The organism is uncultured Winogradskyella sp. (assembly GCF_947501905.1).
Lineage (GTDB): Bacteria > Bacteroidota > Bacteroidia > Flavobacteriales > Flavobacteriaceae > Winogradskyella.
Window position 1 is genome coordinate 1 of record NZ_CANMXL010000001.1, and the last position, 57,671, is coordinate 57,671.

A 57,671-nucleotide genomic window follows, 5' to 3' on the forward strand; every position below is an offset into this window, starting at 1 on the left:
TCCTAATAAATGATGTATATGTGTCATGTTGCGAAAGATTAGAGATAAACAATGGATGTGACATCAAAGATTAATTCCTCTGATGTGTTATTAAGACCTGCAGTAGATATTTGCAGTGATATATTACCGTTACTACCACTTAAGGATAGCGTACTGTTATTACCAGCAACTTCTATGGTGAGGCTGATGTTTCCTGTAGACGTAGCATTATCCCATGTGCCACTAGAGCTAAGGACGTTAAACGTAGTAACTAGGCTATTGTCCTCATGGTTTTGAGTCCATATGAGTGTGTTTCCTGTTTTAGTGATGCTAGAGATAATCTCTGTAGCTTCATCATCGAGGTAAAAATCACTACTCTCAATTGTAAAATCTGAAATGCTGTTGTTTTGAGCGACGCTTAATGTCGTAGCCAGCAGTAAAAAACCAACGGCTAGTGTATATATAATTTTCATAATTAGTGTCTTTTAAGATTATTGATTTTTGTAGTGATAGGTGTTTTCGCCAAGGATGTTGCCCTGGGCATCTTTAACTCGTACAAGACGGTTAAAGGCGTCATACTCATAGGTTGTCGTATAGCCTTTATCGTCAACAGTACTAATCACACCAATAAGTGGGTCGTACCTGTAGAAGGATAGCATGGCATTAGGAAGCGCAGCACGAAGACTGTTCTCTTGAGTAGTAGTGAGATTGCCCGAAAGTGTGGTGTTGCCTCCTAAAGTGCTGGATACAGTGCTGTAATTACCATTGGTAATTTTAGCAACAGGTACCGCCCCATTAAAGCCATAGAGATAGATGATGGATGTGCCATCTGTCTTTTTAACCTCGGTTGGGTTAGCATAGTTATCGTACTTTAAAAACTCAATACGCTTTTCTGGGCTTAGCGTGCCTTTACCTACTTTAACTTCTTTTGGTAACATTAAATCGTTAGAAGACGTGTCATAATCATCGTAGATGTTATGAGTCTCACTAATTTGAACACTGTTTCTAAAGGATTGTGTTTCTAGTACTTCAGTGACTTTATTAGAGGCAATGAGTTTGTTTTTAATCGTACCAGAATTACTACCTAATGTTATCCCAACCGGGTAATAGTATTTTGTCTCTAAATGCTCATCAACGCCTTTAACCTTGTAATAGGTGTTCTGAGTTTTAATTTGGTAGTTGTCATCGTTATAGGTAAATACCTGACGGGTTTCTTTTAAACTTTGAGTACCTATAGCGTCGTAGAAATATTCTTTGGTGGTGGTGCCTTTAAGTTTTGCCCAACCAGAATTAAAGTCTTCAGTTAATGGCAATACACTAAATGGCATAGGAGGATATGACACAGGTGTACAAACTCCTCCAGTTACAGAAGGGGCATGATTTTCAACAGTTCCTGTTAAGTAAAAGTCATATAAAGTGTAAAATTGTTTATAATCAGAATTTACTACTGGAGCATTCATATCCTCAAACAAGAAATCTTCTGAAAACTCATAATTGGGATTATTTGATACATCTTTATAACTCACCTCTTTTAATATATCACCTGATTGATTGAATGTCTTTTCTTCAAGCAATAACCCACGTTTATAGTCTAAATTTTCTTTAGGTAATGGATGAAAATACTCAAAAGAGATAGGGTTAGTTGGGTATTCAAATGGTGATGTGTAAGAATATGTTTTATAGCCATTATTCTCCTCGTGAACTTTTACGTGTCTGTAGCCTACATAAGAACCCTGAGTCAACTCAATATTTTGAGAGAATTCTTCGACTTGATAACCAATTGTCATGGATTGAAATGAACCACAAGCATTATATTCTGACCCAAATAAATAACGTGGTTTATTTGAGAAATAAGAGCGTTTAAGCTTATCTTTTGGAGAGTCCAAAACACCTGATGATAATGGATTAGTATCATCAGCCATATAACTAAATTTTATCTTTTTCTCATTTGTAGATGCTAAGGGGTTATCTTTAAATCGTATTTCTTTGATACGCACACCACCACCAATCATTTCTTGATCAATGCTACCAGCAGCATCGGTATATAAAATGCTATAATCTCCAGTAATAGTATAGCTATCTAACAATAAATTTTCCTTTGGTACTAAAGCCATGGTATAGGTGCCAGCAGGTACATTTGTTAGAGTGGCACAATCTTCATTAAGATTTACTAAATATTGATTTGAGCTATCATAAATTTTAATAATATGCTCATCAATATATTGAGATGGTGAGGCCGTAGCCCATGATGATATATAAATATCCTGAATAAAATCTAAAGTAAATGTTGAAATGGTAAGCTCTAAAGGAGAAGAACCATTTGTATACACTAAATCATCTACGAAAATAGATTCTTGTGTTCTATTTCTTGGATTTTGGATATAATCATTATAAGGGATTACTTGGCTCTGATAATAGGAATAGGTGTTATGTTCAAATTCAAATTCTTTAACGCCGCCAGTAGGATATTCTATAGAAGATAGAAGTCCAGTTTTAATCAAATCATCATCATAAGTTTGGTTAGAACAACTAAACAAGTCAAGATTTATTCCTGAATAATAGCCCCAATCGTCACTATAAATAAAGTCTGTATTAAACCCAGGTAAGTTTTGCTTGTTGGTATAACTTAAGGTATAGTCTTGATTAATACTTCCTGCTGTCTCAGTAACTTTGGTTAGCCACAAACGTTTTACAATGTTAGGTGACTGAGACGTATCCGTAGTTTCTTCGTAAGTGAATGAAAAGGTCTTATTGAGTTGAGTACCATTTTTTATTTCTATAGACTCAAGAGTTTTTCCATTAGTCTCTGGGTGTGTGTAACTCTGGTCTACATTAAAAACCACTTTAGTATTATCCTGAAGAAATGTGATTTCAGAAAGTTTCTTTGTTGCTGAAGATATGTTTTGATAGGATACAGATTCAGCTGGTTCTAAAATGCCTTGGTTGTAAGAATTTGCTAAAATTGCATTTAAACCACCTCCAACTGCTGTTAAGATTCTATTGGTAGATCTACTAACTGAAGCTACATAATTTTCTAATTCTGTTGTATATGTAACACTTAACAAGTCAATTCCTGAACTATTCTCAATTTTAGATAAATGCCAAGCAGTATTAACTGTATGTGCTTGACTCGCTTGGGAGGCAGAAACATTATGTGTATTACCTAAGCCCTGAGATACAGACCCGGTAAATGGTGTTGTTGTAGATGCTTCAATTTCATCAAATGTGTATACATAACCCTTAGGGTCGGTGACTTTAAAGCTAGTGATTTTATAGTCCGTCGTGTGTACAAACTCAATCTTAATATTTGAGTTTTTTGTAATAAATTTTGGAACTAGAGTGCTGCCTTGCTTTAATATTACAAAACGCCCAGAATAGTTCATAAAATTGAATTGGTATAAGTCCGGTTTATTATCAAATTTGTCTGCAGGGCTTCCGATAACATGATAATTAAAATGTGGCTTATCAGTTGATGGGTCGTTATAGTTCCAATAATCATCCAAATGATATATACCCGTCTTATTTGTAGCAGAATTGTTTTTTGTGATTTCATCTGGTTCACCTCTAACAGTTCTAGAAATGACACCACCTGCATTTAATGACCATCCGGTGCCTGTCCAACCCGAGCGGTTATTAACTTTTACACCTTGTGTATTGTAACTCAAGCTTACATTTACTGCCAAGTCTCCACTAATGGCTTTTGAATAAAAAGGGATAGAAATGTTTGGTTGACCCGTATAATAACTGACTGGGATTTCTTCAAACTGCATTAAATTAGCTACAGTTGGTGATGGAGGTATAACCTCGGGAAGTTCTTGAGCATTTAAACTAATAGTAAAAATGCATAAAAGCAATTGCATAAAGCGATTTAATAGTGTCTTCATCTACTTAAAATTTTATAATTATATATCAATAAGGAAGGCTGTTCGACCTCATAAATGATTTGTAAAGCTAGATGAGAATAGCTTAAGCGCATTGTGGATTTACCTTAATATTTCTGTGGTAAATCCATAATTCTATTAATAATTAAATGATTATTTTCTCCATTTTTAAAGAATGGGTATGATTATTAAACATGCAAATAGATAAGATGCCTCTAAAGTAAAATTCTAGCTACAAAACAATTGTTTATTACAATTGGTCTTCTTACTTTAGTTCTATGACAGAGGAAGCTATTGAACAAGAAAATGCTGCAATTGCAAAAGCTTACAAAGAGTTACTTAAAGTAAGCTATCAGACCTTGAGTCGTGAGGATAAAAAATTAATCCGTCACGCTTTTGATGTTGCTGTTGATGCGCATAAAGACCAGAGAAGAAAGTCGGGTGAGGCCTACATCTTCCATCCAATAGCTGTGGCCAAAATCGTAGCTCAAGAAATTGGTCTAGATGCTACTAGCATTGCTGCTGCCCTACTTCACGATGTTGTAGAAGACAATCCAAATTATACCATCGCCGATATGGAACGCCTTTTTGGTGAAACCGTTGCACGTATTGTAGATGGGTTAACTAAAATTTCGTCCTTAAAAAAGGATATGGATGTCTCTTTACAGGCCGAGAATTTTAGAAAAATGTTATTGACATTAAATGAAGATGTTCGAGTTATTATCATAAAAATTGCAGACCGTTTGCACAATATGCAAACCATGGATTCTATGCGAAATGATAAGCAGGTAAAAATTGCATCTGAGACACTATATATTTACGCACCTCTTGCCCATCGTATTGGATTATACAATATAAAAACTGAGCTTGAAGACCTAGGTTTAAAGTATACACAACCAGAAATATACAATGATATATTAAGTAAAATTGAAGACAGTAAAGAAGAACAGTCTACTTATATAAAGGATTTCTCTAAAGTCATCAAAAATTCTTTAGATAAAGAAGGTCTTGAATACGAGATTAAAGGACGTCCTAAATCAATTTTTAGTATTCGTCGTAAAATGGTAAAACAAGGGGTATCCTTTGATGAAGTATACGATAAATTTGCAGTCAGAATTATATACAAATCTGATATTCCAAACGAAAAATTTCTAGCTTGGAAAATCTACTCAATTGTAACCGACCACTTCACACCTAACCCTATCAGATTACGTGATTGGATTTCATCTCCAAAATCAACAGGATACGAAGCGTTGCACATTACTGTTGTTGGTCCTAAAAGTCGCTGGGTAGAAGTACAAATTCGAAGTGAGCGCATGAATGAAATAGCTGAAAAAGGCTACGCTGCGCACTACAAGTACAAAAATGAAAATGAAAAAGAAGATAGTCTTGATCTTTGGATAAACCGTCTTCAAGAAACCTTGCAAAGCAATGAAGCAGACGCTGTAGATTTTGTAGAACAGTTTAAGCTTAATTTATACTCAAAAGAGATATTTGTCTTTTCACCAAAAGGAGACTTAAAATCATTACCTAAAGGTGCTACGCCTTTAGATTTTGCTTTCAGTATACATACTGAAGTTGGTATGAAAACTCGAGGTGCCAAAGTCAACGGAAAGTTAGTACCCTTAAGTTACGAGCTTAAAAGTGGTGATCGTGTAGAAATTCTGACTTCTGAAAATTCAAAACCAAATAGTAACTGGTTAGACTATTCCACTACTGCTAGAGCAAGAAGTAAAATTAAATCTTATCTGAATGCCGATAAAAAAGAAATGGCGGAAGAAGGCAAGGAAATTTTACGTAGAAAGCTAAAACAGTTAAAAATCACGCTTAATGAAAAGTCGGTTAACGAGCTTGTAAACCATTTTAAGCTCAACACCTCTTTGGATTTATTTTACCGTGTTGGTCTCGGAACAATAGATAATACAATGCTTAAAGGCTATGCCGCCTCTCGTAGTAATGCCCTTGTGAGCTATATAAAAAATAGAATACGAAAGCCAGACACTCCAAAAGACATTGATAAAGACGAGATCACTTCTAAGTACGATATGCTTGTCTTTGGCAAAGAAGAAGAAAAGCTTGACTACACATTAGCTCAGTGTTGTGCGCCTATTCCAGGAGATAAAGTTTTTGGTTTTTTAACGATTAATGATGGCATTAAGGTTCATAAAAAGAATTGCCCAAATGCGGTGAGTCTGCAGTCTAATTACGCCTATAGAATTATGCAAGCCAAGTGGATAGACTCTACTCAGCAAGAATACACTTCTCAAATTGTACTTTCTGGTTTAGATGATTTAGGCTTAGTAAATGATATTACAAAAGTAATTTCAGCTAACATGCATGTAAATATGAAAAGCCTAAATTTCTCTAGTGATGACGGTATTTTCTCAGGAAAAATCACAGTTGTTGTAAAAAATAAAACCATGCTTAAAAAGTTAATTGAAAATCTTAAAAAAATCAATGGCATTGACAAAGTAACCAGAGTGTAACTATCAAATTTAAACGACTTTAAGACCCTTGAAAACTTGTTGATTTCTTTTACTTTTTAGTTAAACTTTATCATTCAAATAGTACATTTTTGTTTAAATTTACACCTTATTATGAATGCAAAAAAAGAAGAGACAAATCAGGAAATAGTAAAACGTGTTTTTACTAATTTTCTAGAAGAAAATGGTCATAGAAAAACGCCAGAACGTTATGCCATTCTTCAAGAAATATATGATAGTGAAGAGCATTTTGATATTGAATCCCTTTATATCAAAATGAAAAATAAAAACTATCGTGTAAGTCGTGCTACACTTTACAATACTATTGAGTTGCTATTAGAATGTGCGCTTGTTCGCAAACATCAGTTTGGACAGAATCAAGCACATTACGAAAAATCATACTTTGACAAGCAGCACGATCATGTTATTTTAACAGATACCGGTGAGGTTATAGAATTTTGTGACCCACGCATTCAATCCATAAAAAAAACCATAGAAGAAGTATTTGATATCGAAATCAATAACCACTCGCTTTATTTTTATGGCAACAGAAAAAACAACACTAACTAATTTTTTATAATGGCTGTAGATTTACTACTAGGTTTACAATGGGGTGACGAAGGCAAAGGAAAAATTGTCGATGTATTAACCTCAAAATACGATATTATTGCACGTTTTCAAGGTGGTCCAAATGCGGGTCATACACTTGTCTTTAATGGCAGAAAACATGTGCTACATACGATTCCTTCAGGGATTTTTCACGACGACACAGTGAATTTGGTTGGTAATGGTGTAGTTATTGATCCTGTGATTTTCAAAAAAGAATTAGACAAGTTAGATGAGCAAGATGTAAATTATAAAAAATCTTTACTTATTTCTAGAAAAGCACATATCATCTTACCAACACATCGCTTATTAGATGCCGCTAGTGAAACTGCAAAAGGAAAAGCAAAAATTGGTTCCACTTTAAAAGGAATTGGCCCTACATACATGGATAAAACAGGAAGAAATGGTATTCGTGTTGGAGATATAGAATTAGTAGATTGGAAAAACAAATACAGAACTTTAGCAGATAAGCATCAAGCCATGATTGATTTCTACAATGTAGACATTCAATATGATTTGGACGAGCTTGAAGCAGAGTTTTTTAGTGCTATCGAAACATTAAAATCTTTAAAGTTTATTGACTCTGAAGAATATGTACATCAAGCACAAGCTTCAGAAAAGTCTATTCTAGCTGAAGGTGCTCAAGGCTCTTTATTAGATATTGATTTTGGAACTTACCCTTTTGTTACATCATCTAATACGACAGCTGCAGGTGCATGTACAGGTTTAGGTGTGGCACCAAACCAAATTGGTAAAGTTTATGGTATTTTTAAAGCGTATACAACACGTGTTGGTTCTGGTCCATTTCCAACTGAGTTATTTGACAAAGATGGAGAAACTATGGGACGTGTTGGTCACGAATTTGGAGCTACAACTGGTCGCCCAAGGCGTTGTGGTTGGTTAGATTTAGTAGCCTTACGTTACGCTTGCCAAGTTAATGGCGTGACAGAATTGATTATGATGAAAGGCGATGTGCTTTCTGGTTTTAAAACCTTAAAAGTATGTACAGCATACAAATATAAAGGTGAAGAAATTACACATTTACCTTACAATATTGAAGAACAGAATATAACTCCAATTTATACTGAAATTAAAGGTTGGGATGCTGATTTAACCGGAATGACAGAAGCTTCACAATTACCAGAAGCATTAAACGGATATGTAGAATTTTTAGAAAAAGAATTAAACATTCCGATTACTGTAGTTTCTGTAGGACCAGATAGAAAACAGACCATTCACAGAAAATAAGGCACAAACTTTGCTTTATTGTTGTTAAAAAAACTGTTAACCAATACTATTATAAAAGTATTAGGGTTACTAGTCAATAAATACTAAAGTTTTGAAACTACTTCAATTTACGTTTCTTATTTTTTGTTGTGCTATTACAACTATAGGTTTCTCTCAAAAAAAAGAGAGTATCAAAATTGTATTTGCAGGTAAAGGTTTTACTGAAAAAGGTCGAGAAGAAGGCTCTTTTACATTTTTAAGAGACAATCAACAACAAGTTCATTTTGTACATAATGGCGTAAATGTTTTTTGTGATAAAGCTATACTTTATAAAAAAGACGATTTTATAGAGGCCTTCAGTAATGTACGTATGGTTCAGGGAGATACAATAACCATGACAGCCAAATATATTGAATATAGTGGCAAAACAGAATTGGCTTTTGCGCGTGGTGATGTTATTCTTAAAGACCCAAAATCGACATTAACCACTGAAAAACTTCATTTTGACCGTGCAAAACAGCAAGCATACTATAATGTTTCTGGAAAGGTGGTTAGAGATTCTTCAGGTACAATTACAAGTAAAATTGGACGCTATTACATGCAAAATAAAAAGTATCAGTTTATTGATAGTGTTGTATTAGTTAATCCTGAATATACTTTAAAAACTAAACGTCTCGATTTTTTTAATGATTCTGGTCATGCCTATATTTTTGGACCTTCGACCATAACAGGAGAAGGTAATGACATCTATTGCGAACGTGGTTTTTACGATACACAAGAAAATTTTGGACATTTTCAGCGTAATGCGAAAATAAATTATGACGACAGAGAAGTTATTGGTGACAGTATTTATTTTGACCGAAACCTAAACTTCGCATCAGCTACCAACAATATTAAAGTTACAGACACTTTAAATAATAGTATTATAAAAGGACACTATGCCGAAGTTTGGAAAGCCAAAGATTCTGTTTTTATCACAAAACGTGCGCTTGCCATAACCGTACAAGAAAAAGATTCGATTTATATGCATAGTGATACGTTGATGCTTACTGGTCCAGAAGAACATCGTATTACAAGAGCTTATTATAACGCCAAAATTTACAAAAGTGATTTGGCTGGAAAAGCAGATTCTATTCATGCAGATCATAAAACAGGTTTAACAGAAATGATAAACTTAGCGCGCTTTAATTCTAAAGACCCATTTGCAACAAAACGAAAACCTCTACTTTGGAATATCGGTAATCAGATGTCGGGAGATACTATTCATTTAATATCTAATGTAAAAACCGAACAGTTAGATTCTCTAAAAGTCTTTAATAATGCATTTTTGGTAAGTAAAGACACCATAAGTGACGATGCTTATAATCAAACCAAAGGAAAAGAACTCATTGGTCTTTTTAAAGATAATGAATTGTACAATGTAGATATTATTAAGAATGCCGAAGTCATCTATTATTCTCGCAATGGTTTGGGCGAACTTATAGGTATTAATAAATCAAAATCTGGGAGTATAAATATCAAAATTTCAGATAACGACATTGAAGAAATTAACTTAATTAATAAGGTAGATGGTGATTTAAGTCCAGAATCCTTATTTCCGAAAAATGCGAATAGACTTCGCGGATTTGATTGGCGAGGAGATGAAAGACCAAATAGTGTGGAAGATTTATTTAAAGATGACCCGCCATTAAACCTTCCAATTATAAAAGGTCTCGATGATTATGTCCCACCCGAAGATTTCTTTGATGAAGATGTAAGGCAACGTGTTGAAGCCGCCAAACCAAAAGATCCGAAAAAAGAGAATAAGGCCGCAAGAAATATCCCAAAGAAAAAAGGAGAAAAGCTAAAAAAAGAGAAGCCTTCTGGCAACTAATATGCAAGACGATTTCTATAAATATCAAGCACAGACAACGCCACATCCATTGGCAATAGAGGTCAGTCATGCAGAAGGTAGCTATATTTATGATACTTCTGGAAAGGCACATCTCGATTTTGTTGCTGGTGTTTCTGCAACACCTTTAGGGCACCGCCATCCAAAAGTAGTTTATGCCATAAAAAATCAGTTAGATCGGTACATGCATGTTATGGTTTACGGCGAATATATCCAAGAGCCGGCTGTAGCATTGACAAAATTATTAGCAAAGCATCTTCCTGAACCTTTAAACACCACTTACCTTGTAAATTCTGGAACAGAAGCCATAGAAGGTAGTATTAAATTGGCACGAAGATATACAGGTCGTAGCGAAATTATCGCTGCCAAAAATGCATATCATGGAAACACTATTGGTGCATTAAGCTTAATGGATTATCAAGAGCGAAAACGTCCATTTTTACCGTTATTACCAGATATTAAACATATAAAGTTCAATTGTGATAATTGTCTGTCAAAAATTACTACTAATACTGCTGCTGTTATTTTAGAAACCATACAAGGTGGTGCTGGATTTATTGTTCCTACAAATAACTATTTACATAAAATTCAACAAAGGTGTAATGAAGTTGGCGCTTTACTAATCTTAGACGAAATTCAACCAGGTTTTGGGCGTACAGGCAAATTATTTGGGTTTGAGAATTATAATTGTACTCCAGATATTTTAGTTACAGGCAAAGGCTTAGGTGGTGGCATGCCTATTGGTGCGTTTACATCTTCTAAAGAAATAATGTCTACTCTTAGTGATAACCCTAAGTTAGGACACATTACAACATTTGGTGGTCATCCAGTTATTGCTTCAGCTGCTTTAGCTACATTAACAGAAATTATTGAGACAGATTTAATGTCTCAAGCCCTAGAAAAAGAACAATTATTCAGAAAAGAACTTCAGCATCCAAAAATTAAAGCCATTAGAGGTCGAGGTCTAATGTTAGCTATAATAATGGAATCTACAGAAATCACCAACCAAGTTATCCTACAAGCAAAAGACCAAGGTTTAATACTTTTTTGGTTGCTTTTTGAACCTAAGGCCATCAGAATAACACCACCATTAACCATTACAAACGAAGAAATCATTAAAGGGTGTCAGATTATTAAAGACATTCTAGATACTATATAATCTTCAATCTATCAGTAAGAATAAGCGCTATGGTACGACTATTGCTTGATTTTTATTAAGAATTACGCTGTTAACTATTTTGTTAAAAACATTAAGACCTTAAAATTAAAACTTCAATCTATAACACTAAATTTATTTTATTGAACAATATATCTGCCTATGGAGTATAGTCAAAATGGAGATTTTAATAATATGTCCCTCACAAAGTTTGAGTCCATGCTAAAAACAAATGACATTTTGTTTTTTGATTCAAACGAATTCGAAAACATTATTCACCATTATCTCGAGAATGGAAAAATCTCATTAGCAAAAAAAGCTATAAAACTTGGCTTACAACAGCATCCAACATCTATAAATCTTCGCCTCTTCAAAATTGAAATACTTGTTATTGAAAACAAATTTGATGAAGCTAATGATATCTTAGAAGAACTTCATTATTTAGAACCTAATAATGAAGAAATCTATATTCAGAAAGCTAATGTACTTTCTAAAGAAGACTTACATGAGCAGGCTATAAATGCTTTGCTAATAGCCTTAGATTTATCAAGTACAATTGAAGGCGAAAGTGATTTGTATGGCCTTATAGGTATGGAATATTTGTTTTTAAATCAATTTGAAAACGCACTCATATATTTTCAAAAATGTTTGGAGGTAGACAGTACAGATTATTCAGCCCTTCATAATGTTATTTATTGTTTTGACTTTTTAGATAAAAATGAAGAAGCTATAGATTTTCTTAATACTTATCTAGACTCTAATCCATATTGCGAAATCGCCTGGCATCAATTGGGTCGACAGTATTTTGCTATTAAAGATTATAAAAGGGCTAATACAGCATTTGATTTTGCTATAATTTCTGATGATACCTTTGTTGGTGCTTATCTTGAAAAAGGTAAAGTTTTAGAAAAGCAAAAAAAGTATAATGAAGCCATCGAGAATTACAAAATAACGTTGGCTCTAGAAGACCCAACATCTTTTGCACTTTTAAGAATTGGGCATTGCTATGAAAAACTAGGTCAAGATGATTTAGCTGTTCAGTTTTTTAATCGTACTGTTGAAGAAGACCCGCTTTTAGATAAAGGTTGGATAGCTATAACTAAATTTTATGCAAAGCATCAAAATTATCAGAAAGCACTACATTACATAAGAAAAGCTGTAAATATTGATAGTGATAATGTGTTGTATTGGAAACTTTACGCTAAAATCAATCTACGCTTAAACTTTTATGAAGAAGCAGAACAAGGTTTTAAACGCACCTTAGAACTTGGCAACTATGAGATAGACACATGGTTAAATCGTACAGATATATTAATTAAACTAGGTGAGTATGAAGCAGCAATATTTAATCTTCTTCAAGCTATTGAGTTTTATCCAGAATCTGCTGAGATAGAATACCGCTTAGGAGGTCTTTATTTTAAGACTCTTGAGCAAGGCAAAGGACGTTATCATCTTAAAAATGCATTACGACTTAATAGCGAATACGATTTTATAATTGAAGAGTTATTTCCTAATCTTTTAAATAAGCCAATTGTTAAGGATATTATTTCATCTTCAAAAAAATCTTCAGACTAAAAATCCATACCTTAGCGTTTCATATATAATCTAATTTATGCAACGCAGTTTTTTCAGTTATCTTACAATTTCCTTAAAGGGTATTGCTATGGGAGCAGCAGATGTTGTACCAGGGGTTTCTGGTGGTACTATTGCCTTTATTTCAGGTATATACGAAGAACTTATAGAAAGCATAGATAATCTGAACTTAGGTTTTTTTAAAGTATGGAAAACTTCAGGTTTTAAAACTGCTTGGACATCTATAAACGGCAATTTTTTACTATCCCTTTTTATGGGTATTGCCATCAGTATTTTGTCTTTAGCAAAATTGATAAAATGGCTGTTACATAACGAGCCTGTTTTACTATGGTCTTTCTTTTTTGGATTGGTTTTAGCGAGTATCTTATATATTGCTAAACAGATAAAAAAATGGTCGCCAACAGTAGTTTTAGCAATAGTATTAACCTCTATCCTATCCTACTATATCACATTAGCAGAACCTTTTGCGTCTCCGGATAGCCCATATTACCTGCTCTTTTGTGGATTTATAGCCATAATAGCTATGATTTTACCTGGTGTTTCTGGTGCATTTATTTTATTAATACTTGGCGCATACCAGACAGCAATTGATACGATAAATAATATAAGGGATGGCTTATTTACTGGCAATATGGAACTCTTTAAAGATGCCTTTATAAACTTTGTATTGTTAGCTTTAGGAGCCGTAATTGGCATCAAAGTTTTTAGTAAAATCTTGAATTGGATGTTTAAACATAAAAAGAACATCACTCTAGCTATTTTAACCGGTTTTATGATTGGCTCATTAAATAAAATATGGCCTTGGAAAAAAATCTTGACAACAAGACTAAATTCAGAAAACATAGAAGTTCCTCTTTTAGAAAAAAGCATTTTACCACAGAATTTTAATGGTGATAGTCAATTGGTAATGGCAATTGTATTTATAATCATTGGGTTTTTAACTATTCTCATTCTTGAGCGTTTAGGAAAAGGGAAAGAAAACACTAATCCCTAAATGGAAAGCACTCGCTCATTAAAAGATCGCGTATTTTTAGTTATCAAAGGGCTCGCAATGGGTGCTGCAAATAAAGTCCCTGGAGTTTCAGGCGGTGTTGTCGCTTTTGTAGCTGGATTTTATGAAGAGTTTATTTATTCGCTTCAACGTGTTAACAAAACAGCATTCAAATTACTTTTTAATGGTCGTTTTAAAAGCTTTTATAGATATATAAACGGCAAATTTCTATTCCTCCTTTTTCTAGGGATGATTATCAGTTACTTCAGTGTTTCCAAAATTTTAGATTACCTCATTGACCATTACCAACTTTATGTATGGAGTACTTTTTTTGGGATGATTTTAGGCTCTATTTATTACATCAACAAAGATTTTAAAGATTGGAATACAAAAACTGTAATCGCATTAACCATTGGTGTTGTTATTGGATTAAGTATTAGCTTTTTGGACCCAGCAATGGAGAATGACAACTTGATTTTTGTTTTTTTCTGTGGCATTATCAGCGTATCTGGGATGACACTTCCTGGGTTTTCAGGTTCTTTTATACTTATTTTGTTAGGTAATTATGTATTACTACTCGTAGACTCTGTTAATGCATTATATGATACTATTGCAGATGTCTTTACTGGTAATTTTGAGTTTGTAAAAGATCAAGCACGGATGCGGATGCTTAAAGTACTATCCGTTTTTACACTAGGCTCTGTAACTGGTTTAGTCACTTTTTCTCATGTTTTAAATTATATCTTAAAACACTATAAAAATATCACTCTAGCAACAATCATTGGGTTTATTATTGGCTCACTTGGTGTGGTATGGCCATGGAAAGAAACCAAGTACAAAATAGCTGAAGATGGCTCTCAAATATTAGATTCAACTGGCGCTCCAGTTATAGAAAACTATAAACGCTTTTTACCGGAATTAAACTCTGAAACCTATATTGCTATTGCTTATATTATTTTTGGAGTCTTAATAGTTTTAGCATTAGAATGGTATGGACAACGTACAAAACGAGTTAAAATATAAATTTGGATTAATCGGTAAAAACATCGATTACTCATTCTCTCGAGGTTATTTTTCTGAAAAGTTTCAAGCAGAAAATTTACCATATACATATGTCAATTTTGACCTAGGGCATATTTCAGAATTTGAAAACATTTTTCAAAGTTCTGAAACTATTAAAGGTTTAAATGTTACCATTCCATACAAAGAAGCTATAATTCCTTTTTTAGACAAACTAAATAAACGTGCAAAAAAAATAGGTGCTGTTAACACCATAAAAGTCAACAAAAAAGGAAAGTTAATTGGATATAACACTGATTATTATGGTTTCAAAAATTCGCTTAAACCTCATCTAAATAGTAATCACAAAAAAGCACTAATTCTTGGTACTGGCGGTGCTTCAAAAGCTATTGCTTATGCTTTAAAGCAGCTAAAAATTGAGTTTCATTTTGTGTCGAGGGCTAAAAAAGAAAATGTCACATTTATATATTCAGAATTAACAGAAGAGATTATAAAAGAACATCAGATTTTAATTAATTGCTCACCAGTTGGTACATACCCAAATGTTAATGCCTGTCCTGATATTCCTTACGACGGTATTTCGGAACATCATATTCTTTACGACCTCATATACAATCCAGAGCAAACAAAATTTTTAAAATTAGGAGATTCTCAAAACGCGATTACAATTAATGGTCTTAAAATGTTAGAGTTACAAGCAGAAAAATCTTGGGAAATCTGGAATAGTTAAAGTCTTTAATTTAGGTTTTTGTTTAACTCTAAAAACTTTGTAAGTCTTAGGCATTTCTTATCTTTAACGTCCACATTTAAAATTTTTGACAAATGTCTGAGAAAGATAACCTGCAAGATGCAGATGGAAAAAAAGAGGTTGAAGAAACAAAAGCGGAAGCAACCCCAAACCAAGAACAAATTGAAACAAAAACTGAAATAAGTGCTCCCGAAGAGGTTTCAGAAACCGCTGCCAAAGAAACTGAAGTTGTAGATGGAGTTACTGCAGAAGAAGCTCACGTTGAGGAAATTGAAAACTCAAACGCTGAAGATGCAGAGGATGAGTCTAATTCAGAACGCCATAAATTAGAAGACAAAGATTACCATGCTATGAGCATGGAAAACTTGGTTTCAGAATTTGAAAAACTTCTTAAGAATCATAAAATACAAACTATTTCTTCTCATGTAAAAGACATTAAATCGGAGTTTAATTCGAAATATTCTGCACTTTTAGAAGAGAAAAAGGAAGAATTTATTGCCGACGGTGGTAATATTATAGACTTCTATTATTCTAACGACACCAAGAAAAGTTTCAATTCTGCTGCAAAAGAATACAAGCAATCTATAAACGCCTATTATAAAGACCGTGAAAAATCTCTAAAAGATAATCTTGAAAACAGATTAACTATTATTGAAGAGATTAAAGGCCTTGTGGGTATTGAAGAAAACATGGGTGAAACCTATAAACACTTTAAAGAGCTACAAGAAAAATGGCGCAATGCTGGACCAATTCCTAGAGACAAATACAATAATGCTTGGAATACTTACCATCATCATGTAGAGCGTTTCTATGACTTTTTACATCTTAATCGTGATTTGCGCGATATGGACTTTAAGCATAATTACGAGCAAAAGCTTAAAATTATTCAACGTGCCGAAGAATTGGCTGCTGAAGAGAATGTGAATCATTCTTTTAGAGAGTTGCAAGTATTACATAAACTATGGAAAGAAGAACTAGGTCCAGTTGGTAAGGAACACCGCGAAGAAATTTGGGAACGTTTTAGTAACGCTACAAAAACAATACATGACAAGCGTCAAGACTATTATGCAGATTTAGATAAGGCTTACGAGAAGAACCTGGTTCGTAAAGAAGACATCATCGAAAAGATTAAAACACTTAATACAGAAGAGTCTAACTCGCACAACGTTATCCAAAAACGCATTAAACAACTTGAAGCCTTACGGGAAGAGTTTTTCAATGCTGGTAAAGTGCCTTTAAAACAAAACGAAGCCACTTGGAAAAAATTTAAAGATGCTGTAAGAGAGTTTAATCGTAGTAAAAATAAGTTCTACAAGAATTTAAAGAAGGATCAATATGCCAACTTACAACAGAAGTTAGAGTTAATTAAAGTTGCTGAAGACAATAAAGAAAGTGATGATTTTGCAACAGTAACACCGTTGATGAAGAACATACAGAATCAATGGAAAACTATTGGTCATGTGCCACGAAAAGATTCTGATAAAATCTGGAAACAATTTAAAAATGCCTGCAATCACTACTTTGACCGTATGCATGCAGAGCGTAAAGCCGAAAATCAAGAACTCTACGATGCCTTTGATAAAAAGAAAGAATTGCTAGACAGTTTAAAATCCTTTGAGTTTTCTGATGATGCAAAAGCAGATATTTCTAAGCTTCAAGAGAAAATTAAAACTTATAAATCTATAGGTTTTGTACCCCAAAATAAGCGTTTTATTGACGGGAAATTCTACAAAGCCATTGACACTGCTTTCGACAAGCTAAAAATGGATAAATCTAAATTAGAAATGATTCGTTTTGAAGGTCGTTTAGAAAATCTTTCTGGAGGTGATGACACACGTCAACTAGACAACGAGCAAAACTTTATCCGTAAAAAAATTGACGAAGTTAAATCCGAAATTAACCAGCTAGAAAACAACTTACAGTTTTTCTCTAACGTAAAGGATGATAATCCATTAGTAAAAGATGTACATAAGAATATCGAGAAGCATAAAGCGTCTTTAGAAACATGGAAAAGCAAGCTAAAGCGCGTACGTGAGATGTATTCATAGGCAAGTATAAATCACATTTTACTAAAGCTAAATACTTCTTATGCAAATTGTTAAGCCATCATCTGTTATTTTTATAATTCTCTAGAATCATAAAGAATCTAATAGACCTTTGATTTTTGATTTACTACGCGGAGTAACCTTGATACATATTTGTGTTGTTTTTTATTTTCTATTATTATGACATAATGTTATTAATTGAAGCTTATGTATTAAGCACCTAAAAATCAATTAACTACTCTGTACAATTACAAGTATAATCGCCCGTAATTTTTGCTACCATAAATTTACGTTCCTTATCAGCTTCCTTTTTTGTCTCTCTAGACACCTTTGTTGATGTTTTTGTAATAGTAGCGATGCACCGCTTACTAGCTCCACATTTACTACTTAGTTTACAATGTGCATTTGCATTCTTTTCTAAATCGCTATAAGCAATTTCTATAGCCTTATCTCTTGCTTGGTCTTCACTATAATTACCTATTGTGCCACCTATCTCGGCTTTGCCTTCTCCATTAGTATCTCCGCCTACAAAGCAACTTTCTTTTTTAGTATTTTTATCAGCAACTTGTTCTTTAGTTTCCTTGGGTATATCACAAGACATAGTGACTAATACTACTAAAAATAATATGCCAAATGTTTTTTTAAAATGTTTCATCTTTATAAAATATTTTGGTTAATATTAACCTTTAATGTACAAAAAAAGAGTAAAATAACTGCTCACAATAACGTGATAAATAATGCCTAAAGTACAGTATAGAGTATATGTTATAGAGTTATCTAAACGGGTATTTACTGAAAACTCAAGGTTTAGGGCAGCAAATCCGCAATTTAATGGCGTTTTACAATGTTTATATGTTGGTATGACAAGTAAAACTCCCAAAGAAAGATTTTTGCAACATAAAACAGGATATAGAAATAAGAAAGGCTATAAGCTTTCCTCAAATATCGTCGAGAAATATGGGTTGTATTTAAGACCTAGTCTATACAATCATATTGTCCCATTACCAACTAGGGCTGAAGCGCTTAAAATGGAAGAAAGACTTGCCATAGAATTAAGAAGACAACGCTATGCAGTATGGTATAATTAGCTATAAATATAAACCTACCTAGTATAGTCCAACAAAAATTGAAAAAATAAATGATGGAAAATAATTTTCCTATAATAAAAACTAATCGACTTCTACTACGCGAAATAATAGATACTGACCTTGAAAACATCTTCAATGGATTATCGAATCCCAATGTTATTAAGCATTACGGTATTAGTTTTGACACTATAGACGCTACAAAAGAACAAATAACTTGGTTTGCAGATAATAAACAACTATGGTGGGCTATTTGTGCTTTAGACAACCAAACATTTTATGGAGCTGGTGGACTAAATGATATTAACCCTAAAGAAAATAAAGCAGAAATTGGGCTTTGGTTGCTTCCTGAATTTTGGGGAAAAGAAATCATGAAAGAAGTCTTACCATTAATTACTAATTACGGATTTGAACAACTAAAACTAAACCGAATTGAAGGTTTTGTAGAGACAGATAATATTAATTGCCAAAAAGCAATGTCTAAACTTGATTTTGAATATGAAAAAACAATTAAAGATTTTGAAATAAAGAATGGAAAACCAATAAGTGTTGATGTATATGCTAAAACAAATCAATAAGAAAAAGCATTTTACGCATTAATATATAAACACAATTATAGTTATAATCATATCATTAGAATAACTCATAAAATCTCAAAACCCACTTGCTCTCACAAGTGGGTTTTGCCCTAACTAAACTAAATTAACCTTAATTACAACCGCTAAATAATAATTAAGATTCTACAAAGAAGAAATCTCTTTTGAGAGTTTCTATTATAGTTACGGCTAAGATTTTTATTTGGATTTTTAAAGTGTAGACTTTAACACTTATAATTTTTTGGCCTCTTCCCAGAACACATCCATTTCGGATAAAGTCATGTCTTTTAAAGGCTTTTCGAGTTGTTTAGATTTCTCTTCTAAATACTGAAAACGCTTTATAAACTTTTTATTGGTGCGTTCTAGAGCATTTTCTGGATTTACTTTAAGAAAGCGTGCATAATTAACCATAGAGAATAAAACATCTCCAAATTCACTCTCTATACGGTCGGTATTTCCTGCTAAGATTTCTGCCTTAAGTTCAGCTAGTTCCTCTTCTACTTTTTCAAAAACTTGCTCTGGTTTTTCCCAATCAAAACCTACACCAGCTACTTTGTCTTGAATACGATTAGCCTTTACCATCGAAGGTAAACTTTTTGGAACGCCTTCAAGAACACTCTTTTTACCTTCTTTAAGTTTTAACTGTTCCCAATTGCGTTTTACATCTTCTTCATCATTGACCTCAACATCGCCATAAATATGTGGGTGTCTATCTATTAACTTATCACATATACTGTTACACACATCTGCAATATCGAAATCTTTGGTTTCACTACCAATTTTAGAATAGAACACAATGTGCAAAAGCACATCGCCCAATTCTTTTTTCACCTCATCTAAATCGTTATCTAAAATAGCATCACCAAGTTCGTAAACTTCCTCTATGGTTAAATGACGTAAGGATTCCATCGTTTGTTTTTTATCCCACGGACATTGCTCACGCAACTCATCCATTATGGTTAACAAACGGTCAAAGGCTTTTAATTGGGTAGTTCTTTCAGACATAAATCAGTAATAATTTACGGTCTAAATTACCACAATTTTGAATAATAAAATGATGTTGAAATAGATTTATTCTTCTTCAGAAACATCAGCAGTTTCTTCTTCTTCAAGTGTGCTTAACAAATCATTCTTTTGAAGAATATTATACCACTGTACTACTTTTTTAATATCAGAAGCATAAACACGATCTTCGTCATAATCAGATAAAATATCAAAGAAAAACTCTTCTAATTCATCTTTACTTGCCTTATGACTAATATCTGTTTGCTCACCATTGTATTTTGTTTTAATAGACGTTAAAACATTACGTAATGGCACTTCTTCTGTAAGCGTGTATATAGCAATCTCACTAAGAATACTAATATTACTGTGTGCACCAACTGTGACACGTTTTTTATCTATTAAAGACTCAACTACTGCTCCTGTGCGTGTTTGTGTTACGATTTGGTATAATCCTGGTTTTCCAGAAATCGATAAAATTTTATCTAAACTCATGTGTATATTTTTTAGCGTTTTCTGCTCATTGCAGGAAAGCGCATTCTGTAATCTACTCTAATTTTACCTTTAGAAATGTTAAGTAACTTTCCTTTTAGTAAACGTTTTTTAAACGATGATAGTTTGTCTGTAAACAAAACACCTTCAATATGATCGTACTCATGCTGAATAACTCTCGCTATTAAACCATCATACTCCTCAACATGTGTATTAAAATCTTCGTCTTGGTATTGTATTTTAATATTTGGTTGCCTAAATACATCTTCCCTAACATCTGGAATACTTAAACACCCTTCGTTAAACGCCCATTCATCTCCTTCTTCTTCAAGAATTATAGGGTTTATAAATGTTTTCTTAAACGATTTTAATTGTGCAGCTTCCTCTTTAGAAAAACTTTCGTCTTCTGCAAAAGGCTCTGTATCTACCAAAAACATACGTATAGCCAAACCAATTTGCGGTGCTGCTAAACCTACGCCAAAAGCTCCATACATAGTCTCGTACATATTGGCAATAAGTTCCTCAAGCTTTGGATAATCTTTATCGATTTCCACAGCCTTTTTCTTTAAAACTGGATCGCCATATGCAACTATTGGTAAAATCATGATTTTAATTTTTACGGAGGCAAAAATACAATTCTTAATGTATTTTTAAAGGTGTTTTATAATAATTGTAACGCTACTATAACGAAGACATATAACTCTGAAGGATAAGCGTGGCACTTATCTCATCAACTAAAGCTTTATTTCGACGTTGTTTTTTGCTCAAACCACCATCTATCATTGTCTGAAACGCCATCTTAGATGTAAAACGCTCATCTACTCTTACGATAGGAATATTTGAAATTTGATTTTGGAGTTTTACCAAAAACTTCTGAATATAAACTTCGCTTTCAGAATTTGTGTTATCCATCTGTTTGGGTAAGCCGACTACAATTTTATCCACAGTTTCTTTAGAAACATAATCTTTCAGAAAAAGAATCAACTCCTTAGTATCAACAGTCGTTAAACCAGATGCAATAATCTGTAACTCGTCGGTAACTGCAATTCCTGTACGCTTTGTTCCGTAATCTATAGCTAAAAGTCTTCCCATATTTGCCGCAAAGATAGTTAGAATATAAAGATTTATAATGTTGACTATTTTACACTTTTATAAATACTCACAAATTTTTCGAAATAGTTTCATAGATTTTTTTGAGGCTCTTATCTTTGAACTCTAATTTACATGACCATGAAAGACATACAATCTATTATAGAAAAGGCTTGGAACGACCGTTCGCAATTACAAAATCTAGAAACTACAGATGCTATAAGAAAAGTAATAAATCTTATTGATAGCGGAGAACTCAGAGTTGCTGAACCAACTAACGATGGTTGGCAGGTTAACGAATGGGTAAAAAAGGCTGTAGTGCTATATTTCCCAATTCAAAAAATGGAAACTCTAGAAGCTGGTATTTTTGAATACCACGATAAGATGCCACTAAAAACAGGTTACGCAGAAAAAGGCATTAGAGTTGTGCCAAATGCGGTAGCTCGACATGGTGCATATATCTCAAAAGGTGTGATTATGATGCCAAGTTATGTAAATATTGGTGCATACGTTGACGAAGGTACAATGGTAGATACTTGGGCAACTGTTGGAAGCTGCGCACAGATTGGTAAAAATGTTCACCTTTCTGGTGGTGTTGGTATTGGTGGGGTTTTAGAACCATTGCAAGCGGCTCCTGTTATTATTGAAGATGGTGCTTTTATAGGTTCAAGATGTATTGTGGTTGAAGGTGTACGTGTAGAAAAAGAAGCTGTTCTTGGTGCAAATGTGGTACTCACTATGAGTACAAAAATTATCGATGTTACTGGTGACGAACCTGTTGAAATGAAAGGTCGTGTACCTGCGCGTTCTGTTGTTATTCCTGGAAGTTATACCAAAACATTTAGTGCTGGAGAATTCCAAGTGCCTTGTGCATTAATCATAGGAAAGCGAAAAGAAAGTACTGATAAGAAGACGTCTTTAAACGATGCACTTCGCGAATACGATGTTGCTGTTTAAGAGCTTCTGTTTCTAAAATAAACAAACAGAAATACCAAAACCCTTAAAGTTCATTCTTTTTGGAATTTGGTTTTTTTTAGTTGTAATTTGCCCTAATGAAGGTATTGATTATTCAGCAAAAAATGATAGGAGACGTCTTAACGTCAAGCATTCTATTTGAAGCTATTAAAGTTAAATATCCTAATGCAGAATTACATTACCTCATTAATTTCCACACCCACCCTGTTGTAGAAGGTAATCCATATATAGATAAATTTCAGTTTTTCACTCCAGAACACGAGAAAAGTAAACTAAAATTACTCTCTTTTGCAAAACAAATAAAAAAAGAAAAGTATGATGTTGTAATTGATGTCTATGGAAAGATTAGTAGTATTATCATAAGTTACTTCTCAAAAGCTCCAGTCCGTATCTCATATTATAAAAATTATTCTTCCTTTTTCTATACAAAGACATTAAAAAGAAAAACTGAATCTCAGCATGGCGCTAGTCTTGCTATTGAAAATAGAATTCGCTTATTAGAATTTATAGACATAAATTTCAACCATCTATTAGCCAAGATTTATCTTAATACCGATGAAATTAATAATTCAAAAAAATACCTAATAAATAATGGTTTAGACTTGGACAACCCTATTTATATGATTAGTGTTTTGGGAAGTAGTCCAAAAAAAACATACCCGTTTTCTTATATGGCATCTGTAATAGATACAATTGTTGAAGAAAATAAAAACTCACAAATCTTATTTAACTATATCCCAAAGCAAGAAAAGGACGCCAGAGCAATCTTAGATTTATGCAATGAAAAAACAAAAGCAAATATTCATTTTAGCGTTTTTGGTAAGAGCTTGAGAGAATTTTTAGCAATAACAGTACATTGCACCGCATTAATTGGTAATGAAGGCGGCGCAATCAATATGGCAAAAGCATTAGAGATTCCAACTTTTACAATGTTTAATCCTGCGCTAAACAAACAAAATTGGTTTGGTCAATCTGAAACTAAATCTCATGTTGCTGTTCATTTAAGTGATTATATCGACTTATCTACTCATGGCAACAAAACAAAAAAGGCAGACATTGAGGATATGTATAAAAAATTTAAACCCGATTATTTTAAGTCAGAATTAATAAAATTCTTAAGAAACAGAAAAAAGTAAAATCTATATTTTATAATACCTAAATTTGCGTTTTCAAAAAACTTTATCCTTTTTAAACAAACAACAAAACAATGAAAATTATAATTCTTGCAGCTGGTATTGGTTCTCGTCTTGGCAATCCCTTTCCTAAGCCACTTACGCCATTGAAAAATGGAAAAAGCATTATGAAGATGCAAACCGATAATATTGCTTCTCGTTACGACATAGACGATATTAACGTTGTTGTTGGTTTTAAAAAAGACCTAATCATGGAACGCTTTCCTGAGCTTACATATGTCTATAACCCATTTTTTGATAGAACAAATACCTCTAAAAGTTTACTCCAAGCTCTGAAAAAACACAAGGATAAATCTGTACTCTGGTTCAATGGCGATGTTGTTTTTGATGAAAGGCTTCTTGATATTTTAGACCCTTATATTAAAAAGAATGAATCTTTTGTTGCCGTAAATACTAGTAAAGTAGCAGAAGAGGAAGTAAAATATACGCTTAAAAATGGCTATATCGATAAACTATCTAAAACAGTAAAAAATGGTCTAGGTGAAGCAGTAGGTATTAACTTTATTTCATCAAAAGATATCAAAATTTTCATTAGACATTTAGAAGCATGTGATGCAAATGATTATTTTGAGCGTGGTTTAGAAACTGGTATCGGAAATGATGGCTTAAAAATACAAGCTGTCGACATCTCTCAATATAACTGTATGGAGATAGATTTTTTAGAAGATTTAGAAAATGTAAATAATATGCTTTAATGAGAACCATTCTTTTTTGTCAAAACAATTATGCTTTTGGGATTTTAGAACCTATTAAACAGGTTTTGGCAGAAAAAGGATATGACTACATTTGGTTTATTACAGATAAAATTAAAAAAGACTTTCCGTATACTTCTGATAATTACACATTAAAAATATCTGACCTAAAAGCATTTAATAGCGATGCCATTTTTGTTCCAGGTAATGAAGTGCCCCATTATTTACGAGGTCTAAAAGTTCAGGTTTTTCATGGCTTAGCAGGAGAAAAAAAAGGACATTTTAGAATTCGGCATTATTTTGATTTATACTTAACACAAGGCCCGTATTTCACAAATAGATTTAACGAGCTAAAAGAAGAGCATAAAAATTTTGATGTTATTGAAACCGGATGGCCAAAATTGGATATATACGGAAAAAACAAATCATTATACAACAAAGAAAAAATAGAATTACTTGAAGCGTCAGGCGCAAAAAAAATAATACTATACGCTCCTACTTTTTCTCCAAAACTTACTTCTGCTCCATTTTTAATAGAACCATTGAAAGAGGTTTTAAAAAATCCTAATTATTTAGTATTAATAAAATTTCATCCACTCATGGATGAGAATTGGATAAGAGAATATAAAACATTTGCAGCAGCAAGTAAAAAAGTGATAGTTAGTGAAGAAAAAAATATAATTAAGTTTTTATTAATGGCTGATGTACTAGTAAGTGATACATCTTCTGTAATATATGAGTTTCTTTTGTTAGACAAACCTGTCATAACATTTAAAAATATTTCTGAAAAAATTTACTGGAATAATGTTGATGATTATAAACAACTAAACGCATTAATTGAACACAATCTAAACGAAGATTCTTTTGCCAATCAACGTCAAACCATTTATAATGAGTTTCATCCCTATAATGATGGGAAATCTGCCTTAAGAATGGTTGAAGCTGTTGAAAATTATATAAAAATTAATGGGATACCTAAAAGAAGAAAAATTTCTTTTTTAAGACGTATGAAGATAAATTCTATTTTTGGGAAGGCTTAAAGAATCTTTTTAAATTTATCTCAATTTTACTAGTTTTTACTTATACCAAATTCTGTAAATCTAGATTTTGTTTTTTTCGTTTCCTTACGTATAGTCTTATTTTCCAGCAATGTTTTTTCATTTTTATATGGTCTATCATGATATAAATGCAAACAAATAGCACTATATCTAATCTGAAGAAACTTCACCCCATTATTCATCATACGCTCACCAACTTCTCTATCCTCTCCTCCATATTTCATTCGCTCATCAAAACCATTTACAGCTATGATATCAGATTTATAACAAGAAACATTCATACCATCAAAAGTGGCCTTGGTTGGAGTTATGGTATTTAAAAATCTAGACTTAAAATCAGATGTTGTAAGCTTATTGAGTTTAAATGTTTTTGGTTGTCCGTTTTCTAAAAGCCAATCCACATCAAAGCATTTTTGATTTTCAATTACATATTTATCAATCAATCCAGATACTTTTTCCGTAAGCTTAAAATAACCTCCAGAAAGTGCACATGAAGGTTTTTGGAGTTTTAGATGTGTTTTTACAAAGTCTTGTCTAGCTATACAATCTCCATCAGTAAAAATGAGATATCTCGAATCAGAAACAAGAATAGCTTTATTTAGTATTTCTGTTTTTCTAAAACCATCATCTTCCTGCCATACATGTACAACTTTTAAGTCTGTTTTGTTTTTAAAATCTTCAATAACAGTTTTAGTGTTATTATCAGAGCCATCATCGGCTATAATAATTTCAAAACATTTTGCAGACTGTAAATGGTAACTATATAGTACTAACCTTAACCATTCTGGCTGATTGTATGTACTTATAATTACGGATGCTTTTAATTCTTGCGACATGAAGCAAAAATACTACTTTTACAACATAGATATTTTAAAGGATGATAAAACTATCTGGAGTCATAATTACATATAATGAGGAACGCAATATCGAAAACTGTTTGCGGTCTTTGATAGATGTTGTTGACGAAATAGTGGTTGTTGACTCTTTTTCTACTGATGACACAAAAACTATCTGCCAAAAATTTGATGTAAAGTTTATAGAGCAAAAATTTTTAGGTTATGTAGAACAAAAAAACTTTGCTCTAAGTCAAGCCTCTAATGATTATATCGTTTCTCTTGACGGCGACGAATCCTTATCCAAAGAACTTCAAAAATCGATTGTAGCTTTAAAAAATAATTGGAAATACGATGGTTATTACAGCAATAGGTTCAATAATTTTTGTGGTCAATGGATAAAACACTCTGATTGGTATCCTAATAGAAAACTTCGTGTTTTTGACAGACGCAAAGCCTCGTGGAAAGGTATAAATCCGCATGACAATATAGTGCTTAATGACAATAGTTCTCCTACTAGACAACTAAAAGGCGATATTCTACATATAACTTATCAATCGTATTCAGAATTCAATAAAAAGACAGAATACTTCTCTACTATTGCATCAAAAGCTTATTATAAAGAAGGTAAAACATCTAATTTTTTTAAAATACTCTTTAACCCAACTTGGGCTTTCTTTAAAGCCTATTTTCTAAGATTAGGTTTTCTAGATGGTTTAAATGGATTTATAATTTGTGTCCAGACTGCAAATATTACTTTTTTAAAGTACAGTAAGCTTTATGAGCTTCAGAAAAAGAATAAAGCCTAATTTAGTTTTTCCAGAATTTAAGCTTCTTTTTTAATCGCTTTTTTCGGTGGTAACGTTCTTGAAAGTCTTGAGTTTCCTTCCACATAGCATTAAACACTTTGGTCTCTTCTTCTCCAGAAACTTTAGCATATTCATTACTCATCACTTTAATCATAGATTCGTGAATCGTAAGTTTTGAGAGATTCTTCATTCGGGTTTTAAAATCCATTTTACCAAACTTCATGCGATTTAAATCCACCAAATAAAATTTATAATTGCCATTATTTAACTCAATAAGAGTATTACCTGGAGAATGGTCTAAAAAATTAATTCCTTTTTGATGCAATTGATAAGAAAATCTAGTAAATGCCCTAAGTATAACGTCATGATTCGGATAATTTAAATCTGTAGTTAATTCTCGATAGGTCAAATCTGCTTGCAAATGAGCACTAGCATAATAACTATCCTCAAAAGATAGTATACCTGTATTCTCAAAGTAACCAAAAGGTTTTGGCGTACCAATATCATTGCTTTCTAGATACTGTGCGTATTCAAAAGAACGCTGAGCTTTTGATTTTCTAAAAAAACGATATACAAGTTTATTAACAAGGTTAGGTGTTCTAAAGGACTTTACATTAACTGTAACACCATCAATAGCCTTGGTTTTAATAACATTACGGTCGCCATCATTAAACATATCGCCTTCACTTTTAAAATTAATTATAAAATCTAAAAGTTGGTCGTTAAATGTTTTATTGTCTAATGCAAAGACTTTTTTCATGCTGCGAAATTACAATTATTGAACAAAAAACAATTAGTTCTATTTTTTTTATTTCTTTGCAACATGTCCAAAAAACCACAAGTCTTCCTAGAATCTCATAACATCAAAAACTTAAATTTTGGTTTTGGTCAGTTTAACTATCATTTGATTAAAGGTATCGCTGCTTTAAATACTGAAGATTTAGACATTACACTAAATGCAAAAGATACTCAAAAACTAAAATCAGAATTCGGAAATAATTTTAAATACCGAACTTATAAATCACTGAGTAGATATCCACTATTTAGGATTAAGAAAAAATACGATTTATGGCATTCTTTAAATCAAAATATAAAAGTTGAGCCTTTTTTTGATATTCCTTATGTTTTAACTGTACATGATGTAAATTTTGTTGATGAAGTTTCAAATGACATGTCGCATAAACGTAACGTGAGATTTCAAGAGAAACTAAATAGATGCCACGCTATTACATATATTTCTGACTATGCTAAAACATCAACACATAACTATTTTAAAATCCCCAATGTACCAGAGTTTGTGATATATAATGGAAATCCTATTACAGAAGTAGATATTCCTGATGGCTATATTCCAGAAGTAAATACTAAAAGACCTTTTTTCTATTTTATAGGTGAATTTTCTGAACGAAAAAACATTCATACTTTGATTGAAATGTTAGCTCATTTACCTGATTTTGACCTTGTTTTATCTGGCAAAAACAAAACTGAATATGGTGAAACAAAACTTGCTAAAACCATATCACATCTAAAACTCGAACATCGTGTACTCATCACAGGAAAAGTTTCTGATACGGACAAGCAGTATTACCTAAAAAATTGTACTGCTTTTGTGTTTCCTTCTCTAAGAGAAGGTTTTGGTATTCCTCCTATTGAAGCTATGCGTTTTGGTAAACCCGTTTTTATGTCAAACAACACATCTTTACCAGAAATTGGAAGTAACCATGCTTTTTATTGGGATAATTACAACCCTGATTATATGGCAACAATTGTTAAAGAAGGTCTTGATAAATATGATAAAAATAAAACTGAACTTTCTAAAGCCTATGCAGCACATGCCAAAAGTTTTGACTGGAAAAAAGCAGCTTCCGAATATTTAGAAGTATACAGGACTGTTCTAAAGAATAATCAATAAAAAGATTAATTTTATACCCTGATTAAATCAACCAGCACTCCATGAGTAAACTAAAATATTTTTTCAAAAATCTTAAATCTCAGAAACGTAAAAAAATCTTTGGTGAGCATGCCAAAGGTATTATTTACGAATCTCAAAACGGAGTAATAGCTTTACCCATTGAAGATATAACTATTGGTAAAAGCCTAGGTTTTAAAGGGCATTGGGATATTAACGAGGCTAATAAAATTAAAGATAAGTGCTCGGAAGATGATATCGTTTATGTCATTGGAACTCATGTTGGTACACTTTTAATTCCCTTGGCAAAAAAAGTAAAACAAATTATAGGTTATGAGGCCAATGAAAATACACATTGGTATGCTGAGAAAAATCTAGATTTAAATGATACAAAAAACGTTACCATATACAACTACGCTGTGGGTAATGAAAATAAAGAAGTTGAATTTTATCAAAGTACTGTAAATACGGGCGGAAGTAAAATAAAGCCCATAAAAGAAGCCGCTCAATACACTTATGACAATCCAAAAACTGTAAAAGTAGATATGGTTGTTCTAGATGAGCACATCAAACAACAAAATCTTCCTGAACCAACTGGTTTTATAATGGATATTGAAGGCGCTGAGTATTTTGCACTACAAGGTATGCAAGAGAGCTTAAAAAAGGTGAAATTCTTATATGTTGAATATGTACCTCATCATTTAGAAAATGTTTCAAACGTATCAAAAGAGGTATTTATGGAGTTGATTTTACCACATTTTAAAACAGCGTCATTTATAAAACGAAATAAGACATTTTCTTTAGAAAATGAATCAAATGAATTTTTTGACTACTTAAACGAATTACAGCTAAACGATAAGGCTGAAGACATTTTATTCGAATAAAAACATAACCATGATTTTATATTACATTCTTGGAGCTCTTGCTCTTGCATTACTCATCCATTTTGGCATTAAATTTTCGAAGCATAAATCCTTATATCCATTTATGCCTTTTAAATACAACTTTAGAAGACGACGAAACACATTTAAAAAAACCTTAGAGCTTTTAGATAAAAGAAAATCTAAAATTATTGTCGAAACTGGGACATCACGTAAAGGCCTTGAAGCTACTCGTGGTGATGGTGCCGCGACCATAGTTTTTGGAAAATGGGCAAAGCAAAATGATGCTAAAATGTACTCTGTAGATATTAGTGAAGATTCCGTAAAAGGGTCGCAATATGCAGTTACTGAACAAGGTTTGGATAAAAATGTTTCTGTTTTACTACAAGATGCACTTGTTTTTTTAGCAGAGTTTGACCAAAAAATAGATTTGCTTTATTTAGATAGTTATGACTATTCTAGAACAGATGTAGAAATCCAACAAAAAAGTCAAGAACATCACTTAAAAGAATTTCAACTTGCAGAAGATAAACTTCATGAGCAAACTATTGTCCTTATTGACGATTGCGGCTTACCTGGCGGTGGAAAAGGCAAACTTGTTGTGGAGTATATGATAGAAAAAGGTTGGGAAGTTTTAATTGACACTTATCAAATTCTATTGATAAAAAAAGGTACCTCGGTTTAGTATTTTCTTATATGCACAATTAGGGTCTTCATTTACTATGTTGTAAATTTGCATCTTAAAAATCGAAGTCTATTTTATTCGATAAAATGAAGTACAAAAACGCACTACAACATCCTGTTTTTAAAACTATTTCGCAATCAGCAGATGCTTTAGGAGTTGATGCTTATGTGATTGGTGGTTTTGTACGTGATTATTTCTTAGAACGTGGTAATGCAAAAGATATAGACGTTGTTGCAATAGGTAGCGGTATTGAGTTGGCACAACACGTGGCTAATAACTTACCTAGCACTCCAAAAGTTCAGATTTTTAAAACCTACGGCACTGCTATGCTTAGGCATGATGATATTGAAATAGAATTTGTTGGTGCCCGTAAAGAGAGTTATACAGAAAACAGTAGAAATCCTATTGTAGAAAATGGCTCTCTAGAAGATGACCAAAACCGTCGAGATTTTACAATAAATGCCTTGGCATTAGCCATAAACAAAAATAATTTTGGTGAACTTCTTGACCCTTTTAATGGTATTAATGATTTGGATAAAGGCTTAATAAGAACGCCTCTAAATCCAGACATCACTTACTCTGATGACCCATTACGTATGATGCGCGCCATCCGTTTTGCTACGCAACTTAATTTTAAAATTGAAGATACCTCATTAAATGCCATTTCAAAAAACAAGGAGCGCATAACTATTATTACCAAAGAACGTATCGTGACAGAATTGCATAAAATTCTGGAGAGTGATACGCCATCTATTGGATTTATACATTTAGAAAAAACTGGCCTTTTAGACTTTATAATGCCTGAGCTTACAGCACTAAAAGGCATAGACGAGAAAGAAGGACAACGCCATAAAGACAATTTCTATCACACTTTAGAAGTTGTAGATAATATTTGCAAAACTACGGACAATCTTTGGTTACGATGGGCGGCTTTATTACATGATATTGGTAAAGCACCAACTAAACGCTTCCATAAAAAAATTGGATGGACCTTCCATGGTCACGAATTTGTGGGCTCAAAAATGGTATACAAGCTTTTCAAAAGATTAAAAATGCCATTGAATGATAAGATGAAGTTTGTTCAGAAAATGGTCTTTATGAGTTCTCGCCCAATTGTTTTGGCCTCAGAAGTAACAGATTCTGCCGTACGCCGTTTGGTGTTTGATGCTGGTGATAATGTTGAGGACTTAATGACTTTGTGCGAAGCAGATATCACAACAAAGAACCCAAAAAAATTCAATAAATATCATAACAATTTTAAAATTGTAAGAGATAAAATAATTGAAGTTGAGGAACGAGATCATGTACGTAATTTTCAACCGCCAGTTACTGGTGAGGAGATTATGAAAACCTTCAACTTAAAACCTTCAAAAGAGATTGGCATTATTAAAGAAGCCATTAAAGAAGCCATCCTTGAAGGTGATATACCAAACGAACACGATGCTGCGTTTGAGCTTATGTTAGAAAAAGGAAAAGCGTTAGGGTTGACGATTGTCGATTGACGATTGACGATTGACGATTGACGATTGACGAATTAATAAGTTATAATGTTTAAACTCATCAGAACCACTTCAGAAAACAAAGACTTTATCAATTTGGTGAAAGATTTAGATGCCTATTTGAAGATTACTGACGGCGATGAGCATGATTTTTATAATCAATTTAACTCTGTAGAAAGCTTAAGTAATGTTGTTGTACTTTATAATGATAAAACACCTGTTGGTTGTGGCGCTTTTAAAAAGTTTGATGACACCTCTGTTGAAATAAAGCGTATGTATGTCAATCCTGACACTAGAGAAAAAGGTTTAGGAAAACAAATTCTTAATGACTTAGAAGATTGGGCCAAAGAAATAGGTTATACATCATGTATTTTAGAAACAGGGAAACGTCAAATAGAAGCTGTTAAGTTTTATAAAAAATGCCATTATACTTCCATACCAAAATATGGTCAATACAAAGACATGGATAATAGTGTTTGCTTTAAAAAGGAATTAATATAATATGAAACAAAGATTCAGAAAAACTGCTAAAGTTGCACTAGTATTAGTTTATCTAGTTATTATTGCCGGTGCTGTTGTACGTATGACAGGTTCTGGAATGGGCTGCCCCGATTGGCCTAAATGTTTTGGGTATTATATTCCTCCAACCGATATTTCTGAACTTCAGTTTAAGCCTAATCACGATTATAAAAAAGGTGTTGTTATTATCATAAATGAAGAATTACAAGTCGCTTCAAAAGACTTTACCTCTTCAAATGAAAGAAATGTCTCTAATTGGAAACCCTATACAGAGCATGATTACGCAATATTTAATCCACTTCATACTTGGGTAGAATATATTAACAGGCTTTTTGGTGCACTTTCAGGATTACCAATTTTAATTTTCACAATCATGTCTATTTGGCTATGGAGAGACAAAAAACGATTCTTATTACTATCTGTTTTTACAGTTATAGGGATGGGTTTTCAGGCTTGGCTTGGTAAGACCGTTGTCGATTCTAATTTAGCGCCATATAAGATTACCATTCATATGGTTATGGCATTGGTTATTGTTGCTGTAATTCTGTATCTGATTTATACTTCTAAATCAACTTATAAAGACCAAAAGTTCGATTTAAAATTCAGAAATGTCCTTATTGTAGCCACTATATTAACGCTTGTTCAGATTATCATAGGAACGCAAGTACGTCAATTTGTAGATGTACAAAACAAGCTCAACGGCTATTTTAATTGGGATATACAAAGCTTAGCACCTCTAAACTTTTATATTCATCGTTCACTTTCAATCTTGGTATTGTTACTAAATGTTTGGTTGTTTTTCCGACATCGCAAACTTCGACTGGGCTATAACAAATACACACTTGTTTTAGTCTGTATTGCACTAGAAATAGTTACTGGTGTTGCTATGTATTATTTTAACTTTCCGTTTTCAACACAACCATTACATATTGTTATTGCTACAATATTAATCGGAATTCAGTTTTATATTATTTTAGAAAGTCATAATTCTCATCGTTTAAAAAGTATAGAAACTTCAGCTTAAATCGTATCTTTGCTTGCTGATTAAAATTATAACATGATTTACAGATTTAGAGTTATACTCGATAATGATACCGAAGAAGATATTTTCCGTGATTTAGAAATTCGCGAAAGTGATTCTATGGAAGACCTCCATAATATCATTACACAATCTTTTGGTTTTGATGGTATGGAAATGGCATCGTTTTATGTTAGTGATGAAGAGTGGAATCAAGGTGAAGAAATCGCGATGTTTGACGTTAGTGAAGGGCACAACAAAGTTAAAGTCATGAGTACCACAAAAATCAATGATTTAGTACACGAGGCTTCTACCCGATTAATTTATGTCTATGATTTTTTGAACATGTGGACCTTTTTTGTAGAGCTTGCTGAAATAGTTGAAGAAGCTGAAAGCACAGATTACCCAAATCTTATGTTTGTTCAAGGTCAAGTGCCTGACGAAGCACCTATTAAAAATTTTGAAGCAGACACAGAAAATGCTTTTAACGAGTTTGAAGATGACATTGATGTCGATGATTACAGCGATTTAGATTTTGATGAAAATTGGAATTAACCCATAGAATAATAGTACTTATACCCAAAAAGCATTTCTGATAGAAATGCTTTTTTTATTTTACATTGTAACAAAAAAATAATTGACTCGTCTTACTCTCATAAACCAATCAAAAACTAATCACTTTGGAGAATATCCTTACCATTAATAACCTAACTAAAAAGTTTGGTTATCTCACAGCAGTTAAAGATTTAAGCTTTACCATTCAAAAAGGTAATGTTTACGGTATTTTAGGACCTAACGGAAGCGGAAAATCTACAACATTAGGTATCGTACTTAATGTCGTCAACAAAACTAATGGCGATTTTCATTGGTTTGACGGCGATGTAAATACCCACGATGCACTTAAAAAGGTTGGCGCTATTATAGAACGCCCAAACTTTTATCCTTACATGACTGCAGAACAAAACTTAAAATTAGTCTGTAAAATTAAAGGTGTTGACACTAGTAAAGTTGAAGAAAAACTTGAAATTGTTGGGTTATTAGATAGAAAGAACAGTAAGTTTAAAACCTACTCTTTAGGTATGAAACAACGTTTGGCTATTGCTTCTGCATTACTTAACGACCCAGAAATTTTAATCTTGGACGAGCCAACAAATGGCTTAGACCCACAAGGTATACACCAAATACGACAAATTATAAAGGATATTGCTTCTGACGGCACAACTATACTTTTAGCGTCGCACTTATTAGACGAAGTAGAAAAGGTATGTTCTCATGTTGTTGTTTTACGCAAAGGTGAAAAACTATATTCTGGTCGTGTAGACGAGATGATAAATAGCCATGGCTTTTTTGAATTGAAAACCGAAAAGCAATCAGAATTAATCTCTATCCTAGAAGACCATAAGCTTTTTGATAAAATTAAAACTGAAGACGATTTAATTATTGCGTTTTTAACTGAACCCATGTCAGCATCGGATTTTAATACATTGATGTTTGAGAAAGGCATTGTGCTTTCGCATTTAGTAAAACGAAAAGAAAGCTTAGAAGAGCAATTCTTGCAATTGACAGACAACCTAAATTAACATCAATCAAACCATATATAATTCTTACAGAATTCATATAACCAATCAAAAAAAATGATACGACTCGTACAACTAGAATTACAAAAACTTTGGCTTAACAGAACAAGTAAGGTTCTTATCTTATTAGGCTTTATATTACCTTTTTTCGTATTACTACTCTCTTCTCTAAAAATTAACTTCTTTGGATTATTCGTTTTAGAATTGGGAGAATTAGGGATTTTCAACTTCCCAATCATCTGGCATATTACAACATATTTTGCTTCATTTGCTAAGTTCTTTTTTGCCATTGTTGTGGTGAGTATGATTGGTAATGAATACAGTAATAAAACCCTAAAACAAAACCTCATTGATGGATTAAGTAAAAAGGAATTTATACTCTCTAAATTTTATACAATTTTACTCTTTTCCATAGTAGCTACACTTTTAATAGGTATAACAACTTTTTGTATTGGATTATACTACTCAAGCTATACTGAAGCCAGTATTATTTTTAGAGAAGTAGAATTTTTATTCGCCTACTTTATGAAACTCTTAGGCTTTTTTAGTTTATGCTTATTCTTTGGAATGTGGTCTAAACGTTCAGCATTCGCTTTAGCTTTCTTAGTTTTACTTTGGATTATAGAATGGATAATTACTTTTATAATCATGTCACGTTCAAACTTTGAATCCGCATTAGAAGTTCAGAGTTATTTCCCTTTGGGTTCTATGTCTACTCTTATAGACCAACCTATTCAAAGAATAATGATGACTAAATTCCCGGACAAAATGGATATGGCTTATGACTATGCTGTTCATTTTAGTGAGGTAGCCATAGTTATGGGTTGGACGGCGCTTTTTATCTTTTTGTCTTACCGATTATTAAAAAAGAGAGATTTGTAATATATTTGATAGCTTTTGCTATGAAATATGAAAAAAATACTAATCTTAATAGTTTTTACAATACTAGGGGTATCAATTAATGCCCAACAAGAAGCTTCAAATTGGTATTTTGGAGATAATGCTGGTATCAGTTTTAACCAAGACGGTACAATCACCGCACTTAGTGATGGACAATTAAGTACTGATGAAGGCTGTACGAGTATCTCAGACGGAAGTGGTAACTTACTCTTTTACACCGATGGTATAACTGTCTATGACAGAAATAACAATGTTATGCAAGGAGGCACAGGTTTAAAAGGAAATCCATCTAGTACACAATCTGCACTTATTGTCCCTAAACCTCAAGATTCTGACACATATTATATATTCACTGTAGATACTGCATTTCAAAATAATCCAGATGAAGGGTTTCATTATTACGAGGTAAACATGCTTCTAAATGGTGGATTAGGAGGTGTAATTTCAGAGACCCAACTGCTCCAGAATAGTACAGAAAAAATTAGTGCCGTTCTAAAAGATTGTAATACGCAAAATATTTGGGTCATTACTTTATCTAATCCAAGCGGGACCCCTGTAGCACCAAATTCATTTACTTACAATACATTTCATGCATACGAAGTTACAGCTGCTGGAGTCAATACAACTGCCGTAACATCACCAACTGGGATATCGATAGACGAACAAAGAGGTTATCTTAAATTTTCTCCTAATGGAGAAAAGTTAGCGATGGCAAATATTGACGAAGGTTTATTTGTATACGATTTTGATGTGACTACGGGTATGGTAGAGGCTTCTCCAACATCTCCAACATCATTAAGTATTACCACAGTAAGTAACGGCGCTATTTTTTCGTATGGTTTAGAATTTTCACCAAACAGTGAATTATTGTATGTGTCATCGTATAATAATTTTTTTATACAACCAGCCAACAACCCAGCCAATAATAATCCTGTCAATCATTCTTCATCTTTGGTACAATTTGACTTAACGAATGCGAACATTCAAGGAAGTCAAATACTAATTGACCAAAGACAATCTTATCGCTCGGCATTACAAACTGGACCTGATGGTAGAATTTTTAGGACTACAAGTGCAACCTATAACATTGGGCTTCCATTTCTATCTGTTATTAATAACCCTAATGAGATTGGTTCTGCATGTGATTATCAACACGATGCTATTGCTTTATCAAATAACTCAAGACAAGGCTTACCGCCATTTATTGCTTCTTTCTTTGTAGATACCATTGATATCATAAATAACCCTAATATTACTACTACACTTTTGCCTCTTTGTGAAGGAGAATCTTATACACTAGTCGCTGACAATATTATGGGCGCTACTTATACTTGGTCATTTGATGGTATAGTACAACCTACACCACCTATACCCTATGAATATGAAGTTTTCCAAAATGGCTTATACGAAGTATTGATAGAGTTAAACAATGGTGATTGTGAAACCTTTGAAGGAGAAGCATTAGTTCAGTACTCACCTTTTCCTGAAGCGTATACGCCTCCAAAAATAGATGTATGCGATGATGATGGAAATGATGAGTTATATAGGTTTGACTTGACTCAACAAGATACTTTTGCACTTGGTGGTCAAGACCCAAACGACTTTACAGTACATTATTACACAAGTGAAATGGATGCTATTAATGACGAAAATGAAATTAATGGCCTTTATGAAAACACAACTAATCCAGAAGAAATTTTTGTTGGAGTTAAGAGCGTAACCAATAGAAATTGTTTTAAGACAACCGATGAAAATACAGGTTTGCCTATTAGCTTTTTTATAGAAGTCTTTAACACTCCTATCATATCTGACCTTAATAATATTACTAGTTGTGATACTGAAGGAGATACTACAGATGGTGTTATTACAACTATTTTGTCTAATCTTAATAATGATATATTAGGTGCAAATCAGTTAGCTTCAGGTTATACAATCACATATCATGGAAATTTCAATGATGCAGATAATGGTGTAGGTAATATCCCAAATAATTACCAAAACACGCCATTTAATGATGAAGTTTTTGTTCGAATGGTAAATAATAGTAACGCTAGCTGTGTAACTATTGATAGCTTTACAATAACTATTAATTTAACACCTGCAGTCAATGATATTGGTTTGTTTCAATGTGATGAAGATGGTATACCAGATGCTCGAACCGTTTTTAATATTTTAGAAAAAGAAGAAGATATCACAGGCGGAAATCCCAATTTTAGCACTTCCTACTATTTAAACATGACTGATGCCATGGCAGAGACAGACCCCATAGATGCTTCTAATTACACAAATATATCTTCACCGCAGATAATAATAGCTAGAGTTACTGATACTTCTTCAGATTGCTTTAGCTTTAGTGAAGTCACCTTAGAGGTAAGTGCTACCTCAGCAAATGATGCTTATTTAGGCATTTGTGATACTGACGATGATGAAGATGGATTTATAGGTTTTGATTTATCAATGGCAGATGCGCAAGTTTTAGATGGTTTACCTGCTGGGTTAGATTTAACCTATTACGAAACTTTGGATGATGCTTTATTAGAAGAAAATCCATTAGCAAACGATTATAGAAATACCACAGCTTTTAATCAAACGATATTTGTTAGAGTAGAAAACAATAATGATTGCTATGGCATTAATGAAGTTGAGTTAGAAGTATTAACGCTACCCAATGTTATTATAGAAGAAGAGACTTTATATTGTTTAAATATATTCCCAGAAAAAATAAAAATCAATGGTGGCGTTATTGATGATATTCCTAATAACTATTATTACAACTGGTCAACAGGAGAAACCACTATAGAAATTGAAGTTAATGAGCCTGGTGTTTATACAGTTACTGTTGCCAATGTTGCTGGGTGCTCAAAAGAGAGAACGGTTACCGTTTTAGCTTCTAATACTGCAACAATAGATAATATTGAAGTTACTGATACTTCAGAAAATAACTCCATAACCGTTTTAGTAACTGGTGAAGGCGATTACGAATATGCACTTGAAGATCCAAACGGAATCTATCAAGACAGTAATGTGTTTGAAAATGTCCTTCCGGGCATTTACTCGGTGTTTGTTAGAGACAAAAACGGCTGTGGCATTACTGAAGACATGGTTTCTGTTGTAGGCTTTCCTAAATTCTTTACACCTAATGGCGATAATCAGAACGATTTCTGGCAAGTCAAAGGCATATCATCACAATTTCAACCAGACACTGTTATCTATATTTTCGATAAATACGGTAAACTTGTTAGTGAGGTAAACCCTTTGGGCTCAGGTTGGGATGGTAATTATAATGGTAACCCTTTACCTAGTAGCGATTATTGGTTCTCAGTTACATTACAAGATGGTAGACGCTTCTCGAGTCACTTTGCTTTAAAACGATAAATTGATTATCTTTTGTAATCAATCATGTAATAATGTTAAAACAATTAGTCACAGTTTTTTGTTTCTTCAGTCTTTTTGGTTTTAGTCAAAATCAAAGTGCCAATTGGTTTTTCGATCAAAACGGCGGCATTACATTTAATGATTGCGATGATGAAGTAGTTTCAAATACTTCTGGTAGAATTACCACTGATCAAGTTGGTCCTGGTAAAGGAAACTCTGCTCTTTCAGACAAATACGGTAATCTATTATTTTACTCCGATAGTAGAACTATCTATGGTGCAGACCATCAACCATTACCAAATGCAGATACAGATTTAGGCACAGGAATAAAAGGTCATAGAAATTCCATAATTCTTCCTCAGCCTGGCAGTGATAATTTATTTTACATATTTACTATAGATTTGTTAGGGCCAAATAATATAGATGATGATGGTACTCACTCTGGTTTAAACTACTCAATAATTGATTTAGATCTTCGTGGCGGTTTAGGAGATGTTATAAATAATCAAAAAAATACAGAACTCATTACCTTTATAGAAAATGACCCTGAAGAGTCTGAGATAAAAGTTAGTGATTTACTAACGGTCGTCAGAGGTTCTGATTGTAATTCTTATTGGATAATCACTCATTTTCAATCTAATTTTTATGCATTTTTTTTTGATGAAAACGGGGTAACCACTAATCCAATAATATCATCACTTCCTCCATTAATTGAAATTGTATCTTTTGCTAACGGCTCTAATTTTTACACTGGCGCAGATGTCTTAAAAACATCACCTAACGGAAATAAAATAGCAGTTGCTCATCGAAGTTACTACCTTTTAGACAATGGTAATCTTGGACTAGAAAGTGAAGTTTACATCTATGATTTTGATAACACCTCTGGTGTATTTTCAAACCCAAATAAACTTATAATAGGTAATACAGACGACTACTTAATATTTGGTTTAGAATTTTCTGCTTCAGGTAGATATTTGTACGGTAATGCACGAGTTATTTTAAATGAAGGCACTAGTGCTTCCGATTTTTCTAGTGATGTAAGTCTATTTCGTTGGGACTTAAATGGAAACAACGCCTCCCAATCTAATCTTATTTATGAATCAGATAGTGTCCAGTTTACTTCCATGCAATTAGGTTTAGATAATAGAATATACTTATTAAACTTAGCTGGAGCAAATGAGACAGAATTTACAAGGTATCTTGGAGTTATTTCAAATCCCGATAGCGGAGGAAATATAAACATTAACAATCAAGCTGTACTTATAGACTCAAACGGTGATTTTAACAACACAGCAATTGGCAGCTTACCTCAAATAAATAGGCAATGGTTTAATACTAATATAAGTTTGGTAGACAATGGCCGCGGTGGTTGTGAATTGTCATTATGCGGAACGGAGAGCAGATATCTTACTGCAATAAATATTATGGATGCAGACTATACTTGGTTTAAAGATGGTATTGAAATTTTAGGTGAAGATGAGTTTAGATTATTAGTAAGCGAAGTTGGTTTCTATGAAGTATTTGTGGAGCCTAATGATGGTAGATGTCCATTTGAAGGTTTTGCTACTGTTACAATATCTAATGATTTTCCATCTGCTGTTGATGCATCAATTTTTCAATGTGATGAAGATGGAATAAATGATGGTAGCACACTCTTTAACTTTAACCCTTTATTTAGTACTATCACAAATAATGAGCCTAACAGAGGTATTAAATATTATGAGACTTTAACCGATGCGGAAAATGAAGAGAATCAAATTTTAAACACAACCAATTACAACAATACAAGTAATCCTCAAACTATTATTGCATCGGTCATAAACTTAGATTCCGGTTGTAGAGCTTACGCAGAAGTTACACTTGAAGTAAGTGTTACAAATTCAAATGACACGCTTCTAAGTGGTTGCGACACTGATGACATACAAGACGGAATAGGAGAATTTACTCTATCTGACGCTGACGCCTCAATTTTGCAGGGCTTACCGAGCGGATTAACTGTAACCTATCATGAAACATATGAAAATGCATTGTCCAAATTATTCATTCTTCAAAATAACTACACAAATACAGTTCCGTATAATCAAACTATATATGCTCGAGTAGAAGATGGATTTAATTGTTATGGCATTAGTGAGGTAGATTTAGAAGTTTTTCCTACTCCAAATATTGAAACTGAATTTGAAACTATTTACTGTTTGAATTCATTTCCTGAAAAAATAACATTAACTGGAGGTGTTTTAAATGATATTCCTAGCAACTATTATTACGATTGGTCTACTGGAGAAAACATACAAAATATTGAAGTTAATATACCAGGCATATACACAGTAATAGTCACCAATGTTGACGGCTGCTCAAAAGAAAGGACTATCACAGTTTTAGCATCAGATATAGCAATAATTACCGATGTACAAATTACTGATGCAACTAATAACAATACAGCAACAATACTCGTTTCTGGTGATGGCGATTACGAATTTGCCCTAAATATAGACGGACCATATCAAGACAATAATACCTTTAATAATTTAGCTCCTGGATTCTATACAGTATTTGTGAGAGATAAAAATGGCTGTGGCATTACTGAAGACATAATCTCAGTTATTGGTTTTCCAAAGTTTTTTACACCAAATGGAGATGGCCAAAATGATTTTTGGCAAATAAAAGGCTTATCCTCTACTTCTCCTCTCAAAGAACCAATCCTTATTTTCGACAGATACGGAAAATTACTAACTAAAGTAAACCCTACTAGCTCTGGATGGGATGGTAATTACAATGGCAATCCTATGCCTAATAGTGATTATTGGTTTACTGTAACTTTACAAGATGGCAGACGCTTTTCAAGTCATTTTACATTAAAGCGATAAATAAAATGTATTTTTAGTTACTTAAAATCTACCCTTTGAAACTTAAAACAATATGCATAATTTGTTTTTTTTCTTGTGTATTCAGTAGTTATGCACAAGACATAAGCTTGTTTCAACAATTTAATGGACGTTATGATTATACCGCAATCGGAAATACACTAAACACTTCAGAAAATGGGAATTTTTCAGTTTGTGAGATACTCACAAGTTCTTCAGCAGATTTAGAACTTCTAGATAGCCAGACCATAATTGCAGCTTATCTCTATTGGGCGGGCTCTGGTGATGGTGATTTTGATATTAATGTAAATAATATTCCTGTTACTGCAGCACGTACTTTTAGTGATGCTTTAGACGATACAAGAGTATTTTTTGCGGCATATGCAGATATTACAGACATCGTTACGGATAGCCAAAATGGGACTTATACTATTTCAGATTTTGATATTACATCTGTGATTAATCCGTATTGTCCAACTGGCACAAACTTTGGAGGCTGGGCAATAACTGTAATCTATGAAGATAACTCCTTACCATTAAATCAATTAAATGTTTATGATGGTTTACAAAGTGTACCAGAATCGTTAACTATCACTTTAGGCAATCTTAATGTCTTAGATAACGATAACGCAAAAATAGGTTTTATTGCTTGGGAAGGCGACCGTGCTTTAGCTGTAAATGAACAGCTTACAATTAATGGTAATATTATTGGTAATCCACCTCTTAACCCAACTAATAATGCCTTTAATGGCACAAACAGTTTTACTGGAGCCACTAACCTATTTAATATGGATATTGATGTCTATAATATACAAGATAATATTGCCATTGGTGATACAACTGCTACCATAAGTTTGACTTCAGGTCAGGATTTTGTAATGATTAATAACATAATAACGGTCCTGAATAGTCAATTACCTGATGCTACGGTCTCAATAAATGATATCGAGTTAGAATGTGATAGTAGAGACATTATTGTAGACTATACAATTAGCAATACTAATAGTACTGGTGTATTAGCTCAGAATACGCCTATTGCTTTTTATGCTAATGATATACTAATTGGTCAATCACAAACCAATACAGACATACCAATTGACGGAAGTGAAAATGGAAGTATAACGCTTACTATACCAGAAACTACACCTGATGAATTTACCTTAAAAATAGTTGTTGATGATGATGGTACTGGCAACGGTATTATAATTGAAGCTAACGAAACTAATAATGAGGCATCTGAACAAGTTGAATTATTAATTATACCAGAAATTATAATTCTACCCGGATTATTGGAATGCAACATTGGTTTTGAAAAAGCTGAATTCAATTTACCTCAAGCTATTGAAAATCAAGAAGATTTCGTTAATGCGGATTTTCAGTTTTATGAAACTCTAGAAGATTTAAAAGATGAGATCAGTACGATTTCATCTCCAGAGGCATACACAAATAATACTAATCCTCAAATCATATACATTAGATTAGAGAAAGCTATTTGTTATGAGATTTTTCAATTCAATATTGAAACAGAAAACTGTCCCCCAGAAATTCCTCAAGGGTTTTCTCCAAATAATGACACTATAAATGATTGGTTTAATATCCAAGGGCTATATGATATCTTTATTTCTCATGAGTTAAAGATATACAACAGGTTAGGAACTTTTATCTTTGAAGGAAATAACCAAAAACCTTGGTTAGGTTATCCAAACAGAGGTATTAATCAAGGAAATCGTGTTCCAGTCGGCACCTATTATTATGTACTAAATTTACAAGATTCAAACTATGAACCTATAGTAGGTTGGGTATATGTGAATTATTGATATTGCATTTCATCGATTTTTTTTGCATTTCATCTTATTTTTGTTACTTTTGATTCTGATTAACAAGGTTATGCTTGTTATAATAATATCAATCCCCAAATAAAACTAGATGAGATTAAATAAAAATTGTTTCATTTTTACCTGTTTTTGGCTACTTAGCCTCAATCTTCTCATTGCCCAACAAATTTCTGTAGACAATACATTATCTGTTCAACAGCTAGTAGAAAATACTTTAGCACAAGAGTGTGTAGAAATATCAAATATTAGCTCAACTGTAAACGGAAATGTTGTTGGCTTAGGTAGTTTTGGTTTTTTTGAACGCGGGTCTTCAAATTTTCCATTCGAAAATGGGATGATTCTATCAACAGGAAGTGCAAATTCGGCTGGAAACGGCGTTAATAATGATGTTTTAAATGAAGGAGAAACTGCTTGGGGTACCGATACTGATTTAGAAAATACACTTGGTATTTCTAATACAACCAATGCCACTACTATTGAGTTCGACTTTATTTCAATCTCAAACACATTACAAATAAATTATATACTAGCATCGGAAGAATACTTTGCAAATTTTCCTTGTCAATATTCTGATGGTTTTGCTTTCTTAATAAGAGAGGCAGGCACTGGTAACCCTTATACAAACATTGCACTTGTTCCTGGCACAAATACTCCTGTAAACACTACTACTATTCATGATGAAATTGAAGGGTTTTGTCCAGAAGAGAATAGTCAGTTTTTTGATGGTTATAATGTTGGTGACACTAACTATAATGGCCGCACAACAGCTCTTACAGCTACCGCTAATATTACACCTGATGTGACTTATCAAATAAAATTGGTAATTGCAGATCAAACAGACCGCAATTACGATTCGGCAGTATTCATTGAAGCTAATAGTTTTACGCCTACAGTTGATATAGGAGATGATTTGAGTACATGTGCAGATAGCATTATGCTTAATGGAGACATAAATAACCCCAATGCTCAATACGATTGGTTTTTAGATGGTAGCCCAATCGGAGGAGCCCATCAACCAATCTATGACGTTGTACAAAGTGGTACGTATCGATTATTAATAACTATTCCTCTTGGTGATAGTTTCTGTACTATTGAAGATGAAGTAACTATAGACCTAAGTAATACGCAGAGTGCAACACCAATGACTAATATGGAGGTCTGCGATGATCCAAGCAATGATGGTGTTGCGTTTTTTAATCTTAACTCCAAGGATCAACAAGCTCTAAATTCTGTTGCTCCTGGCAATTATGCAATTACATATCATACTTCGCTACCAGATGCACAAAACAATTTAAGCCCAATCTCAGGAAATTATCAAAATGTAATAAGTCCACAGCTTATATATGTTCGTATTATTGATATAGACACTGGTTGTTTGGCAATCAATCAATTTCAACTTATAGTCAATCCAAGACCTGACCCTATATTACCTCAGGTTCTAGATGTATGTGATGATCAAGTTATTGACGGGTTTACAACTATAGACCTAAACGATTTAAATAATGGTATTACTAATGGACAAGGTAATCTTGTTGTGACCTATCATTACACTCAAGCTGATGCAGATGCAGGTGCTAGTCCTATACCAATGCCATATGTTAACGATAGTGTTAATAATCAAGTTTTTATTAGTGTCGCTGATGCTCAGTCTGGATGTAACACTACTACAACATTAGATATTACGGTTTTAGCGCCGCCACAAATTGAAAACAATCAAAACTATTACATAGATGCTTGTGATAGCGATTACGATGGTTTTGCAAATTTTAATTTAACAGAAGTAGAAGCTGAAATTTTAAATGGGCTTACAAACGTTATAGTAACTTACCATTTAACTCAAGATGATGCACTATCAGGCGATAACCCAATTCCTGACCCAACAAACTTTTTTAATACTGTACAGTTTACTCAAATTGTTTTTATAAGAGTTGTCGATAGTGCTACTGGTTGTCCATCGATAGCTCCAATTGAGGTGCATCCTAATTTGTTATTAACTGGACCTGACTTTTCGGATAACGTATTATGTGATACTGATAATGACGGCACGGAACCTTTTGACCTTGTAAATGTTACAGGACTAATTTTAGGAGATATACCAGATGTAACAATAACTTTCTACGAAACTGTAGATGACAGAGACAACAATAATAATCCTATAGATACAAGTATTGATTACTCACCACCAAGTGTACCGCAAACATTATACTTAACGCTTACAAGTCCAATATGTACTGAAGTTGAAGAGGTAATCTTAGATTTAATTCCAGTAACTGAGTTTCCAGATTTATCTCAACAAACAGTTTGCGATACAGATCAAGATTTAAGGACAACTATAAACCTATCTGACTATGATGTTTTAATAACACAAGGCCAACCAGGATTTAATGTTGCTTATTTTGAAACATTACAAGATGCTGAAGATAACGTTAATCCACTTCCAACTATATATCAAAACACACAAGATTCTTTTACAATTTTCGCGACTATTACTTCATCAACTACATCGTGTAGTGATATTTCAAGTTTCGAAATTTTAGTAAATCCAGCGCCATTAACATCTTCTCCAAACCAAATAATAATTTGTGATGATGACCAAGATGGTTTCTTCGTTGTTAATTTAGAAGATTCTATACCAGAAATTGCAGCTTCAACCAATGACCTTATCATAACATTTCATAATTCAGTTGTAGACGCAAATACTGGAACTAACCCAATAATAGACCCTGAGACATACAACACACAAACAGATATAATAACTGTTAGAATAGAAAGTACGCTGACGGGGTGCATATCTACAGAAAGCATAAATATTACTATCAACACATTACCTGTATTTCCTGTCATTTCAGAATTTAGATTCTGTGAAAACAATACAGATAATATCGGAGAGTTTTTATTAAGCTCAAAAGACAATGAGATATTAAATGGGCAAACAGGCAAAGAAGTACTATACTTTTTAAGTGCTGATGATGCCAATACTGGCAATAACCCAATAGATAAAAACAGTAATTTTGAGAACACAAGTAACCCACAGATTATCCATGTTCGTGTTCAAAACATTACAGACACCTCTTGTTATGGCGTGGATTCTTTTTCTTTAAATGTTGGTACAAACCCAGAATTTAATGAGCCTACAGATATTTTTGAATGTGATGATAGCTCCAATGACACCTTTGCACCGATTGACTTAGTTGCTAAAGCTGCGCAAATTAGTGACGGTATTACAGAAAATTTAGATATTACATTTTATCCTTCAGAAGAAGACTTTATAGCTGGTACAAATGCCATCGTTGGAGGCACTTATACAACTGTAAATAATCCTCAGGAGATTTATGCTTCAATTGCAAATGGAAGTATCTGTACATCTACCACCTCATTTACAGTTAATGTTATTCCTGTACCTTCTGTAACACAAATAGACCCTTTTGAAGACTGTGATATTGACTATGACGAAAGTATAATGTGGGACTTAACTGAGGCTGAAATAAACATCTTAGATATTAGGCAAAATAATATTGTGGTATCCTATTTTACATCAATTGCTGATGCTGAAAATGATTTGAATGTTATTCCTGACCCAGAGAATTTTGAAAACACTACAAATCCTCAAACAGTATTTGTAAAAGTGACTAATACAGACTTTAACTGTCCTGTAATTCTTCCTATAGAGCTTAATGTAAATATTCCGCCAGCTTTTAATGATTTTGGGGCTACTGAAATCTGTGACAATGATACTAATAGTTATGACCTAAGTCTTATAAATGCTATTATTCTTGATGCTACTAGTAATGCACTCATTTCTTATTTTGCAGATGAGCAAGATGCTATTGATAATAATAATCCTCTAATAGACGATTACACATATCAATCAAACAGTGATATTGTATATGCAAGAATAGAAGATTCGTCAACAAATTGCTTCTATATATATCCTTTTATGTTAGTAGTTAATGATAGACCAATTGCTAACATACCTGATAATCTTGAAGATTGTGACGACGATGCTGACCAACAATTAATATTTGACTTAGAAACGCAAACATCATCAATTATTGGTACTCAAGATGATACGTTTCTACTTGTTACATATCATAACTCTGAAGCTGATGCTGAATCTTACTCTAATCCATTAAACAATATATATAATGCCACTAATGATGAGGTTATATTTGCAAGAGTTACCAATACCGAAACACAATGTTACAGTATTACACAGTTCAATGTTGTTATAAATCCCTTACCAATAGTTGATATTGGAGGCCAAACTATTTGTCCTGAAAATTTTCCATTAATTGTAGATGCGAATACTGGTTTTGAAGATGATGAATACGAATGGTCAACAGGTGAAATAACATCTGAAATAGAAATTACTGAAACCGGAACATATAGTGTTACTGTAACTACACCAAATGGTTGTATGGCTACAAGTGAATTTGATGTTATCATTTCTGAACCCGCTAATATTGAAGTAGTGGAAACGGTAGACTTCTCAGACCCAAATAATATTACCATTACTGTTACGGGTATAGGAGATTATTTATTTCAGTTGGATGATATGGAGCCACAAACCTCAGGTCTTTTTGAAAATGTAGGTTTGGGCTATCACACATTAACTATTATAGATATTAATGGCTGTGCTTCAGTAACAAAAGAAGTACTAGTTATTGATGCACCTAAGCACATGACTCCAAATAATGATGGGGATTTTGATACTTGGCATATTGTAGGCGTAGAGACTCTACCAGGTACTGTGGTACATATCTTTGATAGATATGGCAAGTTATTAAAACAGCTTAGTCATAATTCTTCTGGTTGGGATGGTACTTATAATGGAAACCTAATGCCATCAAGTGATTATTGGTGGACTGCCGATGTCAAAAGAGGTGATATAGAATTTACTGCTACTGGACATTTTTCATTAAGACGATAATAAAACAAATTTTAACAACTTATAAAAAATCTTAATTTAAGCTATGCGTATATTTGCATGGCTTTTTCATAAAAGATTTATGAGGTTTATATTCTTAGTATTATCATTATTTTTTTGCTTGGCTTTTCATGCACAGAACATTACTGTAGATAGCCAGTCTTTTACACCCCAGCAACTTATTGAAGATATTTTAATAGATAGTGACTGTATTGAAAATGTTATGATAACTAATGCAGTTAGTGGTGACTTTGGAGGTGTGGAATTTAGTTATGGTTTTTTTGATGCTACAGGTACAACGTTTCCTTTTCAAAGTGGCCTTGTAATGAGTACGGGAAGATTAAGTAATGTCCCTGGACCAAATGATTCTTTAAGTGATGATAATGCGCCTGGATGGAATGGAGATAGTGACTTAGAGGCTGCATTAGATGAAACTGGCACTTTCAATGCTACAATATTAGAGTTTAGTTTTACAGCAATAACAAGTCAAATTAGCTTTAGATATTTATTTGCTTCTGAAGAATATAGAGAGAACAATCCTTTTACGTGTGATTTTTCAGATTTATTTGGATTTCTTGTTAAACCAAGTGACAACAGTGAACCTTTTCGAAATATTGCATTAGTTCCAGGCACGACCACACCTGTAAAAGTAACGACAGTAACACCTGGTGTTCCTGGAAGTTGTCCGCCACAAAATGAACAATTTTTTGGGCAATTCAATGAAATTAACCCTGCTATTTCTCCAATAAATTTTAATGGACAAACTGATGTACTCACAGCAACAGCAACAATTACTCCTGGTGTAAGTTATGATATCAAATTAGTCATTGCAGATGAATTTAATCCTCGTTTCGATTCAGCAGTATTCATAGAAGCCGGTAGTTTTCAAGCTACTAGAGATTTAGGTCAAAACAGAACTCTTGCTACAGGAAATCCTTTGTGTCAAGATGAGGAGCTTACTTTAGATGGTACAATCGCAGGAAATAATGGCTATGATTGGTTCAGAAATGGTGTTTTGGTACAATCTGATCCTATTGGTTGTACAAATTGTGGTACGTTTGAGGTTACTCAAGATGGCACGTACACCTTAGAAGTCAACCTAAATAACCAATGCATTGCAAATGGTGAAATTATTGTAGAATATGCTGCTAATCCTATTGGAACTGATGTTATACAAATAGAGTGTGATGCTGACCAAGATGGATTAACCTTTTATAATCTATTTGAACTCGCCGCGGATATCCGTAATAATGACCCAGATTTAACGGTGAGCGGTTTCTTTTTATCTGAAATGGATGCCATAGATTTTAATAATCCAATCCAATCACCAGCAAGTTTTCAAAATTCGATACCTAATCAAATTGTATATGCACGAGTAGAAAATCCTTTTGGTTGTTTTGATGTGACTGAGTTAGAATTACAAATTTCTAACAACACACTAAATATTCCTACCATAGAAGCTTGTGATTTTGATGAACATGATGGCTTTACCACTTTTGATTTAGATGAAGTTAATATGGCTATTGCAAATCAAATTCCAGTTGGTGCAAATGTGACTTATTTTGCAAACGAAGAAGATGCCTTTTCGGATATTAATAGTTTACCACTTCTATATGATAATACTACACCTGATTCGCAAACAGTGTTTGTAAAAGTTGAAAGTAATACTACCTGTTATGCCATTTCAGAAGTAAATCTACAAGTTAAGTTTACTCCAGAAGTTTCAGAAGATGAAACATTAATTTATTGTACAAATACATTTCCAGAAACTATTAGATTATTTGGAGGTGTACTCAATGACTTACCAAATAATTATCTTTATGAATGGCAGCTTAATGGAGTAACTTTAGCTGCAAATACTATCTCTATCGACATTAACGAAACTGGTGTTTACACCGTAATCATAACTGATCCAAATGGTTGTAGCGGGACTCGAGATATTACTGTAAATCCATCGGAAATCGTACAGGATATTAATATAGATGTTATTGGTACGGATACTATAAATACTATTACTATTAATACAACTGGAAACGGAGATTATGAGTACGCTCTAGATAATGAAAACGGTCCATATCAAGATGATAATGTTTTCAATAATATTATTCCTGGCTTCCACACTGTATTTGTTCGTGACAAAAACGGTTGCGGTATCGTTTCAGAACTATTTTCTGTACTTGGCTTTCCAAAATTCTTTACGCCCAACGGAGATAGTCAAAACGATTTTTGGCAATTAGACGGTATTAATTTTGATTTATACCCAAATCTTCAAGTTACCATCTATGACCGCTATGGTAAATTAATGGTAACTCAAGATGCCAACAGTTCTGGTTGGGATGGCACTTACAATAGCAACCTAATGCCAAATACAGATTATTGGTTTACTGCCAATTTTGGTGATGGCAGAACGTTCACAGGTCATTTTGCGTTGAAACGCTAATTATTAGCTTTCATTAAGGTATTCTTTATCGTAACTTTGTTTTATGCGTTTTAAAATTGAATCTGAATTCAAACCTACAGGCGACCAGCCACAAGCAATAAAACAACTTGCTGATGGTATTAATGGTGACGAAAAGTATCAAACTTTACTTGGTGTAACTGGCTCAGGTAAAACTTTTACTGTAGCAAATGTTATTGAAGAAGTACAACGACCAACACTTGTTTTGGCACATAACAAAACACTTGCAGCACAATTATATTCGGAGTTTAAACAGTTTTTTCCTGACAATGCGGTTGAGTATTTTGTCTCGTATTATGATTACTATCAACCAGAAGCATACATCCCTGTTTCTGGGGTCTACATAGAAAAAGATTTATCCATTAATGAAGAAATTGAAAAGATGCGTCTCAGCACCACTTCTTCACTATTATCTGGCCGAAGAGATGTTTTAGTAGTAGCATCTGTTTCCTGCTTATATGGTATTGGTAATCCTATTGAATTTCAGAAAAACGTCATCACTTTAGAACGCGACCAAGTGATATCAAGAACAAAACTATTACATCAACTAGTACAGAGCTTGTATTCGCGAACTGAAGCTGATTTTAAAAACGGAAATTTCAGAATCAAAGGTGATACTGTTGATGTCTTTCCTGGATATTCAGATAATGCGTTCCGCATTCATTTTTTTGGAGATGAAATTGAAGAAATTGAAGCTTTCAATCCATATTCTCAAGAGGTTATTGAAAAATATGACCGATTGAATATTTATCCTGCAAATATGTTTGTAACATCACCAGATGTGCTTCAGAATGCAATTCATAGCATCCAAGATGATTTGGTAAAACAGCATGATTATTTTAAAGAAATTGGCAAACATCTCGAAGCAAAACGCTTAAAAGAACGTACAGAATTTGACCTTGAAATGATTCGCGAACTCGGTTATTGTTCTGGTATTGAGAATTATTCACGTTACTTAGACGGGAGAGCTGCTGGTACGCGCCCATTCTGCTTATTAGATTATTTTCCTGAGGATTTTTTGATGGTCGTAGATGAGAGTCATGTCACTATTTCTCAAGTTCATGCCATGTATGGAGGAGACAGAAGTCGTAAAGAGAATTTGGTTGAATATGGTTTTCGACTACCAGCCGCAATGGATAATAGACCTTTGAAATTTGAGGAGTTTGAATCTTTACAGAATCAAGTGATATATGTTTCGGCTACTCCAGCTGATTACGAAATGCAAAAAACAGATGGTGTTTATGTAGAGCAAGTTATTCGTCCTACTGGCCTACTCGACCCTATTATAGAAGTACGCCCGAGTTTGAACCAAATCGATGATTTAATTGAAGAGATTCAAACCCGTGTTGAAAAAGATGAACGCACATTAGTAACTACTCTAACAAAAAGAATGGCTGAAGAATTGGTAAAATATTTAACCAGAATTGCTATTCGTTGTCGTTATATTCATAGTGATGTTGACACTTTAGAACGTGTAGAAATTATGCAGGATTTACGCAAAGGTGTATTTGATGTCTTAGTGGGTGTAAACCTACTTCGTGAAGGTTTAGATTTACCAGAGGTATCTCTTGTAGCTATATTAGATGCAGATAAAGAAGGTTTTCTTCGCAGTACACGCTCGTTAACCCAAACCGTAGGTAGAGCCGCTAGAAACCTAAATGGTAAAGCGATTATGTATGCCGATAAAATCACGAAGAGCATGCAAAAGACAATTGATGAGACCAATTACCGGCGTGAGAAACAAATAGCATACAACACAAAATATAACATTGTTCCTAAAGCATTAAATAAAAGCTTGGACAGTGCTTTAGCTAAAAATTCTGTAAGTACTTACAGGACAGAATTAGATGCAAAACTTGCTGCAGAATCAGAAAGCAAATATCTAACCAAAGGAGAATTAGAAAAGAAAATAAGAGAGACTAGAAAATCAATGGAACAAGCTGCCAAAGCATTAGATTTTATGGAAGCTGCAAGGTTTAGAGATGAAATTACTGCTTACCAAGAGCGTTTAGAAAAACTAAAAGTGAAATAGGTGTTTACTACTAGTTGTACTGCACCTTAAAAATGTCTATTAAAAAATCTGGAGGAACTATCTTATTTGGAAAACTATCCATCAAATCTAGTACGCGATTAATAGATTCATGACTTAATCCCATTCTTAATCCAAAATTATGAATTTTCACAAGTTGTTTGTTAGACACTTTATGATCCAAATTCATTAATAGTACTAACCTGTGAAACTGTACAATACGCTCACTATGCGATTTAAGGTTTACATAAGTAATTGGATGCTCAATAAGGTAGTTAAAATCAGCCTCAGAAATCTCTAACTGTTTAGCTATACCAAGTAAAAAATTATACTCAATGGATTTTATGCTATCGTCTCTCTGCGCAAATGCAATCAACTCTGAAAGCAAACTTAATTTTTCAACGCGATTAATCATAGGAGGGTTTTCCGAGGGTTTTGTACAATACAAATTTAAAGAGTAGTAGAATTTTATTGTCGTTGATATAATGTATCTTGTCGAAAAATTTAATGTATTTAATCGGTGTTTTTAAGCTTTTATCAACGCTCAAGCAATAAGATTAAATATCTTAAAAGAAATAATATCATTTTTCATGACAAACAACGATATATTTAAAAAACTTAGAGTCGCACATAAGCTTCGTGATGATGACATAGTAAATATTATGAAATTAGTAGACTTTAGAATCTCTAAAAGTGAGCTCAATGCCCTCTTTAGACGTGAAGACCACCCAAACTATATGGAATGTGGTGACCAAATTTTAAGAAACTTCTTAAATGCTTTAATTATTCATTTAAGAGGACCAATGCCAAAGAAAGGAGAACAACATAAACCAAAAAAAAAGAGCAACGATTAAGTTGCTCTTTTTTTGTTTAAAATTATATATCTAAGATAACACTGCTTGTACTTTATCAGCAGCTTCCTGAAATTCAGTAGCACTTAATACATCCAAACCAGAATTATCAATTAACTCTTTTGCGATATCTGCATTAGTTCCTTGCAAACGTACTATAATTGGCACGTTAATGTTACCCATATTCTTGTATGCATCAATAACACCTTGAGCAACACGATCACAACGAACGATACCTCCAAATATGTTAATCAAAATGGCTTTTACAGCTGGGTCTCTTAAAATAAGCTCAAAAGCAATTTCTACACGTGCAGCATCTGCTGTACCTCCAACATCCAAGAAGTTAGCTGGCTCACCTCCTGCTTGTTTAATTAAATCCATTGTAGCCATGGCTAAACCTGCGCCATTAACCATACAACCAACGTTTCCATCAAGGTCAACATAATTTAATCCATGTTCTCCAGCTTCAACTTCTACTGGGTTTTCTTCACGTTTGTCTCTTAATTCTGCTAAATCTTTATGTCTAAATAACGCATTACCATCTAAAGTTACTTTAGAATCTACTGCCATTATTTTGTCATCACTTGTTTTCAACACTGGGTTGATTTCAAATAATGAAGCATCCGATTTTACATAAGCCGTATATAATGCAGAAACAAATTTTGTCATTTCTTTAAAAGCTGCGCCTGACAATCCTAAATTAAAAGCTACACGACGCGCTTGAAAACCTAAAAGGCCTAAAGCTGGATCAACTTCTTCAGTAAAGATTAAATGTGGCGTTTCTTCTGCAACAGTTTCGATATCCATTCCTCCTTCAGTAGAATACATAATCATATTTTTGCCTGTTGCTCTATTTAAAAGCACTGACATATAATATTCTTCTGGCTCATTATCACCTGGATAATACACATCTTCGGCAATTAAAACCTGATGTACACGCTTACCTTCTGCAGATGTCTGTGGTGTAACCAAATCCATACCTATGATTTGCCCAGCAATTTCTTCTACTTCTTGAAGATTTTTTGCAAGCTTTACGCCACCGCCTTTTCCTCGTCCACCGGCATGAACTTGCGCTTTTATAACATGCCATCCTGTTCCGGTTTCTTCAGTTAATTTTTTTGCAGCATCAACAGCTTCTGAAGCAGTTTGTGCAACAATCCCGCGTTGGATACGTACTCCAAAACTGCTTAATAATTCTTTTCCTTGATATTCGTGTAGATTCATTTGTTATCAGAAATTTATTCGTTGCGCAAAAATAAGGATAGTAAAACGTTTCTCAAATAGTTTTTGATTAAGATTTGACTATTGATAAATGACTTTTTTAATGCTGAGTTAATTGACAGTTATAATTTCAGAAATTAACGAATCAGAATTTACAACACCTTCCAAGTATATATTAACAGGCTGTCCAATATTTTGAATTTTCATATTAATAAATCCATTTTCAACTTTAAGGTTAGGCTGCCAATCTATAGTACCATAATCTTTAAAAAATTGACTATTATTTGAGCCAAATCTCGGAGTATAAAACTTTTTAGGCGTTGAAAAGGTCAATGGAATCTTATATTCTGTAAAAGCTATCTTAGATTTAACTTCAGGTCTTTTACTTGGGTCTGTATAAATCCTAATAACGCCTGCACTAGCTCTGAGACCTTCTCCTATTCCTCCTCTATTAATCTCTACATAATCTACATTTCGCATACTAAATTCATTCAGAAAATTATAATCCACGAGATATACTCCGTCTAAAAAAATCCTAGGTTCTTTAGTACCATTAATTGAAACTGGGCTTCTTGTCTCGATTCTAAATAATGAAATTCCTCCGGAATTCTCTCCACGAATTTCTTTTGTTGTTTCTACAAGATAGCCGTGAGAGCTAATAAACTGAGCAAATGTTCTGTAACGGCGCTTCATCTTTTCATCGAATTCATGTATCTTACCTATTGTTTTATTTTGTAGTTTTTCTATTCTTGTGTACTCTTTAATCTTCACAAGTTTTACCTCATCTAATTGTTGTACTTTATCTAAACCTACAAGCGGTGTAATGTTATAACCTTGATTAGCTGCTTGATTGCCTTGCTCAATAGATATACTATTACTAATATTATTAAATTCAGGGATGCTATTTGTTGTAAAGTTCACAACAAGACTTGCCTCACCTACTTTTTTGTTTTTTTGTACTTGACCTATTCTCAATAACTCTCCGTCCATTGGGAAGAAACCAATTTTATCTACAAAATCATTAGGTTTCACGTCTATTAACTCTGATTTTGTATTGTAGTTTGGGTAAACTAAGAACGTTTCTTCTCTTTTAGAATTTGACGATAATTTATAATCAACTCCATACTCAAAATCGTAAGTCATTTCTGGTTGATTATTAAAAATAGTGTTCCAATCATATCTACTCCAACCCTGCGTTAAAAGTAGTTGGTCTAATTCTTTAATTTTCGTAGAATTAATATCATTAAAAAAATAATTTGCGTTTTCTATTGGACCTTTTAGATAAGGACTAAGCAAAATAGAAGAAAGGATATTGCTATTATGATTGTATGATTTTGTCTCTGCTGGCAATACCGATGCACTTAGGCTTTGTAATTTATCTTTAGAAATACTGTTTATTGCAATCTTAATGTCTATACTATCTTTTTGTTTTTTAGCATCATAAGAGCTAGAAGATGAAATATTTAAGCCTTCAAAGTTAAAACTCATTCTTTCTGCAATAGCTTCTCCGCTACTATTGAAAAGTGTAAAAATATTGATACCAGGAAATAAATCTTTTTTAGAAAACTTAAATAATTGTGTTGGCTTGTCTTGAAAAAGAAAATCATAACCAAGCATATCTACACTATTATGTATGGTTAGCTTAAATGGCTTATTAATTGCCTGGGCTAGAGTCTGAG

45 protein-coding genes (1 of these 45 running past the window's edge) are annotated in these 57,671 nt (G+C 33.1%); 33 read left to right on the forward strand and 12 right to left on the reverse strand.

Going from position 1 to position 57,671, the window contains the following annotated elements:
- Nucleotides 1-38 precede the first annotated feature (38 nt).
- Nucleotides 39-452, reverse strand: a complete 414-nt coding sequence (locus Q0770_RS00005) for a hypothetical protein (RefSeq protein ID WP_299112722.1) — start codon at nt 450-452, stop codon at nt 39-41.
- Nucleotides 453-470: 18 nt separating this feature from the next.
- The gene (locus Q0770_RS00010) at nt 471-3,863 is read right to left on the reverse strand and encodes an RHS repeat protein (protein WP_299112725.1); all 3,393 of its coding nucleotides are present in this window, start codon (nt 3,861-3,863) and stop codon (nt 471-473) included.
- Nucleotides 3,864-4,138: 275 nt separating this feature from the next.
- Between Q0770_RS00010 and Q0770_RS00015 the strand changes: the two genes are divergently transcribed.
- The 10 genes from Q0770_RS00015 to Q0770_RS00060 all read left to right on the forward strand — a co-directional run bounded on the left by Q0770_RS00015 (nt 4,139) and on the right by Q0770_RS00060 (nt 17,623).
- Complete coding sequence (locus Q0770_RS00015) at nt 4,139-6,346, forward strand: bifunctional (p)ppGpp synthetase/guanosine-3',5'-bis(diphosphate) 3'-pyrophosphohydrolase (protein WP_299112727.1); 2,208 nt, start codon at nt 4,139-4,141, stop codon at nt 6,344-6,346.
- A 111-nt stretch (nt 6,347-6,457) separates the two neighbouring features.
- Nucleotides 6,458-6,913 (forward strand): Fur family transcriptional regulator, encoded by a 456-nt coding sequence (locus tag Q0770_RS00020; RefSeq protein WP_299112730.1) that lies wholly within the window; start codon nt 6,458-6,460, stop codon nt 6,911-6,913.
- Nucleotides 6,914-6,922: 9 nt separating this feature from the next.
- Nucleotides 6,923-8,197: an adenylosuccinate synthase gene (locus tag Q0770_RS00025; protein ID WP_299112733.1), complete on the forward strand. Its 1,275-nt coding sequence runs from the start codon at nt 6,923-6,925 to the stop codon at nt 8,195-8,197.
- A 91-nt stretch (nt 8,198-8,288) separates the two neighbouring features.
- On the forward strand, nt 8,289-10,049 hold the full coding sequence (locus Q0770_RS00030; RefSeq protein ID WP_299112735.1) for an OstA-like protein: 1,761 nt from the start codon (nt 8,289-8,291) through the stop codon (nt 10,047-10,049).
- A 1-nt stretch (nt 10,050) separates the two neighbouring features.
- A complete protein-coding gene (locus Q0770_RS00035) occupies nt 10,051-11,226 on the forward strand; it encodes an aspartate aminotransferase family protein (RefSeq protein ID WP_299112738.1) in 1,176 nt (391 codons plus the stop codon).
- A gap of 159 nt (nt 11,227-11,385) precedes the next feature.
- Nucleotides 11,386-12,798: a tetratricopeptide repeat protein gene (locus Q0770_RS00040; RefSeq protein ID WP_299112740.1), complete on the forward strand. Its 1,413-nt coding sequence runs from the start codon at nt 11,386-11,388 to the stop codon at nt 12,796-12,798.
- Between the two features lie 37 nt (nt 12,799-12,835).
- On the forward strand, nt 12,836-13,810 hold the full coding sequence (locus Q0770_RS00045) for a DUF368 domain-containing protein (RefSeq protein WP_299112742.1): 975 nt from the start codon (nt 12,836-12,838) through the stop codon (nt 13,808-13,810).
- Entirely contained in the window at nt 13,811-14,830 is a 1,020-nt protein-coding gene (locus Q0770_RS00050; protein WP_299112744.1) for a DUF368 domain-containing protein, read from the forward strand.
- Nucleotides 14,799-15,557, forward strand: coding sequence for a shikimate dehydrogenase (locus Q0770_RS00055; RefSeq protein ID WP_299112746.1), 759 nt, complete (start codon nt 14,799-14,801; stop codon nt 15,555-15,557). The genes Q0770_RS00050 and Q0770_RS00055 overlap by 32 nt, the downstream gene beginning before the upstream one ends.
- A 92-nt stretch (nt 15,558-15,649) precedes the next feature.
- Nucleotides 15,650-17,623 (forward strand): DUF349 domain-containing protein, encoded by a 1,974-nt coding sequence (locus Q0770_RS00060; RefSeq protein WP_299112747.1) that lies wholly within the window; start codon nt 15,650-15,652, stop codon nt 17,621-17,623.
- A 232-nt stretch (nt 17,624-17,855) separates the two neighbouring features.
- Here Q0770_RS00060 and Q0770_RS00065 read toward each other — a convergent pair whose 3' ends face one another.
- A complete protein-coding gene (locus Q0770_RS00065) occupies nt 17,856-18,275 on the reverse strand; it encodes a hypothetical protein (RefSeq protein ID WP_299112749.1) in 420 nt (139 codons plus the stop codon).
- 82 nt (nt 18,276-18,357) lie between these two features.
- Between Q0770_RS00065 and Q0770_RS00070 the strand changes: the two genes are divergently transcribed.
- Together Q0770_RS00070 and Q0770_RS00075 are read left to right on the forward strand one after the other, a co-directional pair.
- Entirely contained in the window at nt 18,358-18,708 is a 351-nt protein-coding gene (locus Q0770_RS00070; RefSeq protein WP_299112751.1) for a ribose-5-phosphate isomerase, read from the forward strand.
- Between the two features lie 53 nt (nt 18,709-18,761).
- On the forward strand, nt 18,762-19,283 hold the full coding sequence (locus Q0770_RS00075) for a GNAT family N-acetyltransferase (protein WP_299112753.1): 522 nt from the start codon (nt 18,762-18,764) through the stop codon (nt 19,281-19,283).
- 249 nt (nt 19,284-19,532) lie between these two features.
- On the opposite strand, the gene mazG is transcribed toward Q0770_RS00075, so the two are convergent.
- The 4 genes from mazG to ruvX all read right to left on the reverse strand — a co-directional run bounded on the left by mazG (nt 19,533) and on the right by ruvX (nt 21,887).
- Complete coding sequence (gene mazG, locus Q0770_RS00080) at nt 19,533-20,306, reverse strand: nucleoside triphosphate pyrophosphohydrolase (RefSeq protein ID WP_299112754.1); 774 nt, start codon at nt 20,304-20,306, stop codon at nt 19,533-19,535.
- A gap of 66 nt (nt 20,307-20,372) precedes the next feature.
- Nucleotides 20,373-20,798 carry a DUF5606 domain-containing protein gene (locus Q0770_RS00085; protein WP_299112756.1) on the reverse strand — a complete coding sequence of 142 codons (426 nt, stop codon included), beginning with the start codon at nt 20,796-20,798 and terminating at the stop codon, nt 20,373-20,375.
- Between the two features lie 11 nt (nt 20,799-20,809).
- Nucleotides 20,810-21,400, reverse strand: coding sequence for a peptide deformylase (gene def / locus Q0770_RS00090; protein WP_299112758.1), 591 nt, complete (start codon nt 21,398-21,400; stop codon nt 20,810-20,812).
- Between the two features lie 76 nt (nt 21,401-21,476).
- The gene (gene ruvX / locus Q0770_RS00095) at nt 21,477-21,887 is read right to left on the reverse strand and encodes a Holliday junction resolvase RuvX (RefSeq protein WP_299112760.1); all 411 of its coding nucleotides are present in this window, start codon (nt 21,885-21,887) and stop codon (nt 21,477-21,479) included.
- Nucleotides 21,888-22,025: 138 nt separating this feature from the next.
- On the opposite strand from ruvX, the gene Q0770_RS00100 reads away from it, so the two are divergent.
- The 4 genes from Q0770_RS00100 (at nt 22,026) to Q0770_RS00115 (ending at nt 25,784) form a co-directional block, all read left to right on the forward strand.
- Nucleotides 22,026-22,841, forward strand: coding sequence for a 2,3,4,5-tetrahydropyridine-2,6-dicarboxylate N-succinyltransferase (locus Q0770_RS00100; protein WP_299112762.1), 816 nt, complete (start codon nt 22,026-22,028; stop codon nt 22,839-22,841).
- Between the two features lie 95 nt (nt 22,842-22,936).
- Nucleotides 22,937-23,995: a glycosyltransferase family 9 protein gene (locus Q0770_RS00105; protein WP_299112764.1), complete on the forward strand. Its 1,059-nt coding sequence runs from the start codon at nt 22,937-22,939 to the stop codon at nt 23,993-23,995.
- A 71-nt stretch (nt 23,996-24,066) separates the two neighbouring features.
- On the forward strand, nt 24,067-24,747 hold the full coding sequence (locus Q0770_RS00110; protein WP_299112766.1) for a phosphocholine cytidylyltransferase family protein: 681 nt from the start codon (nt 24,067-24,069) through the stop codon (nt 24,745-24,747).
- Nucleotides 24,747-25,784 (forward strand): CDP-glycerol glycerophosphotransferase family protein, encoded by a 1,038-nt coding sequence (locus tag Q0770_RS00115; RefSeq protein ID WP_299112769.1) that lies wholly within the window; start codon nt 24,747-24,749, stop codon nt 25,782-25,784. Before Q0770_RS00110 ends, Q0770_RS00115 begins: the two co-directional genes overlap by 1 nt.
- Before the next feature lie 29 nt (nt 25,785-25,813).
- On the opposite strand, the gene Q0770_RS00120 is transcribed toward Q0770_RS00115, so the two are convergent.
- The gene (locus Q0770_RS00120; RefSeq protein WP_299112771.1) at nt 25,814-26,638 is read right to left on the reverse strand and encodes a glycosyltransferase family 2 protein; all 825 of its coding nucleotides are present in this window, start codon (nt 26,636-26,638) and stop codon (nt 25,814-25,816) included.
- A 41-nt stretch (nt 26,639-26,679) separates the two neighbouring features.
- On the opposite strand from Q0770_RS00120, the gene Q0770_RS00125 reads away from it, so the two are divergent.
- Nucleotides 26,680-27,444 (forward strand): glycosyltransferase family 2 protein, encoded by a 765-nt coding sequence (locus Q0770_RS00125; RefSeq protein ID WP_299112773.1) that lies wholly within the window; start codon nt 26,680-26,682, stop codon nt 27,442-27,444.
- Nucleotide 27,445: 1 nt separating this feature from the next.
- On the opposite strand, the gene Q0770_RS00130 is transcribed toward Q0770_RS00125, so the two are convergent.
- The gene (locus Q0770_RS00130) at nt 27,446-28,204 is read right to left on the reverse strand and encodes a Kdo domain containing protein (RefSeq protein ID WP_299112775.1); all 759 of its coding nucleotides are present in this window, start codon (nt 28,202-28,204) and stop codon (nt 27,446-27,448) included.
- Between the two features lie 63 nt (nt 28,205-28,267).
- On the opposite strand from Q0770_RS00130, the gene Q0770_RS00135 reads away from it, so the two are divergent.
- The 15 genes from Q0770_RS00135 (at nt 28,268) to uvrB (ending at nt 53,923) form a co-directional block, all read left to right on the forward strand.
- Nucleotides 28,268-29,356 (forward strand): glycosyltransferase family 1 protein, encoded by a 1,089-nt coding sequence (locus tag Q0770_RS00135; protein WP_299112777.1) that lies wholly within the window; start codon nt 28,268-28,270, stop codon nt 29,354-29,356.
- Between the two features lie 41 nt (nt 29,357-29,397).
- Nucleotides 29,398-30,237 carry an FkbM family methyltransferase gene (locus tag Q0770_RS00140; RefSeq protein WP_299112779.1) on the forward strand — a complete coding sequence of 280 codons (840 nt, stop codon included), beginning with the start codon at nt 29,398-29,400 and terminating at the stop codon, nt 30,235-30,237.
- Between the two features lie 10 nt (nt 30,238-30,247).
- The gene (locus Q0770_RS00145; RefSeq protein ID WP_299112781.1) at nt 30,248-30,919 is read left to right on the forward strand and encodes a class I SAM-dependent methyltransferase; all 672 of its coding nucleotides are present in this window, start codon (nt 30,248-30,250) and stop codon (nt 30,917-30,919) included.
- 86 nt (nt 30,920-31,005) lie between these two features.
- Nucleotides 31,006-32,421 (forward strand): CCA tRNA nucleotidyltransferase, encoded by a 1,416-nt coding sequence (locus tag Q0770_RS00150; protein WP_299112783.1) that lies wholly within the window; start codon nt 31,006-31,008, stop codon nt 32,419-32,421.
- Nucleotides 32,422-32,466: 45 nt separating this feature from the next.
- Nucleotides 32,467-32,919: a GNAT family N-acetyltransferase gene (locus tag Q0770_RS00155; protein ID WP_299112785.1), complete on the forward strand. Its 453-nt coding sequence runs from the start codon at nt 32,467-32,469 to the stop codon at nt 32,917-32,919.
- 1 nt (nt 32,920) lies between these two features.
- On the forward strand, nt 32,921-33,961 hold the full coding sequence (locus tag Q0770_RS00160) for a heme A synthase (RefSeq protein ID WP_299112787.1): 1,041 nt from the start codon (nt 32,921-32,923) through the stop codon (nt 33,959-33,961).
- A 33-nt stretch (nt 33,962-33,994) separates the two neighbouring features.
- Complete coding sequence (locus Q0770_RS00165) at nt 33,995-34,510, forward strand: hypothetical protein (protein WP_299112789.1); 516 nt, start codon at nt 33,995-33,997, stop codon at nt 34,508-34,510.
- Between the two features lie 125 nt (nt 34,511-34,635).
- A complete protein-coding gene (locus Q0770_RS00170) occupies nt 34,636-35,535 on the forward strand; it encodes an ABC transporter ATP-binding protein (RefSeq protein WP_299112791.1) in 900 nt (299 codons plus the stop codon).
- 54 nt (nt 35,536-35,589) lie between these two features.
- On the forward strand, nt 35,590-36,414 hold the full coding sequence (locus Q0770_RS00175; RefSeq protein WP_299112793.1) for an ABC transporter permease: 825 nt from the start codon (nt 35,590-35,592) through the stop codon (nt 36,412-36,414).
- Nucleotides 36,415-36,441: 27 nt separating this feature from the next.
- Nucleotides 36,442-39,807, forward strand: a complete 3,366-nt coding sequence (locus Q0770_RS00180; protein ID WP_299112796.1) for a T9SS type B sorting domain-containing protein — start codon at nt 36,442-36,444, stop codon at nt 39,805-39,807.
- 32 nt (nt 39,808-39,839) lie between these two features.
- The gene (locus Q0770_RS00185) at nt 39,840-42,674 is read left to right on the forward strand and encodes a T9SS type B sorting domain-containing protein (RefSeq protein ID WP_299112798.1); all 2,835 of its coding nucleotides are present in this window, start codon (nt 39,840-39,842) and stop codon (nt 42,672-42,674) included.
- Between the two features lie 35 nt (nt 42,675-42,709).
- Nucleotides 42,710-44,488 (forward strand): gliding motility-associated C-terminal domain-containing protein, encoded by a 1,779-nt coding sequence (locus tag Q0770_RS00190; protein ID WP_299112801.1) that lies wholly within the window; start codon nt 42,710-42,712, stop codon nt 44,486-44,488.
- 109 nt (nt 44,489-44,597) lie between these two features.
- On the forward strand, nt 44,598-49,436 hold the full coding sequence (locus Q0770_RS00195; protein WP_299112803.1) for a T9SS type B sorting domain-containing protein: 4,839 nt from the start codon (nt 44,598-44,600) through the stop codon (nt 49,434-49,436).
- Between the two features lie 79 nt (nt 49,437-49,515).
- A complete protein-coding gene (locus Q0770_RS00200) occupies nt 49,516-51,873 on the forward strand; it encodes a T9SS type B sorting domain-containing protein (RefSeq protein WP_299112805.1) in 2,358 nt (785 codons plus the stop codon).
- A gap of 43 nt (nt 51,874-51,916) precedes the next feature.
- On the forward strand, nt 51,917-53,923 hold the full coding sequence (gene uvrB / locus Q0770_RS00205; protein WP_299112807.1) for an excinuclease ABC subunit UvrB: 2,007 nt from the start codon (nt 51,917-51,919) through the stop codon (nt 53,921-53,923).
- A gap of 10 nt (nt 53,924-53,933) precedes the next feature.
- On the opposite strand, the gene Q0770_RS00210 is transcribed toward uvrB, so the two are convergent.
- Nucleotides 53,934-54,335, reverse strand: coding sequence for a TerB family tellurite resistance protein (locus Q0770_RS00210; protein WP_299112809.1), 402 nt, complete (start codon nt 54,333-54,335; stop codon nt 53,934-53,936).
- A gap of 175 nt (nt 54,336-54,510) precedes the next feature.
- Between Q0770_RS00210 and Q0770_RS00215 the strand changes: the two genes are divergently transcribed.
- Entirely contained in the window at nt 54,511-54,774 is a 264-nt protein-coding gene (locus Q0770_RS00215) for a DUF1456 family protein (RefSeq protein WP_299112811.1), read from the forward strand.
- Between the two features lie 30 nt (nt 54,775-54,804).
- Here Q0770_RS00215 and sucC read toward each other — a convergent pair whose 3' ends face one another.
- Together sucC and Q0770_RS00225 are read right to left on the reverse strand one after the other, a co-directional pair.
- Complete coding sequence (gene sucC, locus Q0770_RS00220; RefSeq protein WP_299112813.1) at nt 54,805-55,995, reverse strand: ADP-forming succinate--CoA ligase subunit beta; 1,191 nt, start codon at nt 55,993-55,995, stop codon at nt 54,805-54,807.
- A 108-nt stretch (nt 55,996-56,103) separates the two neighbouring features.
- On the reverse strand, nt 56,104-57,671 hold the 3' portion of the coding sequence (locus Q0770_RS00225) for a hypothetical protein (protein WP_299112815.1). It continues 796 nt past the right edge of the window; the window shows 1,568 of its 2,364 coding nt (coding positions 797-2,364); its start codon lies off the right edge, out of view — the gene reads right to left on this strand; the stop codon is at nt 56,104-56,106.

What these genes read in the sequence shown, in the direction of transcription:
- Q0770_RS00005 (WP_299112722.1), bottom strand. Translation starts at nt 452, where the DNA reads ATGAAAATTATATATACACTAGCCGTTGGTTTTTTACTGCTGGCTACG.
- Q0770_RS00010 (WP_299112725.1), bottom strand. Translation starts at nt 3,863, where the DNA reads ATGAAGACACTATTAAATCGCTTTATGCAATTGCTTTTATGCATTTTT.
- Q0770_RS00015 (WP_299112727.1), top strand. Translation starts at nt 4,139, where the DNA reads ATGACAGAGGAAGCTATTGAACAAGAAAATGCTGCAATTGCAAAAGCT.
- Q0770_RS00020 (WP_299112730.1), top strand. Translation starts at nt 6,458, where the DNA reads ATGAATGCAAAAAAAGAAGAGACAAATCAGGAAATAGTAAAACGTGTT.
- Q0770_RS00025 (WP_299112733.1), top strand. Translation starts at nt 6,923, where the DNA reads ATGGCTGTAGATTTACTACTAGGTTTACAATGGGGTGACGAAGGCAAA.
- Q0770_RS00035 (WP_299112738.1), top strand. Translation starts at nt 10,051, where the DNA reads ATGCAAGACGATTTCTATAAATATCAAGCACAGACAACGCCACATCCA.
- Q0770_RS00040 (WP_299112740.1), top strand. Translation starts at nt 11,386, where the DNA reads ATGGAGTATAGTCAAAATGGAGATTTTAATAATATGTCCCTCACAAAG.
- Q0770_RS00045 (WP_299112742.1), top strand. Translation starts at nt 12,836, where the DNA reads ATGCAACGCAGTTTTTTCAGTTATCTTACAATTTCCTTAAAGGGTATT.
- Q0770_RS00050 (WP_299112744.1), top strand. Translation starts at nt 13,811, where the DNA reads ATGGAAAGCACTCGCTCATTAAAAGATCGCGTATTTTTAGTTATCAAA.
- Q0770_RS00055 (WP_299112746.1), top strand. Translation starts at nt 14,799, where the DNA reads ATGGACAACGTACAAAACGAGTTAAAATATAAATTTGGATTAATCGGT.
- Q0770_RS00060 (WP_299112747.1), top strand. Translation starts at nt 15,650, where the DNA reads ATGTCTGAGAAAGATAACCTGCAAGATGCAGATGGAAAAAAAGAGGTT.
- Q0770_RS00065 (WP_299112749.1), bottom strand. Translation starts at nt 18,275, where the DNA reads ATGAAACATTTTAAAAAAACATTTGGCATATTATTTTTAGTAGTATTA.
- Q0770_RS00070 (WP_299112751.1), top strand. Translation starts at nt 18,358, where the DNA reads ATGCCTAAAGTACAGTATAGAGTATATGTTATAGAGTTATCTAAACGG.
- Q0770_RS00075 (WP_299112753.1), top strand. Translation starts at nt 18,762, where the DNA reads ATGGAAAATAATTTTCCTATAATAAAAACTAATCGACTTCTACTACGC.
- mazG (WP_299112754.1), bottom strand. Translation starts at nt 20,306, where the DNA reads ATGTCTGAAAGAACTACCCAATTAAAAGCCTTTGACCGTTTGTTAACC.
- Q0770_RS00085 (WP_299112756.1), bottom strand. Translation starts at nt 20,798, where the DNA reads ATGAGTTTAGATAAAATTTTATCGATTTCTGGAAAACCAGGATTATAC.
- def (WP_299112758.1), bottom strand. Translation starts at nt 21,400, where the DNA reads ATGATTTTACCAATAGTTGCATATGGCGATCCAGTTTTAAAGAAAAAG.
- ruvX (WP_299112760.1), bottom strand. Translation starts at nt 21,887, where the DNA reads ATGGGAAGACTTTTAGCTATAGATTACGGAACAAAGCGTACAGGAATT.
- Q0770_RS00100 (WP_299112762.1), top strand. Translation starts at nt 22,026, where the DNA reads ATGAAAGACATACAATCTATTATAGAAAAGGCTTGGAACGACCGTTCG.
- Q0770_RS00105 (WP_299112764.1), top strand. Translation starts at nt 22,937, where the DNA reads ATGAAGGTATTGATTATTCAGCAAAAAATGATAGGAGACGTCTTAACG.
- Q0770_RS00110 (WP_299112766.1), top strand. Translation starts at nt 24,067, where the DNA reads ATGAAAATTATAATTCTTGCAGCTGGTATTGGTTCTCGTCTTGGCAAT.
- Q0770_RS00115 (WP_299112769.1), top strand. Translation starts at nt 24,747, where the DNA reads ATGAGAACCATTCTTTTTTGTCAAAACAATTATGCTTTTGGGATTTTA.
- Q0770_RS00120 (WP_299112771.1), bottom strand. Translation starts at nt 26,638, where the DNA reads ATGTCGCAAGAATTAAAAGCATCCGTAATTATAAGTACATACAATCAG.
- Q0770_RS00125 (WP_299112773.1), top strand. Translation starts at nt 26,680, where the DNA reads ATGATAAAACTATCTGGAGTCATAATTACATATAATGAGGAACGCAAT.
- Q0770_RS00130 (WP_299112775.1), bottom strand. Translation starts at nt 28,204, where the DNA reads ATGAAAAAAGTCTTTGCATTAGACAATAAAACATTTAACGACCAACTT.
- Q0770_RS00135 (WP_299112777.1), top strand. Translation starts at nt 28,268, where the DNA reads ATGTCCAAAAAACCACAAGTCTTCCTAGAATCTCATAACATCAAAAAC.
- Q0770_RS00140 (WP_299112779.1), top strand. Translation starts at nt 29,398, where the DNA reads ATGAGTAAACTAAAATATTTTTTCAAAAATCTTAAATCTCAGAAACGT.
- Q0770_RS00145 (WP_299112781.1), top strand. Translation starts at nt 30,248, where the DNA reads ATGATTTTATATTACATTCTTGGAGCTCTTGCTCTTGCATTACTCATC.
- Q0770_RS00150 (WP_299112783.1), top strand. Translation starts at nt 31,006, where the DNA reads ATGAAGTACAAAAACGCACTACAACATCCTGTTTTTAAAACTATTTCG.
- Q0770_RS00155 (WP_299112785.1), top strand. Translation starts at nt 32,467, where the DNA reads ATGTTTAAACTCATCAGAACCACTTCAGAAAACAAAGACTTTATCAAT.
- Q0770_RS00160 (WP_299112787.1), top strand. Translation starts at nt 32,921, where the DNA reads ATGAAACAAAGATTCAGAAAAACTGCTAAAGTTGCACTAGTATTAGTT.
- Q0770_RS00165 (WP_299112789.1), top strand. Translation starts at nt 33,995, where the DNA reads ATGATTTACAGATTTAGAGTTATACTCGATAATGATACCGAAGAAGAT.
- Q0770_RS00175 (WP_299112793.1), top strand. Translation starts at nt 35,590, where the DNA reads ATGATACGACTCGTACAACTAGAATTACAAAAACTTTGGCTTAACAGA.
- Q0770_RS00180 (WP_299112796.1), top strand. Translation starts at nt 36,442, where the DNA reads ATGAAAAAAATACTAATCTTAATAGTTTTTACAATACTAGGGGTATCA.
- Q0770_RS00185 (WP_299112798.1), top strand. Translation starts at nt 39,840, where the DNA reads ATGTTAAAACAATTAGTCACAGTTTTTTGTTTCTTCAGTCTTTTTGGT.
- Q0770_RS00195 (WP_299112803.1), top strand. Translation starts at nt 44,598, where the DNA reads ATGAGATTAAATAAAAATTGTTTCATTTTTACCTGTTTTTGGCTACTT.
- Q0770_RS00200 (WP_299112805.1), top strand. Translation starts at nt 49,516, where the DNA reads ATGAGGTTTATATTCTTAGTATTATCATTATTTTTTTGCTTGGCTTTT.
- uvrB (WP_299112807.1), top strand. Translation starts at nt 51,917, where the DNA reads ATGCGTTTTAAAATTGAATCTGAATTCAAACCTACAGGCGACCAGCCA.
- Q0770_RS00210 (WP_299112809.1), bottom strand. Translation starts at nt 54,335, where the DNA reads ATGATTAATCGCGTTGAAAAATTAAGTTTGCTTTCAGAGTTGATTGCA.
- Q0770_RS00215 (WP_299112811.1), top strand. Translation starts at nt 54,511, where the DNA reads ATGACAAACAACGATATATTTAAAAAACTTAGAGTCGCACATAAGCTT.
- sucC (WP_299112813.1), bottom strand. Translation starts at nt 55,995, where the DNA reads ATGAATCTACACGAATATCAAGGAAAAGAATTATTAAGCAGTTTTGGA.